62 protein-coding genes, 1 tRNA gene and 1 pseudogene (2 of these 64 running past the window's edge) are annotated in these 54,204 nt (G+C 74.7%); 34 read left to right on the plus strand and 30 right to left on the minus strand.

Features of this window, described 5'->3' with window-relative positions; all coding sequences use genetic code 11:
* On the plus strand, positions 1-30 hold the end of the coding sequence (locus tag GA0070614_RS19215) for a PhzF family phenazine biosynthesis protein (RefSeq protein WP_088977266.1). 840 nt of this gene lie to the left of the window's left edge; 30 of the gene's 870 nt are visible here — the last part of the coding sequence; its start codon lies beyond the left edge, outside the window; its stop codon occupies positions 28-30.
* A 497-nt stretch (positions 31-527) separates the two neighbouring features.
* Positions 528-992: a hypothetical protein gene (locus tag GA0070614_RS19220; RefSeq protein WP_172892606.1), complete on the plus strand. Its 465-nt coding sequence runs from the start codon at positions 528-530 to the stop codon at positions 990-992.
* A gap of 166 nt (positions 993-1,158) precedes the next feature.
* On the opposite strand, the gene GA0070614_RS19225 is transcribed toward GA0070614_RS19220, so the two are convergent.
* Positions 1,159-1,857 carry an HAD family hydrolase gene (locus tag GA0070614_RS19225; RefSeq protein WP_088977268.1) on the minus strand — a complete coding sequence of 233 codons (699 nt, stop codon included), beginning with the start codon at positions 1,855-1,857 and terminating at the stop codon, positions 1,159-1,161.
* Between the two features lie 104 nt (positions 1,858-1,961).
* Here GA0070614_RS19225 and GA0070614_RS19230 point away from each other — a divergent pair, with 104 nt between their 5' ends.
* Positions 1,962-2,927, plus strand: coding sequence for a DMT family transporter (locus GA0070614_RS19230; protein WP_408630698.1), 966 nt, complete (start codon positions 1,962-1,964; stop codon positions 2,925-2,927).
* A 43-nt stretch (positions 2,928-2,970) separates the two neighbouring features.
* Here GA0070614_RS19230 and GA0070614_RS19235 read toward each other — a convergent pair whose 3' ends face one another.
* The 4 genes from GA0070614_RS19235 to GA0070614_RS19250 all read right to left on the minus strand — a co-directional run bounded on the left by GA0070614_RS19235 (position 2,971) and on the right by GA0070614_RS19250 (position 6,167).
* Entirely contained in the window at positions 2,971-4,377 is a 1,407-nt protein-coding gene (locus tag GA0070614_RS19235) for a hypothetical protein (protein WP_088977270.1), read from the minus strand.
* Positions 4,374-4,901: a SigE family RNA polymerase sigma factor gene (locus GA0070614_RS19240; RefSeq protein ID WP_088977271.1), complete on the minus strand. Its 528-nt coding sequence runs from the start codon at positions 4,899-4,901 to the stop codon at positions 4,374-4,376. The genes GA0070614_RS19235 and GA0070614_RS19240 overlap by 4 nt, the downstream gene beginning before the upstream one ends.
* A gap of 163 nt (positions 4,902-5,064) precedes the next feature.
* Positions 5,065-5,346 carry a DUF1330 domain-containing protein gene (locus GA0070614_RS19245; protein ID WP_088977272.1) on the minus strand — a complete coding sequence of 94 codons (282 nt, stop codon included), beginning with the start codon at positions 5,344-5,346 and terminating at the stop codon, positions 5,065-5,067.
* Positions 5,343-6,167 carry an SDR family NAD(P)-dependent oxidoreductase gene (locus GA0070614_RS19250; protein ID WP_088977273.1) on the minus strand — a complete coding sequence of 275 codons (825 nt, stop codon included), beginning with the start codon at positions 6,165-6,167 and terminating at the stop codon, positions 5,343-5,345. The genes GA0070614_RS19245 and GA0070614_RS19250 overlap by 4 nt, the downstream gene beginning before the upstream one ends.
* Before the next feature lie 128 nt (positions 6,168-6,295).
* On the opposite strand from GA0070614_RS19250, the gene GA0070614_RS19255 reads away from it, so the two are divergent.
* Positions 6,296-7,252 carry an HpcH/HpaI aldolase/citrate lyase family protein gene (locus tag GA0070614_RS19255; RefSeq protein WP_088977274.1) on the plus strand — a complete coding sequence of 319 codons (957 nt, stop codon included), beginning with the start codon at positions 6,296-6,298 and terminating at the stop codon, positions 7,250-7,252.
* Between the two features lie 43 nt (positions 7,253-7,295).
* On the opposite strand, the gene GA0070614_RS19260 is transcribed toward GA0070614_RS19255, so the two are convergent.
* Positions 7,296-7,817, minus strand: coding sequence for a DUF4190 domain-containing protein (locus tag GA0070614_RS19260; protein WP_088977275.1), 522 nt, complete (start codon positions 7,815-7,817; stop codon positions 7,296-7,298).
* 113 nt (positions 7,818-7,930) lie between these two features.
* Here GA0070614_RS19260 and GA0070614_RS19265 point away from each other — a divergent pair, with 113 nt between their 5' ends.
* Positions 7,931-8,836 (plus strand): SDR family NAD(P)-dependent oxidoreductase, encoded by a 906-nt coding sequence (locus tag GA0070614_RS19265; RefSeq protein WP_088977276.1) that lies wholly within the window; start codon positions 7,931-7,933, stop codon positions 8,834-8,836.
* Between the two features lie 9 nt (positions 8,837-8,845).
* On the opposite strand, the gene GA0070614_RS19270 is transcribed toward GA0070614_RS19265, so the two are convergent.
* The gene (locus tag GA0070614_RS19270; RefSeq protein ID WP_088977277.1) at positions 8,846-9,361 is read right to left on the minus strand and encodes a DUF4190 domain-containing protein; all 516 of its coding nucleotides are present in this window, start codon (positions 9,359-9,361) and stop codon (positions 8,846-8,848) included.
* Between the two features lie 180 nt (positions 9,362-9,541).
* On the opposite strand from GA0070614_RS19270, the gene GA0070614_RS19275 reads away from it, so the two are divergent.
* The gene (locus GA0070614_RS19275; protein WP_088977278.1) at positions 9,542-10,738 is read left to right on the plus strand and encodes an acyl-CoA dehydrogenase family protein; all 1,197 of its coding nucleotides are present in this window, start codon (positions 9,542-9,544) and stop codon (positions 10,736-10,738) included.
* 49 nt (positions 10,739-10,787) lie between these two features.
* On the opposite strand, the gene GA0070614_RS19280 is transcribed toward GA0070614_RS19275, so the two are convergent.
* Entirely contained in the window at positions 10,788-11,450 is a 663-nt protein-coding gene (locus GA0070614_RS19280; RefSeq protein ID WP_088977279.1) for a hypothetical protein, read from the minus strand.
* 94 nt (positions 11,451-11,544) lie between these two features.
* Here GA0070614_RS19280 and GA0070614_RS19285 point away from each other — a divergent pair, with 94 nt between their 5' ends.
* Positions 11,545-12,159: a TetR/AcrR family transcriptional regulator gene (locus GA0070614_RS19285; RefSeq protein ID WP_088977280.1), complete on the plus strand. Its 615-nt coding sequence runs from the start codon at positions 11,545-11,547 to the stop codon at positions 12,157-12,159.
* Between the two features lie 141 nt (positions 12,160-12,300).
* On the opposite strand, the gene GA0070614_RS19290 is transcribed toward GA0070614_RS19285, so the two are convergent.
* Positions 12,301-12,708 carry a CoA-binding protein gene (locus GA0070614_RS19290; protein WP_088977281.1) on the minus strand — a complete coding sequence of 136 codons (408 nt, stop codon included), beginning with the start codon at positions 12,706-12,708 and terminating at the stop codon, positions 12,301-12,303.
* Positions 12,709-12,768: 60 nt separating this feature from the next.
* Entirely contained in the window at positions 12,769-13,815 is a 1,047-nt protein-coding gene (locus GA0070614_RS19295) for an Rv2578c family radical SAM protein (RefSeq protein ID WP_088977282.1), read from the minus strand.
* Positions 13,816-13,905: 90 nt separating this feature from the next.
* On the opposite strand from GA0070614_RS19295, the gene GA0070614_RS19300 reads away from it, so the two are divergent.
* Positions 13,906-14,286, plus strand: a complete 381-nt coding sequence (locus GA0070614_RS19300) for a thiol-disulfide oxidoreductase DCC family protein (protein ID WP_088977283.1) — start codon at positions 13,906-13,908, stop codon at positions 14,284-14,286.
* 118 nt (positions 14,287-14,404) lie between these two features.
* Here GA0070614_RS19300 and GA0070614_RS19305 read toward each other — a convergent pair whose 3' ends face one another.
* The 4 genes from GA0070614_RS19305 to trxA all read right to left on the minus strand — a co-directional run bounded on the left by GA0070614_RS19305 (position 14,405) and on the right by trxA (position 17,433).
* Positions 14,405-15,271, minus strand: coding sequence for a cellulose binding domain-containing protein (locus GA0070614_RS19305; protein ID WP_088977284.1), 867 nt, complete (start codon positions 15,269-15,271; stop codon positions 14,405-14,407).
* A gap of 200 nt (positions 15,272-15,471) precedes the next feature.
* The gene (locus GA0070614_RS19310; RefSeq protein WP_157745044.1) at positions 15,472-16,383 is read right to left on the minus strand and encodes an HTTM domain-containing protein; all 912 of its coding nucleotides are present in this window, start codon (positions 16,381-16,383) and stop codon (positions 15,472-15,474) included.
* Positions 16,380-16,820 carry a hypothetical protein gene (locus tag GA0070614_RS19315; protein WP_088977285.1) on the minus strand — a complete coding sequence of 147 codons (441 nt, stop codon included), beginning with the start codon at positions 16,818-16,820 and terminating at the stop codon, positions 16,380-16,382. Before GA0070614_RS19315 ends, GA0070614_RS19310 begins: the two co-directional genes overlap by 4 nt.
* 250 nt (positions 16,821-17,070) lie before the next feature.
* A complete protein-coding gene (trxA, locus tag GA0070614_RS19320) occupies positions 17,071-17,433 on the minus strand; it encodes a thioredoxin (RefSeq protein WP_088977286.1) in 363 nt (120 codons plus the stop codon).
* A gap of 548 nt (positions 17,434-17,981) precedes the next feature.
* On the opposite strand from trxA, the gene GA0070614_RS19325 reads away from it, so the two are divergent.
* The 11 genes from GA0070614_RS19325 to GA0070614_RS19370 all read left to right on the plus strand — a co-directional run bounded on the left by GA0070614_RS19325 (position 17,982) and on the right by GA0070614_RS19370 (position 26,378).
* Positions 17,982-18,497: a MaoC family dehydratase gene (locus GA0070614_RS19325; RefSeq protein ID WP_088977287.1), complete on the plus strand. Its 516-nt coding sequence runs from the start codon at positions 17,982-17,984 to the stop codon at positions 18,495-18,497.
* 101 nt (positions 18,498-18,598) lie between these two features.
* On the plus strand, positions 18,599-19,087 hold the full coding sequence (locus GA0070614_RS19330) for a hypothetical protein (RefSeq protein WP_088977288.1): 489 nt from the start codon (positions 18,599-18,601) through the stop codon (positions 19,085-19,087).
* 49 nt (positions 19,088-19,136) lie between these two features.
* The gene (locus tag GA0070614_RS19335) at positions 19,137-19,760 is read left to right on the plus strand and encodes a TrmH family RNA methyltransferase (protein ID WP_088979520.1); all 624 of its coding nucleotides are present in this window, start codon (positions 19,137-19,139) and stop codon (positions 19,758-19,760) included.
* A gap of 152 nt (positions 19,761-19,912) precedes the next feature.
* The gene (locus GA0070614_RS19340) at positions 19,913-20,602 is read left to right on the plus strand and encodes a DUF6758 family protein (RefSeq protein WP_331715089.1); all 690 of its coding nucleotides are present in this window, start codon (positions 19,913-19,915) and stop codon (positions 20,600-20,602) included.
* A gap of 114 nt (positions 20,603-20,716) precedes the next feature.
* On the plus strand, positions 20,717-20,875 hold the full coding sequence (locus tag GA0070614_RS30615) for a hypothetical protein (protein ID WP_007455302.1): 159 nt from the start codon (positions 20,717-20,719) through the stop codon (positions 20,873-20,875).
* A gap of 6 nt (positions 20,876-20,881) precedes the next feature.
* The gene (locus GA0070614_RS19345; RefSeq protein ID WP_088977290.1) at positions 20,882-21,748 is read left to right on the plus strand and encodes a PH domain-containing protein; all 867 of its coding nucleotides are present in this window, start codon (positions 20,882-20,884) and stop codon (positions 21,746-21,748) included.
* Between the two features lie 103 nt (positions 21,749-21,851).
* Positions 21,852-22,679, plus strand: a complete 828-nt coding sequence (locus GA0070614_RS31200; RefSeq protein ID WP_231933333.1) for a SigE family RNA polymerase sigma factor — start codon at positions 21,852-21,854, stop codon at positions 22,677-22,679.
* Positions 22,680-22,726: 47 nt separating this feature from the next.
* A complete protein-coding gene (locus GA0070614_RS19355) occupies positions 22,727-23,905 on the plus strand; it encodes a hypothetical protein (RefSeq protein WP_231933334.1) in 1,179 nt (392 codons plus the stop codon).
* A gap of 24 nt (positions 23,906-23,929) precedes the next feature.
* Complete coding sequence (locus tag GA0070614_RS19360) at positions 23,930-24,790, plus strand: PHP domain-containing protein (protein ID WP_088977292.1); 861 nt, start codon at positions 23,930-23,932, stop codon at positions 24,788-24,790.
* A gap of 40 nt (positions 24,791-24,830) precedes the next feature.
* Positions 24,831-25,445 (plus strand): MarC family protein, encoded by a 615-nt coding sequence (locus GA0070614_RS19365; protein ID WP_088977293.1) that lies wholly within the window; start codon positions 24,831-24,833, stop codon positions 25,443-25,445.
* 96 nt (positions 25,446-25,541) lie between these two features.
* Complete coding sequence (locus GA0070614_RS19370; RefSeq protein WP_088977294.1) at positions 25,542-26,378, plus strand: RecB family exonuclease; 837 nt, start codon at positions 25,542-25,544, stop codon at positions 26,376-26,378.
* A 61-nt stretch (positions 26,379-26,439) separates the two neighbouring features.
* On the opposite strand, the gene GA0070614_RS19375 is transcribed toward GA0070614_RS19370, so the two are convergent.
* Both GA0070614_RS19375 and GA0070614_RS19380 read right to left on the minus strand, forming a co-directional pair.
* Positions 26,440-27,297, minus strand: coding sequence for an oxygenase MpaB family protein (locus GA0070614_RS19375; RefSeq protein WP_088979521.1), 858 nt, complete (start codon positions 27,295-27,297; stop codon positions 26,440-26,442).
* A gap of 131 nt (positions 27,298-27,428) precedes the next feature.
* Positions 27,429-27,857: a Fur family transcriptional regulator gene (locus tag GA0070614_RS19380; RefSeq protein ID WP_088977295.1), complete on the minus strand. Its 429-nt coding sequence runs from the start codon at positions 27,855-27,857 to the stop codon at positions 27,429-27,431.
* Positions 27,858-28,079: 222 nt separating this feature from the next.
* Between GA0070614_RS19380 and GA0070614_RS19385 the strand changes: the two genes are divergently transcribed.
* Positions 28,080-28,562, plus strand: coding sequence for a DUF2231 domain-containing protein (locus GA0070614_RS19385; RefSeq protein ID WP_088979522.1), 483 nt, complete (start codon positions 28,080-28,082; stop codon positions 28,560-28,562).
* Positions 28,563-28,676: 114 nt separating this feature from the next.
* On the opposite strand, the gene GA0070614_RS19390 is transcribed toward GA0070614_RS19385, so the two are convergent.
* Entirely contained in the window at positions 28,677-29,159 is a 483-nt protein-coding gene (locus GA0070614_RS19390; protein ID WP_088977296.1) for a hypothetical protein, read from the minus strand.
* 144 nt (positions 29,160-29,303) lie between these two features.
* Between GA0070614_RS19390 and GA0070614_RS30620 the strand changes: the two genes are divergently transcribed.
* Positions 29,304-29,474 (plus strand): hypothetical protein, encoded by a 171-nt coding sequence (locus GA0070614_RS30620; protein ID WP_172892465.1) that lies wholly within the window; start codon positions 29,304-29,306, stop codon positions 29,472-29,474.
* 65 nt (positions 29,475-29,539) lie between these two features.
* Here the strand turns inward: GA0070614_RS30620 and GA0070614_RS19400 are convergent, their stop codons facing one another.
* Complete coding sequence (locus GA0070614_RS19400; protein ID WP_088977298.1) at positions 29,540-30,148, minus strand: flagellar biosynthesis protein FlgA; 609 nt, start codon at positions 30,146-30,148, stop codon at positions 29,540-29,542.
* Between the two features lie 341 nt (positions 30,149-30,489).
* On the opposite strand from GA0070614_RS19400, the gene GA0070614_RS31205 reads away from it, so the two are divergent.
* On the plus strand, positions 30,490-30,669 hold the full coding sequence (locus GA0070614_RS31205) for a hypothetical protein (protein ID WP_231933799.1): 180 nt from the start codon (positions 30,490-30,492) through the stop codon (positions 30,667-30,669).
* Positions 30,670-30,683: 14 nt separating this feature from the next.
* Here the strand turns inward: GA0070614_RS31205 and GA0070614_RS31550 are convergent.
* Positions 30,684-30,941 (minus strand): annotated as a pseudogene (locus GA0070614_RS31550) (FmdB family zinc ribbon protein); the annotation flags it as partial.
* Positions 30,889-31,551 carry a 5-formyltetrahydrofolate cyclo-ligase gene (locus GA0070614_RS19410; RefSeq protein ID WP_088977300.1) on the minus strand — a complete coding sequence of 221 codons (663 nt, stop codon included), beginning with the start codon at positions 31,549-31,551 and terminating at the stop codon, positions 30,889-30,891. The gene GA0070614_RS19410 and the pseudogene GA0070614_RS31550, both read right to left, overlap by 53 nt.
* 84 nt (positions 31,552-31,635) lie before the next feature.
* Between GA0070614_RS19410 and GA0070614_RS19415 the strand changes: the two genes are divergently transcribed.
* From GA0070614_RS19415 to GA0070614_RS19445, 7 genes are all read left to right on the plus strand, one after another.
* Positions 31,636-33,789: a diguanylate cyclase gene (locus GA0070614_RS19415; protein ID WP_172892607.1), complete on the plus strand. Its 2,154-nt coding sequence runs from the start codon at positions 31,636-31,638 to the stop codon at positions 33,787-33,789.
* A gap of 9 nt (positions 33,790-33,798) precedes the next feature.
* Positions 33,799-34,794: a UTP--glucose-1-phosphate uridylyltransferase gene (locus GA0070614_RS19420; protein ID WP_088977301.1), complete on the plus strand. Its 996-nt coding sequence runs from the start codon at positions 33,799-33,801 to the stop codon at positions 34,792-34,794.
* Complete coding sequence (locus GA0070614_RS19425) at positions 34,791-36,086, plus strand: molybdopterin molybdotransferase MoeA (RefSeq protein ID WP_088977302.1); 1,296 nt, start codon at positions 34,791-34,793, stop codon at positions 36,084-36,086. Before GA0070614_RS19420 ends, GA0070614_RS19425 begins: the two co-directional genes overlap by 4 nt.
* A 97-nt stretch (positions 36,087-36,183) precedes the next feature.
* Entirely contained in the window at positions 36,184-36,792 is a 609-nt protein-coding gene (locus tag GA0070614_RS19430; protein ID WP_088979524.1) for a GNAT family N-acetyltransferase, read from the plus strand.
* A 177-nt stretch (positions 36,793-36,969) separates the two neighbouring features.
* Entirely contained in the window at positions 36,970-37,767 is a 798-nt protein-coding gene (sepX, locus tag GA0070614_RS19435) for a divisome protein SepX/GlpR (protein WP_172892466.1), read from the plus strand.
* Positions 37,768-38,018: 251 nt separating this feature from the next.
* Positions 38,019-38,092: transfer RNA gene (locus GA0070614_RS19440), tRNA-Ala, on the plus strand.
* 317 nt (positions 38,093-38,409) lie between these two features.
* Positions 38,410-38,952 (plus strand): hypothetical protein, encoded by a 543-nt coding sequence (locus GA0070614_RS19445; RefSeq protein WP_157745045.1) that lies wholly within the window; start codon positions 38,410-38,412, stop codon positions 38,950-38,952.
* A gap of 62 nt (positions 38,953-39,014) precedes the next feature.
* Here the strand turns inward: GA0070614_RS19445 and GA0070614_RS19450 are convergent, their stop codons facing one another.
* The 6 genes from GA0070614_RS19450 to GA0070614_RS19475 all read right to left on the minus strand — a co-directional run bounded on the left by GA0070614_RS19450 (position 39,015) and on the right by GA0070614_RS19475 (position 43,816).
* Positions 39,015-39,740, minus strand: a complete 726-nt coding sequence (locus GA0070614_RS19450) for a GNAT family N-acetyltransferase (RefSeq protein ID WP_157745046.1) — start codon at positions 39,738-39,740, stop codon at positions 39,015-39,017.
* Between the two features lie 37 nt (positions 39,741-39,777).
* Positions 39,778-39,972, minus strand: coding sequence for a CsbD family protein (locus GA0070614_RS19455; RefSeq protein WP_088977306.1), 195 nt, complete (start codon positions 39,970-39,972; stop codon positions 39,778-39,780).
* A 99-nt stretch (positions 39,973-40,071) separates the two neighbouring features.
* Positions 40,072-40,680, minus strand: coding sequence for a dihydrofolate reductase family protein (locus GA0070614_RS19460; RefSeq protein WP_088977307.1), 609 nt, complete (start codon positions 40,678-40,680; stop codon positions 40,072-40,074).
* A gap of 254 nt (positions 40,681-40,934) precedes the next feature.
* The gene (locus tag GA0070614_RS19465) at positions 40,935-41,936 is read right to left on the minus strand and encodes a DUF4352 domain-containing protein (protein ID WP_088977308.1); all 1,002 of its coding nucleotides are present in this window, start codon (positions 41,934-41,936) and stop codon (positions 40,935-40,937) included.
* A 121-nt stretch (positions 41,937-42,057) separates the two neighbouring features.
* Positions 42,058-42,711: a 4'-phosphopantetheinyl transferase family protein gene (locus tag GA0070614_RS19470; protein ID WP_088977309.1), complete on the minus strand. Its 654-nt coding sequence runs from the start codon at positions 42,709-42,711 to the stop codon at positions 42,058-42,060.
* Positions 42,704-43,816, minus strand: a complete 1,113-nt coding sequence (locus GA0070614_RS19475; protein WP_088977310.1) for a DNA glycosylase AlkZ-like family protein — start codon at positions 43,814-43,816, stop codon at positions 42,704-42,706. The genes GA0070614_RS19470 and GA0070614_RS19475 overlap by 8 nt, the downstream gene beginning before the upstream one ends.
* A 199-nt stretch (positions 43,817-44,015) precedes the next feature.
* Here GA0070614_RS19475 and GA0070614_RS19480 point away from each other — a divergent pair, with 199 nt between their 5' ends.
* The gene (locus GA0070614_RS19480) at positions 44,016-44,234 is read left to right on the plus strand and encodes a hypothetical protein (RefSeq protein ID WP_331715090.1); all 219 of its coding nucleotides are present in this window, start codon (positions 44,016-44,018) and stop codon (positions 44,232-44,234) included.
* A gap of 401 nt (positions 44,235-44,635) precedes the next feature.
* On the opposite strand, the gene GA0070614_RS19485 is transcribed toward GA0070614_RS19480, so the two are convergent.
* Positions 44,636-46,309, minus strand: coding sequence for a dolichyl-phosphate-mannose--protein mannosyltransferase (locus GA0070614_RS19485; protein ID WP_088977312.1), 1,674 nt, complete (start codon positions 46,307-46,309; stop codon positions 44,636-44,638).
* A 92-nt stretch (positions 46,310-46,401) separates the two neighbouring features.
* Between GA0070614_RS19485 and rsmI the strand changes: the two genes are divergently transcribed.
* On the plus strand, positions 46,402-47,241 hold the full coding sequence (gene rsmI / locus GA0070614_RS19490) for a 16S rRNA (cytidine(1402)-2'-O)-methyltransferase (RefSeq protein WP_408630778.1): 840 nt from the start codon (positions 46,402-46,404) through the stop codon (positions 47,239-47,241).
* A 146-nt stretch (positions 47,242-47,387) separates the two neighbouring features.
* Here rsmI and GA0070614_RS19495 read toward each other — a convergent pair whose 3' ends face one another.
* Positions 47,388-48,263, minus strand: a complete 876-nt coding sequence (locus GA0070614_RS19495) for a hypothetical protein (RefSeq protein ID WP_231933335.1) — start codon at positions 48,261-48,263, stop codon at positions 47,388-47,390.
* 149 nt (positions 48,264-48,412) lie between these two features.
* On the opposite strand from GA0070614_RS19495, the gene metG reads away from it, so the two are divergent.
* Entirely contained in the window at positions 48,413-50,215 is a 1,803-nt protein-coding gene (metG, locus tag GA0070614_RS19500; protein ID WP_088977314.1) for a methionine--tRNA ligase, read from the plus strand.
* Positions 50,216-50,267: 52 nt separating this feature from the next.
* Here the strand turns inward: metG and GA0070614_RS19505 are convergent, their stop codons facing one another.
* The gene (locus GA0070614_RS19505) at positions 50,268-51,119 is read right to left on the minus strand and encodes an alpha/beta fold hydrolase (RefSeq protein WP_088977315.1); all 852 of its coding nucleotides are present in this window, start codon (positions 51,117-51,119) and stop codon (positions 50,268-50,270) included.
* Between the two features lie 55 nt (positions 51,120-51,174).
* On the minus strand, positions 51,175-52,401 hold the full coding sequence (locus GA0070614_RS19510; RefSeq protein WP_088977316.1) for a hypothetical protein: 1,227 nt from the start codon (positions 52,399-52,401) through the stop codon (positions 51,175-51,177).
* Positions 52,402-52,483: 82 nt separating this feature from the next.
* Here GA0070614_RS19510 and GA0070614_RS19515 point away from each other — a divergent pair, with 82 nt between their 5' ends.
* Both GA0070614_RS19515 and rsmA read left to right on the plus strand, forming a co-directional pair.
* Positions 52,484-53,419, plus strand: a complete 936-nt coding sequence (locus tag GA0070614_RS19515) for a TatD family hydrolase (protein WP_088979526.1) — start codon at positions 52,484-52,486, stop codon at positions 53,417-53,419.
* 32 nt (positions 53,420-53,451) lie between these two features.
* Positions 53,452-54,204, plus strand: the 5' portion of a protein-coding gene (gene rsmA / locus GA0070614_RS19520) for a 16S rRNA (adenine(1518)-N(6)/adenine(1519)-N(6))-dimethyltransferase RsmA (protein WP_088977317.1). It continues 117 nt past the right edge of the window; only the first 753 of its 870 coding nucleotides appear in the window; the start codon lies at positions 53,452-53,454; its stop codon lies beyond the right edge, outside the window.

The following is a 54,204-nucleotide window of genomic DNA, read 5'->3' on the forward strand; positions in this document are numbered from 1 at the left end:
GAGATCGCCGTCCCGCCCTTCGTCGGCTGACCGCGCCACCAGGGCCACCGGCAGCGCCGTCCGGCAGCGCCGTCCGGCAGCGCCGTCCGGCAGCGCCGTCCGGTGGCGCCGTCCGGTGGCGACGCCCGGGGTCGCGTCGTCGGCCCGCCGCGGTGCCGGCCGAGGTGCAGCAGCCCCCGTGGATGGTCCGTCGCCGGTGCCGGTCGACCTCGTGGGGACGTCGGGCGGCGGCGTCACGGGCGGTCGGTCGCACCGCTACGGACTTGACGACACATCTGAATCACCGGACGAGGCCCGCCCGCCGGAGGACATCCGCCCCGACCACGACCCGCCGATTCACATCTGTCGTCAAGTCTGTAGCGGCTCGACCGCACTCGACGGGCCGGAGCCCGGGTCGCTGTCGCCACCGGGCCCGGGACGGTAGCGTCGCCGATGTCGGACCGGCCGGCGCGGTTCACGTACGAGAGGATGCCGGTGTGACGGACGAGGTGGACGCCCCCGTGTCGACGCCGCTGGTCGACGAGGCGATGAAGAAGGCCGCCGTCTGCTGGGTGAGCGTCGGCGACGGCCCGGCGGTGGCGCTGTGGTGCGTACCGCTGGAGGGATCGCTCTTCGTGGTCAGCGGGCCGGGCGAGCAGTCCGCGCCGGGGTTGGCCGACGCCGCCGAGGCCCGGGTGACGCTGCGCGGCGACCACGGCGGCCGGATCGTGACCTGGCCGGCCCGGGTGGCCCGACTGGTTCCGGGCACCGAGGAGTGGGAGACCTCCGCCCCGCTGGTGGCCGCCAAGCGGCTCAACGCGCCGGGGCCGACGGCGGACCTGGTCGCCCGCTGGGCCGCCGACGGCTGCGCGCTGAACCGCCTCGTCCCGGCCGGGACGCCGGACGCCGGCGACACGCTGCCGGACGCGTCGCTCGCCGAGGAGCCGCGCGGGGCCACCGTCGTCCGGGCGACCCGCAAGCCGTTCCGCCTGCACCGCGTCCGCCGCCGCTGACCCGCCGCCGCTGACCCGCCGACCGACCCGCCGCCGGTGACCCGCCGCCGCTGACCCGCCGACCGACCCGCCGGGGCGCACTCTGGCCGCGCCGCCGGCCGGTTCGCCGGGGCGCACCCCCGGCCGTCGGGCCGGTTCGCCGGGGTGCGCCGGGAGGGCGGTCGGTTCAGCAGGGCGCCGGCACGGCGTCGACCAGGTCGACCACCTCGCTGAGCGACCCGACGACCGCCCCGTCCCAGTCCCGCTCGGCGTCGAAGACCAGGTGATCGGTCAGGTCGGGGGCGGCCAGCCGGACGGCGGTCATCCCGGCCCGCTGCGCGCCGCTCAGTTCCCGGCTGCCACCGTCGCCGACGTAGAGGCAGTCCTGCGGGCGTACGTCGAGGCGCTGGCAGGCGGCCAGGTAGAGCGCCGGGTCGGGCTTGCAGCGACCGAGCTGGACGGAGTAGACCCGCACGTCGAGCAGCGGGGCGACCGCCAACTGCGGCAGGATCACGGGCAGCTCGTGGGTGCAGTCGCTGATCACCCCGGTGCGTACGCCCCGGCGGCGCAGCTCGGCGAGGGCGGGGACCGCGTCCTCGCGCAGCCGGGTGTCGGCGCGGACGGCCCGGTGCCGGGACGCCACCGCCGCACGCACGGCGGCGTCCGAGGGGTGTACGCCGGCCTGCGCGCACACCCAGCGCAGGGTCGCCTCGGCCGTGCCGTGACGACCGCTGGCCCGTTGGTAGAAGGTCCGGTCGAGGACGGCGGTGAGGGTGTCCTCCGGACAGCCGAGCAGTTCGGCGGTCGTCCGGTGGGCCGAGCCGCGTCGTACGCAGCGGGTGAGGGTGCCGAAGAAGTCGAACAGCACCGCGTGGTACCTGGACATGGGGGAGCGCCTCCGGACGTCGAGGGGGAGGGAAGTCGCCGGCGCGGACCCGCATGATCGTAACGGACCGATGACGCACCGTGCTGCCCGGCGCTGTGTGAGGATTGCTCTCCGTGTCCTCCACCCCGCACCGCCCACCGGTGGACCCGCTGACCGTCGGCGTCCTCGTGCTCGCCGTCGCCGCGGTCTCGTCCTCCGCCCCGCTGATCGCCTTCGCGGCGGCTCCCGCGCTGGCCGTCGCGTTCTGGCGCAACCTGCTCGCCGTCGCCGTGCTCGGCCCGTTCTCCCTGGCCCGCCGCCGGGCCGAGTTCCGGGCGCTGACCGTGGGGCAGGGCCGGCGGGAGGGCTGGTACTGCGTGCTCTCCGGGGTGGCGCTCGCCGCCCACTTCGCCACCTGGATGCCGAGCGCCCAGCTCACCTCGGTGGCGGCGGCCACCGCGCTGGGCGCGACCCAGCCGGTCTGGCAGGGGCTCATCGCCCGCTGGCAGGGCCGGCACCTGCCGTACGCCGTGTGGGCCGGCATCGCGGTGGCGGTGACCGGCGCGGTGCTGGCGACCGGCGCGGACTTCGCCGCCTCCGGGCGGGCCTTCGCCGGTGACCTGCTGGCGGTGGCCGGCGGGATGTTCGCCGCCGTCTACACCGCCTTCGGCGAGCGGGCCCGCAGCACCATCAGCACCGCCACCTACACCACCATCTGCTACGGGGTCTGCGCGGCGATCCTGCTGGTGGTCTGCCTGGTCGGTGGGGTGCGGCTGCGCGGCTACGACTCCGGCACCTGGCTGGCCATCCTCGGCCTGGTCGCCGGCGCGCAGCTGCTCGGGCACTCGATGTTCAACTTCGCCCTGCGCCGGATCTCCGCCACCACGGTCAGCGTGCTGGTCCTGCTGGAGGCCCCCGGGGCCGCCCTGATCGCCTGGGTGTGGCTGGGCCAGCTGCCCCGCCCGCTCGCCCTGCCCGGGCTGGCCCTGCTGCTCGCCGGGGTGGCCGTGGTGGTGCTCGGCGGCGCCCGCGCCGGCCGTCGCCCGGAACCCGCGCCGGTCCCCGCCGACGCCGCCCCACCCGCCGGCTGACGGCGGTCGCCGAGGTGCCGGCCCGGGTCCGCCCCGGCGCCGGTCACCCGGCGCCGTCGCCCGGTCGGTCGCCGTCGTCGGCCGGGCTCTCCGCAGCCGGTGCGACCCGGCGGCGCCGGGCCGACCGGCGGTGCCGCCACCGCAGCCGTACCGTCACCACGACGGCCGCCAGCAGCGTCGCGGCGACCAGACCGAGGGCGATCAGCCACGACGGCGGTGGGCCGAGGTCCGGGGCGCCGGCCTCCCGGACGGCCCCGGCCACCGCGAGGTCGGCGGCGACGCTCAGCTCGTTCACCCCCGCCGGGGTACGGAAGATCTCCTCCGGCCCGGTCGCCCCCTGGCGCAGCACCACCAGGCGGACGCCGGACGCGGCCGACGCGCCGTGCTCGTCGGGCACGTCCGTGGCCCGGTCGCCGGGCGAGCCGACCAGCGCCACCGCCTCCTCGGCGGACCGCCAGCCGACCACCTGCACCGAGACCGCCGAACGCAGCTGCGGGAAGTCGGCCGCCGACTGTCGGCCGTCCGGCCCGTGGACGGTGAGCCGCCAGCTCCGCCGGTACCCCGGCACCGGGCAGTCGACGCAGGTCCCCTGCTCCAGCAGCGCCAGCCGACCGTCCGGCAGCCAGGCCCCGGGGCCGGCCAGCCGGCCGCCGGCCAGCGGCAGCTTCCGGTACGGCGCGGCGTACCCGTCCGGCCCGACGTCGGCGGTGCGGGCCAGCCAGACCTCGTCGCCGACCTGGACGGCCAGCCGGTCGCCCTCGGGGGAGACCGCCGCGACGTTGCCCCGCCCCACCGACGCCGCGCCGATCCGGACCCGCAGCACGTCCCGGTGCGCGACGCGGTCGTACAGGCCCACCCAGGGTGTGGTGTACGTGTTCGGCGCGGTGAAGTCGTCCGGGGCCGCGTACACCAGGCGCTCACCGTCCGGGGCGAACGCCAGGGGATAGCCGTCCGGGCGGCCACCGACCGGCCGGCCGGTGGTGAGGTCGACCAGCTCGTCGTTGGTCCAGAGGTACCGGCCGTCCGGCGAGAGCAGCACCTCGTAGCCGGCCGCCCCCACCACCTCCAGGGTCCGGTACCGGTCCGTCTCGGCGGCCACCACGGCCAGCCGCCACTCGAACCAGTCGGTGCGCAGCGCCGGGCCGCCGAAGACCGCCGCTGCCCGGCCGGGCGCGGAGAGCCCCACCGACGCGGTGCGCAGCGGCGGGACGGCGAGCCGGTCGGGCAGCCCGGCGCGGGCGGAGGCCGGCGCCACGGGCCCCGCCTCGCCGGTGGGACGCACGACGTACCCCACGCCGACCAGCAGGACCAGCACCGCGAGCGCGCCGGCCACGGCGGCCCGCCGGTGCCGGTGCCGGGCCCGCGCCCGGTCGAACAGGTCCTCCGGTACGACGGGCGGGACCGCCTCGGCGGCGATGCCGCGCAGCGCGGTGGTGAGTCGAGAGGTCATCGGGTCACCTCCGGGACCGGTCGGCCGACCAGTTCGGCGAGTTCGGGGGCGAGGGAGCGCAGCCGGGCCAGGGCGTGCCGGGTCTGACTCTTGACGGTGCCGACCGCGCAGCCGAGCAGCACCGCCGTCTCGGTCTCGGTGCGGTCCTCGTAGTAGCGCAGCATCAGCACCGCCCGCTGCCGTACGGTCAGCCGGGCCAGCGCCTGACGCAGCACCAGCCGCAGCTCGGCGTCCTCGGCCCGGCCGGCCGCGCCGTCCGGCGGCGCGTCGGTCAGCGACTCCGGCGGGCGGGCCCGTCGCCACCGCCACCAGCTCGCCGCCTGGGTGTAGAGCACCCGCCGCAGGTACGCCGCCGGGTCGTCGATCCGCTCCCAGCGCACGGCCACCCGGGCCAGCGCCACCTGCACCAGGTCCTCGGCGTGGTGCCGGTCCCCGGTGAGCAGGTACGCGAACCGGGTCGCCGCGGCGCTCTCGGCCCGTACGAACGCGGCGAACGCGGCGCGGGCCTCGTCATCGGTGGTCACGTCATGGCCTCCCTCACCCGACAGACGCCGGGGAGGCCGGTCCCGGAGGGAACCTCGCCGACCTGTCGTGGTGCGGCGGGCCGTCCCGCCCCGAACCGGCGCCCGCCGACGCCGTGCCGGTCCCGGCGACCGCCGCGCGCCTGCCCGGCGGCGACCCGGCGGGTCAGACCTCGCGCATCTCGATCACGCGGGCGGTCGGGGCCGCGTCGCCGAGCGCGGCCCGCAGGGCCCTCCGCTGCGGATCGGCCTGGAACGCCTCCCAGCCGGCCCGCGAGTCGAACCGCAGCACGTGCACCTCGGTCCAGCCGTCGGTGCTGCGCAGCCGGCGCTCCACCCGCCCGCCGTGCCGTCCGAGCAGGGCCAGCGCCGCGTCCTCGTACCGGCGGGAGGCCTCCGGGTCGTCGAGGGAGAACTCGACGAGGGCCACCAGCAGCAGGCCGCTCACGCGTCGACGCCGACGGCCTTGGCGCTCGCCGTCCAGAGCCGGGCGGCGAGCTGCGGGTCGGCCGCCTTGGGCCAGGGTCGGCGCAGCCGCCGGTCGGCGTAGTAGGCGCCGGCGACGAGCCGGGACGAGTCCTGGTGGGCGAGCCAGACCAGCGTCTCGGCCCCCTTCTCCGGGCTGCGGAACGGCATGATCCGCATGCCGAGGGCGACGATCCGGCTGTCCGCGCCGAACCGGGTCCGCACCACCCCGGGGTGGAAGCAGTACGACTCGACGTCCGGCCAGCGCCGGGCCGCCTCGGCGGTGAACAGGATGTTCGCCTGCTTGCTGGTGCCGTACGCCTGGATCGGCCGGTAGCGGCGCAGCGGGGCGTTCAGGTCGTCCGGGTCGAGCACCCCGCTGCGGTGCGCCCCGGAGGCGGTGACCACCATCCGGCCGATCCGGTCGCGCAGCAGGTTGCTGAGCAGGAACGGGGCCAGGTGGTTGGCCTGGATCGACAGCTCGAACCCGTCCACCGTGGTGAGCGGCTCCAGCACGATCGCCCCGGCGTTGTTGGCGAGCACGTCGATCCGGTCGTACGCCGCGCGCAGCCGCTCGGCGAGCCCGCGCACGTCGTCCAGGACGGCGAAGTCGGCCCGGAACAGCTCGGGTCGCTCGCCGCTGGCCTCGCGTACCCGGTCGCCGGCGGCCTGGAGTCGGGCCGGGTCCCGCCCGACCAGCACGACCTGGTCCCCCCGGCGGGCCAGCGCCACCGCCGCGGCCAGGCCGATGCCGGAGCTGGCCCCGGTCACCACCACGATCCGGCGTCCAGTGAGATCTTCCACAGGTCCATTCACCCCGGTCACGGCACGAGGTTACCGTGGCGTCACAACGCCCTTTGGGATCGTTAAGTTCTCGGATTTCACTTTTCATGGCGTCGGCGTGCCCGCCGGACGCTGGAAGGAGCGCATCCATGGCCGCTGTCGGTCGCCCCCGCCGGTCCTGCCTCGCCGTGCCGGGCTCCAGCGTCAAGATGCTCGGCAAGGCCCAGGGCCTCCCCGCCGACCAGGTCTTCCTCGACCTGGAGGACGCGGTCGCCCCGCTCGCCAAGCCGGACGCCCGCAAGAACATCGTCGCCGCGCTCAACGAGGGCGACTGGTCCGGCAAGACCCGGGTGGTCCGGGTGAACGACCTGACCACGCCGTGGACCTACCGGGACGTCATCGAGGTGGTCGAGGGCGCCGGCGCGAACCTCGACTGCATCATGCTGCCGAAGGTGCAGAACGCCGAGCAGGTGCACTGGCTGGACCTGCTGCTCACCCAGATCGAGAAGACCCTCGGCCTGGAGGTCGGCCGGATCGGCATCGAGGCGCAGATCGAAAACGCCGCCGGCCTGGTGAACGTCGACGCCATCGCCGCCGCGTCGCCCCGGGTGGAGACCATCATCTTCGGCCCGGCCGACTTCATGGCCTCGATCAACATGAAGTCGCTGGTGGTCGGCGCGCTGATCCCGGACTACCCGGGTGACCCGTACCACTACATCCTGATGCGGATCCTGATGGCCGCCCGGATGCACGACAAGCAGGCCATCGACGGCCCGTTCCTGCAGATCCGCGACGTCGACGCGTTCCGCGAGGTGGCCAAGCGCTCGGCGGCGCTGGGCTTCGACGGCAAGTGGGTGCTGCACCCGGGTCAGATCGACGCCGCCAACGAGGTCTACTCGCCGGCCCAGTCCGACTACGACCACGCGGAGCTGATCCTCGACGCGTACGACTACTACACCTCGGAGAAGGGCGGCAAGCTCGGCGCGGTGATGCTCGGCGACGAGATGATCGACGAGGCGTCCCGCAAGATGGCCCTGGTGATCGCCGCCAAGGGGCGCGCGGCCGGGATGACCCGCACCTCCAGCTTCACCCCGCCCTCGGAGTGAGCCGTACGCCGCCGCCCCGGTCGCCCGGGGCGGCGGTCGGCGGTCAGTAGGTGGTGCTGTCGTAGCTCGACGTGTCCTGGTTGGCGATCCAGACGACGAACACGATGATCGCGATGGTGGCCAGGAACGCGATCACGGTGGAGATCCAGCCGACGATGATGCCGGCGGTGGCGAAGCCCTCGCCGCCCTCGCCCTTCTCCCGGATCTGCTTGCGGGAGACGTGGCCGAGGATCGCGCCGATGAGCCCGATCCAGCCGCCGATCCCGTAGCCGCAGAGGCCGAGGGCGCCGAGGATCGAGACGACCATCGCGGCGATGGCCAGTCCGTTGGTCTGCGGGGCGGGCGGGTAGCCGTACCCCGGGTAGCCCGCCGGGGGCGGGTAGCCGTGCGGCGCGTACGGGTCCACCGACGCCGCCTGCGGCGGCACGGCGGCGGCGTACGGGTCCGCCGGGGCGTACGGGTCCTTGCCCGTCGGCTGCGCCGGGATCGGCTGGCCGCTGACCGGCAGGGTCGGGTCGCTGGACGGGCTGCTCCAGCCGCCGCCGGGAGGTGGGGGATATGTCATCTGGTCTTCTCCGTCGCGTGTAGGTGCGCCGTCAGGGTAGTCAGGCCGGAGCAAACCCGCGGCCCCCGTGGTGCCGCGTTGCCCGGGCCGCCCCGAGGGGGCAGGATCGCGGCATGGTTATCGACGCGCGTGGCGCCGACCGGTCCGGCAGCCGACCGAGGCGGGACGTGAGCCGTCCCGGGCTGGCCCGGCGCACCCGTGCCGTCCCCGCCGCGACGGTCCCCGGCCAGGACGAGCCGGCCCCGCTCGCGGAGCCGGTGACCATGCGCCTGGACGGCCGGGTGGCCCTGGTCACCGGAGCGGGCAGCCCCGACGGAATCGGGTACGCGACCGCCCGCCGGCTGGCGGACCTGGGCGCCCGGGTGGCGATCGTCTCCACCACCCGCCGGATCCACGAGCGGGCCGGCGAACTGGGGGTGACCGGGTTCGTCGCCGACCTCACCGACGAGTCGGAGGTGGGCGCGCTCGCCGACGCGGTGGCCGAGCAGCTCGGGGACGTCGAGGTGCTGGTCAACAACGCCGGCCTGGCGAGTCGGGCCAGCCCGGAGGTGCTGCGCCCGGTGGCGCAGCTCAGCTACGACGAGTGGCGCGGCGAGATCGACCGGAACCTGACCACCGCCTTCCTGTGCAGCCGGGCCTTCATCGGCGGGATGGCCGAGCGCGGCTGGGGGCGGGTGGTGAACCTGTCGGCGACCGCCGGGCCGGTGAACGCGCTGCCCACCGAGGCGGCGTACGCGGCGGCGAAGGCGGGCGTGGTCGGGCTGACCCGGGCGCTGGCGATGGAGATGATCGCCGACGGGGTGACCGTGAACGCGGTGGCCCCGGGCACCATCTACACCGCCGCCTCCACGGTTGCCGAGATCAAGCAGGGGATGGGTACGCCGGTCGGCCGCCCCGGCACCCCGGACGAGGTCGCCGCGGCGATCGCCTTCCTCTGCTCGCCGGCCGCCTCGTACATCACCGGGCAGATGCTGGTGGTGGACGGCGGCAACAGCGTCCGCGAGGCGCAGTTCCGCTGATCGAGCCGGTCAGTAGGTGGTGCCGTCGCCGGAGCCGGCCCAGACCGCGAAGATCAGCCAGCCGCAGCAGACCAGCAGCCCGATCACGGTGAAGGCGTAGCTGAGCACCAGTCCCCAGGTGGCGAGCTGCCCGCCCTCCTCGCCGGTGCGCTTGATCTGCCGCTTGGCGAGGTGGCCCAGGACGATCCCGGCCGGGGCGAAGACGAACGCGAGGACCAGCGACAGGATCGCCAGGGTGTTCGGGCCGCCGCCACCCTGCGGCGGTCCGTACTGCCCGTACGGCCCCTGCGGCGGGTACGGCGGCTGCTGCCCCCACTGCTGCTGCTGGCCGGACTGCTGACCCCACGGATGCTCCGGTGGTCCCCACGGCTGCCCGGAGGGCGGCTGGCTCCACTGCTGTTGCTCGCCGGTCCCGCCGGGCGGCTCGTACGGCGACGGTGGCTGCTCGGGCTGGGTCTCGCCCCAGCGCTGCCCGGGTTGCTCCCAGCGCGGTCGCCCCGGCTCCTCGGACGGTGGCTGACTCATCGCCGTTCACCCCTTCCGCCGCAGGTCGAAGCGCCTCTCCCTTGCGGACGCTACCCGCAGCGGTGAACCTTTTCACAGCGGTTGTGTGGACTGGTCACCTTGGCGCGGCAGCCCCGGGGGCCGATACTGACCGAGCGTTCAGTTACCCATGAGTAATGCGCCGATCCCCCGGAGGCTGAGATGGCCCGACTCGCCCAGACGCCCGGCCTGACCGACGTGCAGCGGTCGATCCTGGAAACCGTCCGGGAGTTCGCCGACAAGGAGATCATCCCGCACGCGCAGCGGCTGGAACACGCCGACGAGTACCCCACCGACATCCTCGACGGGATGCGCGAGATGGGCCTCTTCGGCCTCACCATCGACGAGGAGTTCGGCGGGCTCGGTGAGTCCCTGCTGACCTACGCCCTGGTCGTCGAGGAGCTGTCGCGCGGCTGGATGTCCATCTCCGGCATCGTCAACACCCACTTCATCGTGGCGTACCTGATCTCCCAGCACGGCTCGCCGGAGCAGAAGGCCCGGCTGCTGCCGCGGATGGCGACCGGTGAGGTGCGCGGCGCGTTCTCGATGTCCGAGCCGGAGTGCGGCTCCGACGTCTCGGCGATCAAGTCGAAGGCCGTCCGCCACGGCGACAACTTCGTGCTCAACGGCCAGAAGATGTGGCTGACCAACGGGGCGTACTCCTCGGTGGTGGCGACCCTGGTCAAGACCGACACCGGCGCCGACTCCGTCTACGGCAACATGAGCACCTTCCTGCTGGAGAAGGAGCCCGGCTTCGGCGAGACCGCGCCCGGCCTGACCATCCCCGGCAAGATCGACAAGATGGGCTACAAGGGCGTCGAGACCACCGAGATGGTGCTCGACGGCGTGACCGTCCCGGAGAGCGCGGTGCTCGGCGGCGCGGACAAGGTCGGCCGCGGCTTCTACCAGATGATGGACGGCATCGAGGTCGGCCGGGTCAACGTCGCCGCCCGCGCCTGCGGCATCTCCATCCGGGCCTTCGAACTCGCCGTCGCGTACGCCCAGCAGCGCCGCACCTTCGGCAAGCCGCTGGCCGGGCACCAGGCCGTCGCCTTCAAGCTCGCCGAGATGGGTACGAAGATCGAGGCCGCGCACGCCCTCATGGTCAACGCGGCCCGGCTCAAGGACGCCGGCCAGCGCAACGACGTCGAGGCCGGCATGGCGAAGCTGCTCGCCTCCGAGTACTGCGCCGAGGTCGTCCAGGAGGCGTTCCGCATCCACGGCGGCTACGGCTACTCCAAGGAGTACGAGATCGAGCGGCTGATGCGGGAGGCCCCGTTCCTGCTGATCGGCGAGGGCACCTCGGAGATCCAGAAGACGATCATCTCCCGGGGTCTGCTCAAGGAGTACAAGCTCTGACCGGCCCGCCGGTCACCGGCCGTCGAACGGCTCCGGCCCGCCAGCCGGTTCAGCGCCGCGTGCCGGGGCGGGCGGCTGCCAGGTGCTCGCGGGCCCGGGCGACCAGCGCGTGCGGGTCGTCGGCGTAGATCCGGATCTCGGTGACCGGCGCGCTCGGTCCCTTCGGCAGCGGTACGGCGACCGGCTCGCGGAGCACCACGTCGACGCTGGTCTGGCTGCCGGTCGAGACGTTCAGGACCGTCCCGGCCTCGCCCTGCTCGACCTGGATCGTCCGGCTGGACGGCAGTGAACGGTAGCCGGCGGTGACGGAGGCGACGGCCGCCCACGGCAGGGCGATGTCGACGGTCGTGCCGTTGCGGATCCGCAGCCCGTCCCGGCCCACGAGGTGCGGGTGGAGGCGCAGGCTGGCGAGGAGGCCGATCATCCAGAGCAGGCCCCACACGCCGAGGGCCAGGACGACGTGCCGCACCCACTCCCACGGCACGGTGCGCCGGATGATCAGGTCGAAGACGGGGATCTCGATCGCGGAGAGGGCGATGAACACGCCCAGGATCGGCTTCACCACGCCCAAATAGCCGAACGCCTGGGTGTGCGGTGGCAGCGCGAGAGGGCGGCGCAGGATCCAGCGGTAGAGGCTGCGCCACATGCCGATCTCGTAGGCGACCGCACGCCGTAGCAGCGGCGCGACGGCCGGTCGGTGGTGCTCCCGCATGTCGAGCCGCCCTTCCCCGGTTTCACGTTGCAGTCGCAATGTAAAAGCTGCCCGGGTACGTGTCAATGCAGTCGCACTGTGAAATCATGGGCGCATGCCGAAGCGGGTGGACCACCGGGAGCGGCGCACCCTCATCGCCGACGCCCTGATGCGGGTGGCGGCGGAGCACGGGCTGGAGGCCGTCAGCCTCCGGCACGTCGCGGCCGAGGCGGGCGTCTCGTCGGGGATGGTGCAGCACTACTTCCGTACCAAGGACGAGATGATGGCCTTCGCGCTCTCCGTGGTACGCGAGCACGGTGAGGCCCGGGTGACCGCCGCGCTCACCGCCCTGGGGCCCACCCCGTCCCCGCGTACGCTGCTGCGGACCTTGCTCGGCGAGCTGCTCCCGCTCGACGAGGCCCGTCGCGCCGACGGCCGGGTCGCCCTGGCGTTCCTGGCCTACACCGCGGTACGCCCGGCCGTCTCCGCCGGGCTGCACCAGGACACCGCCGAGATGCTGGCCTTCATCGCCGGCCAGATCCGCTCGGCGCAGGCGGCCGGCACGGCCCGTCCGGAAGTGGACCCGGACGCCGCCGCGACCGCCCTGCTGGCCCTGATGGAAGGACTCGGCGTCTACCTGCTCGGCGGGCACGTCGGGCCGGAGGCCGCGCTCGCGGCGCTCGACGCCCACCTGGACCTGATCTTCGACGCCGACCGACCGGCATCCTGACCGGCCGCCGCGTCCTCGGACGGGCGGGACCGGTCCGAACAGCAGCCCGGACGGGATGGCGTAGCCCGCGGTGCCGGCCGCCGGATCGACCGTTGCCCGTCGGTCAGCCCCGCGACGCAGTTCGCGGCGGGGCCCGGCGGCTCAGCCCAGCCGGGTCAGTCCGGCGGCGGCGCGCTCGACGATCAGGCAGCGGTCCTCGACGTAGTCCATCCCCGCCTCCTCGGCGATCCGCCGCGCCTCGGCCGAGACGATGCCCAGCTGGAGCCAGACCGCCGGCGCGCCGATCGCCGCCGCGTCCCGGACCACCTGCACGGCGTCCTGCGCCGGCCGGAACACGTCCACCAGGTCCACCGGGTGCGGGATGTCGGCCAGCGACGGGTACGCCTTCTCGCCGAAGAGCTCGTCCACCGTCGGGTTGACCGGGATGATCCGCCAGCCGTACCGCTGCATCTGCAACGGCACGCTGTGCGCGGCCTTACGGGGATCGCGGGACGCGCCCACGACGGCGATCACGGCCGACTCGGCGAGGATCTGCTGAGCGCTACGCATCCGCCGACTCTAGCCCGGTGACCCGGGGCCCGGCCCTCGGACGACCGCCCGCGCGCCCGACTACAGCAGCGACAGCTGCTCGGCGGCCGGCGGTGGCGGTGCCGGTGACGGCGGGCGCTGGTCGCCGCCCTCGGCCCGGTGCAGCCCGTGCCGGCGGGCCGCCATCCGCACCCGCGCGGTCAGCTCCCGCTGGTACGCCTGCGGCGCGTACGCGCCGGCCCGGTAGAGCCGGCGGTAGCGGGGGACCAGGTGCGGGTACTCGCGGGCCAGCCAGTGCGCGTACCACTCGCGGGCCCCGGTGCGCAGGTGCAGCGCCAGTGGGGTGACGCTGGTGGCGCCGGCGGCGGCGATCGCCGACACCGTCGCCTCGATCGAGTCGTCGCTGTCGCTGAGGCCGGGCAGGATCGGCGCCATCAGCACCCCGACCTCGAAGCCGGCGTCGGTCAGTTGGCGCACCGCGTCCAGCCGTCGTCGAGGGCTCGGCGTGCCCGGCTCGACCGTCCGCCACAGCGCCTCGTCGACGAAGCCCACCGAGTACGACACCCCGACCCGGGTCACCGCCGCGGCCTGTCGCAGCAGCGGCAGGTCCCGCAGGATCAGCGTGCCCTTGGTGAGGATGGAGAACGGGTTGGCGAAGTCCCGCAGCGCCTCGATGATCGGCGGCATCAGCCGGTAGCGCCCCTCGGCCCGCTGGTAGCAGTCCACGTTGGTGCCCATCGCGACGTGCGCGCCCCGCCAGCGCGGCGCGGCCAGCTCCCGGCGGACCAGCTCCCCGGCGTTGACCTTGACGATCACCTTCCGGTCGAAGTCCGCCCCCGCGTCGAGATCGAGATAGGTGTGCGTATTGCGGGCGAAACAGTATCTACATGCATGAGTGCAGCCGCGGTACGGGTTGATCGTCCACTCGAACGGCACCTGCGACGTGCCGGGGACCCGGTTGATGATCGACTTGGCTCGCACCTCGTAGAACGTCATCCCGGCGAAGCCGGGGGTGTCGAAGGTGCGCGCCACCGCGCCGGGCAGCGCCAGCGGCAGGGGTGGAGTCGCCGGCGCCGACCCGTCGGGATGCCCCTCGTCCGGGGGAGCGGAGAGGTTCTCCCAGCGCATGGAGGTATTCGAACATGCGTACGAACGATCCGCAAGTGACCCTCCGGACACCGGTCCCCGCCGGCCGGCCGCCGGGTGGAGGATGGACCCATGGAGAGGTCGACCTTCGTCTACGACGGGGACTGCGCGTTCTGCACCCGGTGCGCCGAGTTCATCGAGCGGCGCATCCCGACCACCGCCCGGGTGGTGCCCTGGCAGTTCGCCGACCTCGACGCGCTCGGGCTGACCGAGGCCGAGTGCGAGGAGGCGGTGCAGTGGGTCGGCGCCGACGGCTCCCGGGCCGCCGGGCCGGACGCGATCGCCCGGCTCCTCGGCGACAGCGGCGCGCTCTGGCGGGTCGCCGGGGCCGGCCTGCGCATCCCGCCGGTCCGCCTCGCCGCCTGGCCCGCGTACCGCTGGGTGGCCCGCAACCGGCACCGGCTGCCCGGCGGCACGGCCGCCTGCGCCGTGCCGTCCGCCCGCCGCGACTGACCGGCCGACGGCCGTCCGCCCGCGCGGCCCGGCACGGCGTACCCGGGCCGGCCGATCCCACCGCGCAACCGGTGGTGGGACGGTCGTCGGCCTGCCGTGACGGGCGGCGGGACGGCCGTCAGCCGGCGACCCCTCCGCAGGCGGTCCCGTCCACGGTGCAGGCCGTCGGCGCGGAGGTCTGCGGTGGCCCGGTGACCCGGAAGGTCACCCGGACCTGACCCTGCCCGGCCACCAGGCCGGTCGTGTCGTCCGGGACGAACGTCCACGTCGCACCGCTCTGGGTGGCGCGGGCGCCGTCGACGTGGGTGACGTCGAGGGAGTCCCGGGGCAGCGTCACGACCAGCGTCCAACCGGTCGCCGGGACGGCCCCCGGGTTGTTGATCGTCACTGCGGCGCCGTAGCTGAGCAGTTGCGGGCTCTCGATGACGAAGTCGGCGCCCAACGCCGCCGGCGCGGGCGTCGTGGGGCGCGACGGCGGCGTGCCGTCCGGCGTCCCGGCGGGCGACGGGCGGGCGGGGGTCGACCGTCGCGGTCCCGACGACGGGCGGGCGGAGACCGACGCCCTGGGGGTGGCCGGTCCCGCCGTGTCCCGGGTCGCGACCGGCTCGGGCACGATCACCGCTCCGGCGGGCGGGGCCGGGTCCTGGGCGGCCGGCGCCAGCCGCTCCGGGTCGCGCAGCACCGAGGCCACCAGCAGCACCGCCGCGACCACCACGGCCAGCACGGCGAGCACCGACCAGCCGAGCAGCCGTGAGCCGTCGCCCCGGCCGGTGAGGGCCCGCCGGATCGCCGTGGGCACCGTGGCCGCGAGGTCCAGCACGACGACGGCCTTGGTACGCCGTGGTCGGGGCGACGTCGTCTGCACAGGCTCTCCCGTCGGGTGCGTCCGTCCGGCCGGGCCGGACGCCCACCGCGCCGACAGCACGGTGAGCAGCGTCTGGAGCAGTTCCCGGGACGCGTCGGCGGGCGGCGGCGGCTGCGGCACATCGATCGGTCCCGCCCGCGACAGTACGGCCAGCGGCCCCCTGGACGGGTCCCCGGGGGCAGGCGTGGATCGGTGGCGGTCTCCGTGGCCGGAAGCCGACGCGGTGCTCCCGGACCGTTCGGGGAGTTCCGCCGCCGGTCGATGCGGATCGGCCCCGGGCGGCGGACGGCCGGTGGCGGGGCCGTGCGGAGGATCCGCCGCTAGGACTGGGGCAGCGGCGTGGCGCGCACGTCGTCGACCGGGGTGGTGACGGCCTGCCCCGCCGTGTGGTCGACCGGATTCGGCGGATCCCGCCGGCGGAGCCGGCGCAGCCGGTCGAGCGGGCGGAGCTTCTCCAGCGGCAGGAAGCTGGTCATCGCCACCAGGTGCGGGGCGAACGAGATGGTGATCGTCGCGATGGTGACGACGTGGAACGAGTAGAAGAAGCCGATCGTGGCGTGCCGCCAGCGCTCCGGGAGCAGGAACACCAGGGGGCTGAGCAGTTCGAAGGCGAGGATGCCGAACTGGGCCACGATCAGCAGGTACGGCACCTGGGCGATCAGGTCGGCCAGGTCGGTGCCGCGCCGGATGATCGCCCGGGCGAGCACCGACCCGGTCGCCCAGTCCGGCCCGCCGAAGCGCAGCTTGGCCCAGGCGGCCAGGAAGTACGTGCAGATCACCGCGATCTGGGTGACCCGCAGCGCCCAGCCGCCCGCCTCGGAGCGGGTCGGGTCCCCGTGCCGGGCCCGGCCGGCGGTGGGCAGGGCGGCCAGCGCGACGAGCAGCGCGAACCGGTCGTGGTCGACCTTCCCGTAGCTCATCGCGACGATCATCCACTGGAAGTAGAGCGCGAAGACCGTCCAGCCGAGCAGCCGGGGAGCGCGGCCGGTGGCGGCGAGCAGGGCGAGTGCGAGCAGGGCCCAGAAGACCACCGCGACCAGCCCCGGCGTCGGGGTCGGCAGCGGCAGCAGCCGGCCGATCAGCAGCGGCTGGTAGAGCTCGCCCGGGACGTCGACCCGGGTGCGCACCCAGGGCGTGAAGATCACCAGATCGGCGGCGACGAAGAGGTAGACCAGGGTGCGGAAGGCGGCGATCCGGCCCCGGGGGACCGGCTCGGTCAGCCAGCGGATCATCGGGACGCCTGCCAGCGCACGGCGGTCTCGTCGGTCCACCCGCCGGTCGGGCGGCCCTGACGGATGCCGTACCAGCGGATGACGATCCGCACCTCGACCAGTTCGGGGGCGTCGGGGTGGCGTTCGGCGTACGCCTCGGCGACCCGGCGCAGCCGGCTGGGGTCGGCGGCGTACCGGTCCTGCTGGCCCTCGATCTCGGCCCGGCGGATGCCGGTGGCGTCCTGGCCGAGCGCGACCACGGCGCCGGTGCGGTCCACCCCCTCGACCCGGGTGTCGGGGGCGGGCGCGTCCGCCGGCTCGGAGGTGGAGTACATCCGGAAGGGGCCGAACGGGAAGTGGTCGTCGACGCCCCAGAGCGTGCCCGCGAGCAGCAGCGCGAGGCCGAGCGCGGTGGCACCCAGCCGGGCCGCGCGACCGCGGGGGGTCAACGTCTCCATCGGATCGTGACGATACGGGATCGGCGCTCTCCGGCGGGTCCCCCGCACGGCCGGTGACCAGTCCGCGTGTCGGCCCCGGCCGTACGGTCGCGGCCGGCCGAGCGGCCACGCGGTTTGCGGCGAAGTCGCGGTGTTCCGCCACGAGGACACCGCGACTCGCCGCAAACCGTGCGCGCTCCCGGGCGAGGGGCGGGCGGGCATGCCGACGGCCGGGCCCGCGGTGCGGCGGGCCCGGCCGGGGTCGGGATGCTCAGTGCTTGTGTTCGGACAGCTGCTTGCGGACGTCGTCCATGTCCAGCGCCCGGACCTGCTCGATCAGGTTCTCCAGGGCGGACTCGGGCAGCGCGCCCGGCTGGGCGAAGACGATCACGCCGTCCCGGATCGCCATGATGGTCGGGATCGACCGGATGTCGAACTTGGCGCCCAGCTCCTGCTGCGCCTCGGTGTCGACCTTGCCGAAGACGATGTCCGGGTGCTTCTGCGAGGAGCGCTCGTAGACCGGGGCGAACCGCTTGCACGGGCCGCACCACTCGGCCCAGAAGTCGACGAGCACGATGCCGTCGCTCTCGGTCACCTCGTCGAAGTTGGCCGTGGTCAGCTCAACCGTTGCCATTGCACTCTCCGATCAGCGCGGATTGTTTTCCGTCCGGTAGAACCAGGGCAGTCCCGGTTGAATTCCCGACCCGCGAGGGCCGAAACCGGACGACGTCGGCGGCCCGGGCCTGCGACTTCATCGAGACACATCTGTCCGTCCCGTGGTGCGGAACGCAAATGCATCACGCACTTGCGTAACGTGACGTGATGGGAGCGTTTCCAAGGAGATCCGCACGATAGAAGGCTACGAATCGGTAACTTGGGGGTTGACAAGCAGGGATCCGGCCTGCGGAGATCGCTTTTGTCCAGTGAGATCGTCACTCAGGGTGATGTAACAAAAAGATAAATGTGATGTCCGTCTCTGTCGATGTGTCGTGCTCGTGGGGCAGAATCTTGGGCATCAGAGCGTGGGCGGCGGGTGCCGGGGAGGGCCCCGCCGCTCATTGCGTCTCCCCCCAGGCAGCGCCCGGTGTGACATTTCCGCCCGGCCAGCGCCCCCGGTGCCTCCTTAACAAGCGGTAAGGCATGCTGTGGCGAACTCGTCGCCGCCCGTCGAAGGGGACCAGGATGCAGTTCGGCCGCTACTACGAGGAGTTCGAGGTCGGCGCGGTCTACCGGCACTGGCCGGGCAAGACCGTCACCGAGTACGACGACCACCTCTTCTGCCTGCTCACCATGAACCACCACCCGTTGCACATGGACGCCCACTACGCCGAGTCGGCGACCCACTTCAAGCGCAACGTCGTGGTCGGCAACTACATCTACTCGCTGCTCCTGGGCATGTCCGTGCCGGACGTCAGCGGCAAGGCGATCGCCAACCTGGAGGTCGAGTCGCTGCGGCACGTGGCCCCGACCTTCCACGGCGACACCATCTACGGCGAGACCACCGTGCTCGACAAGCGCGAGTCCGGCTCGAAGCCGGACCGGGGCGTCGTGTCGGTGGAGACCCGTGGCTACAACCAGGACGGCACCATGGTCTGCGTCTTCCGCCGCAAGGTGATGGTGCCCAAGAAGGAGTACGCCGTGGCGGCGGCGCCCGACGGCGTCGACCCGGAGCGGCCCAGCTTCCCCGAGCCCCGCTGAGCACGGCCCCACGCCCCACCCCGGGCCCCGTCCCCGCCGAACCGGCGGGGACGGGGCCCGGGCCGCTCCCGGCGGCTTATGCTGACGCCGGAGGTCTTCAGATGAGCCACTCCCTCGCCGGAGAGCCGCCCTCTGCCGGACGCCGTGCCGCACCGCTGACCACCGCCGTCTACTCCGCCGCCGAGTGGGACCTGCTGACCACCCTGCCCGGCCGGGTGCTCGTGGCCGCCGCCTCGCCCACCCCGGGCCGTCCGCCCCGTGGGGTGGCCGCCGGACTCGCCGGACTCGACGCGGTCGCCGCCGGCCGGGCCTTCGACAGCGATCTCGTCCGGGCCGTCGTCGCGGCGATCTACGCCCGGCACGACGGCGCGCCGGCCCCGGCCGACCGCCTCGCCGACCTGGTGGACCTGCTGGCCGCCTGCCGGGCGGCGGTACGGGTGCTGCGCCGGCGCGCCGACCCGGCCGACTCGGCCGCGTACCGGCAGTGGCTGGAGTCGGTGGCCGTGCGGGTGTGCCACGCCGACGACCTCACCGGCCCGGCCGACCGGCGCTTCCTCCACCGGCTCGGCGACGCCCTGGAACTGCGATGACGAGGGTGACGTCGGGCGGTCGCCCGAGGCTGCGTACCCTCTGGTGACCGTGACCGAGGACCAGCTCGACGTGGGGGTCGGCCCGTGGCCCGGCGACCTGCCGGACGACCCCCGGTACGACCCGGAACTGCTCGCCCACGGCGACCGGCGCAACGTGGTCGACCGCTACCGGTACTGGCGGCGGGAGGCCGTCGTCGCGGACCTCGACGAGCGCCGGCACGACTTCCACGTGGCGATCGAGAACTGGCAGCACGACTTCAACATCGGCACGGTGGTCCGCAACGCCAACGCCTTCCTCGCCGCCGAGGTGCACATCGTCGGGCTGCGCCGCTGGAACCGGCGGGGCGCCATGGTGACCGACCGCTACCAGCACGTCCGGCACCACCCGACGATCGAGGAGTTCGTGGACTGGGCGGCCGGGGCCGGCCTGCCGGTGGTGGGCATCGACAACCTGCCGGGCTCCCGGCCGTTGGAGACCACCACCCTGCCCCGGCGCTGCGTGCTCCTGTTCGGCCAGGAGGGGCCGGGCCTCTCCGACCCGGCCCGCGCCGCCTGCGACCAGCTCTTCTCGATCGCCCAGTACGGCTCGACCCGGTCGATCAACGCCGGGGTGGCCAGCGGTATCGCCATGCACGCCTGGATCCGCGCCCACGCCGGCCCGCCGCCGGCCTGAGGGACGCGCGTCACCGCCCGGGGTGACGGGCGTCACCCTCCGTGCCGGCCCGATCGTCCACTCGGTTGGGAGTGGTCCCGTGGGCGGTGGAAACGGCTGCTCCGCTTGACGGCGCCCGGCGCCGGGGTGACGGTGGGGTGGTGAGTGTCGTGGTGAGTTGTCCCAGATGCGGCGGGCCGGTGCGGTCTCCGGACCTCATGCACGCCGAGTCCCGCTGCGTGCGGTGCGGGCCGGTCGCGCCGCTGCACGTGCCCGAGCACATCGACGGTCAGATCGTGGCGAGCGTGGTCGACCGGGTCGCCGCCGACGGGGCGGCGGAGCGGCCGGGCGTACCGCTGTGGTGCCCGTGGCCGCTGCCGCCGGGCTGGACGGTGACCGGGGTCGCCTGGGCCGGTGACGACGCGACCGGGGTGCGGGCCACCGCGGTCGCCTGCGCCGGGCCGGCGCCGCTCGGCGGTGGGCCGGCCGACCTGGTCCTGGTGGCCGAGGAGCCGGGCGTCGGGCTGGGCACCCGCTTCGCCGGAGTGTCCGGAACGGACCCGGGGCCGGAACTCGCCGAGGCGCTGACCGGGCCGGGGGCGGGGCTGGGCCACCCGGAGCACGTCGAGCCCGCCCGGATCAAGGTGGCCGGGCATCCGACTCCACTGTGGCTCGTGGATTCGGCCACGGATCGAAGCGCGTACGCCGGCGAGGCTCGGGGAATGTGGCTCCATGCGATAGCCTGGCCGGCGAGCGCGGGTCACCTCCTCGCGGAAGATGTCGTCCTGCACGACCTCACCGAGTGGACTCCGCCCGAGCTCGTGTACGGCGCACCGTCCCCGTACCTGCACGGCAAGGCGTGACCCTGCCGGGCTTGTCGGGGAACGGACGCAGATATTCACTGTACGACACCAGACTGATACTCTGGGTGCCGCTGCGGTAATCGGACCCGGCGCCGCGCGAGAGGATGGCCCGCTATGGTCAAGAAGGTCCTCACCTGGGCCGGCATCGCGTTCTTGATCTTCTTTGTCGCGTACCGGCCCAACTCCGCCGCAGACGTCTTCAAGTCGCTCGGCGGCGGCATCATGGACATCGCCCAGGGCTTCGGCGACTTCTTCACCAGCCTGGTCGCCTAACCGTCGATGGGCAGCCCCTCCGGACCCCCCTTCGACCCCGACGACCCGGACCGGGAGCGTCGGGAGCGGGACACCGAACCGATCCCGAGGTACCGGCCCGACGACGCGCCGAACCCCGGGCCGGGTCCGGGCATGTCGGACGGTCCGTTCCTCTCCGACGACGTCGGCTACGGCGTCGGCCCCGGCTATCCGGGAGAGGGGCGCTCCGGGCGGGCCTGGGTGGGTGATCCCGACCAGCCGCCCACCATCTCCGAAGAGGAACTGGCCGGCCTGCGCGCCGACGCGCAGGGCATGGCGCCCCGCCGGGTGCTGCCGCTGGAGGACGAGCCCAGCTCGCTGGTGGCCCGCTACCTCTTCCCCACCGAGCGGTACCGGGGCGAGTGGAAGCGGCACTGGGTCCACCTCACCACACCGATCATCGTGGGCATCGCCGCGACCTTCGTGCTCGGCTACCTATCCGGCTTCCTCGCCGGCCAGGACGTCGGCGCCCTCACCACCATCGCGGTGCTGCTCTGGTTCGCGGTGATGGGCTGGGTGGCCTGGAAGGTCGCCGACTGGTGGTACGACCGCTTCATCCTGACCAACAAGCGGGTCATGGTGGTCAACGGCATCATCACCCGGAAGGTGGCCATGATGCCGCTGACCCGGGTCACCGACATGAAGTACGAGCAGTCCCCGACCGGCCGCGCGCTCAACTACGGCACCTTCGTGCTGGAGTCCGCCGGCCAGGAGCAGGCGCTGCGCGAGATCAAGAACCTGCCCAACCCGAACGAGCTCTACCTGCGCGTCGTCGAGGAGATGTACGAGCCGCAGGCGGTCGAGGCGCGGCTGGGCAAGGAGGCCGACGAGGCGAAGGCCGACGACGGCGCCTGAAGGTTTTCGTCCGTCCGTCGGAGCAACTGCGAACCAATCGCCGTCGACCCCGCCGCCGCGGTCATGGCACCCTGCCAGGGACGACAGGGCACGGAGGTGAGCGGTGGGCGAGCGGGACCCGCTGGAGGAGGAGTTCCGCGAGTTCGTCGCGGCCCGCTCCGGCGCCCTGCTGCGCACCGCGTACCTGCTGGCCGGGGACTGGGCCACCGCCGAGGACCTGCTCCAGACCGCGCTCACCAAGACGTACCTGGCCTGGAAGCGGCTCGGCGGGATCGAGGCCGTCGAGCCGTACGCCCGGCGGGTCATGGTCAACACCTCCACCAGCTGGTGGAGGCGGCGCTGGCACGGTGAACGCCCCACCGAGGTGCTGCCCGAGCGGGCCGGCGTCGACGAGATCGCCCAGCAGCTAGACCGGGACGTGCTCTGGCGGCACCTGAGCGCGCTGCCCGCCCGGCAACGGGCGGTGCTGGTGCTCCGCTACTACGAGGACATGTCCGAGGCGCAGACCGCCGCCCTGCTGGAGATCTCGCCGGGCACGGTGAAGAGCCAGACCTCCCGGGCCCTGGCCACACTGCGCCGCCGGCTCGGCGAGGAGGCGGCCCTGGAACTGCCGGACGAGCGGCGGACGAGCGCCCCGGCCCCGGCCCCGGCTGCCCGCCCAGCCCGGGTGCGGCCCGGCACGCCGGCCGAACCCCCGCCGCCGCAGCGGTCGGGCCGCCCGGCCGCCCTCGACCCGCACGCCCACGACGGTGGCCGCCCGCCCGCGCCGGTCCCGGTGGACGCCGACGGCCGCACGTCGCCGCCGGTCCCGGTCCACAGCGGGCGGAGCACACCGACCCCGGTGCCGGCCCGCGGCGGGCAGCCCGCCGGGGCGCCGACGGTCGGAGCCGGCCGGACCCGGACGGCCACGGTCGGCGGGGAGGCACGATGACCGCCCGGGCCGACAACCGGACCGGCGGTCCGGAGCGTTCCACAGCTGTGACGCGCGACGACCTGGAAGGTGCGCTGCGGGAGACCCTGTCCCGCCGGGTCGCCGCGCCCCCACCACTGGCCGTCGACCCGGCGGGGCTGGCGATCCGGCAGGGCCGGCGCATCCGACGCCGGCGCATGCTGACCGGGGTCGGCCTCGCCATGGTCGCCACCTCGGCGCTCACCGCCGGGATGGCTCAGCTCAGCGACCACCCCGGCCGGGTCAGCACCCCCGTGGTGGTGCTCGGCGGTCCGACCGTCGCCGCCTCGTCCTGGCCGGTCGCCCCGGCACCCGACTCCCCACCGGCCGACGGCCAGGCGGAACTCGTCGTCGGCGGCGCCCTGCTCACCGCCGACGGCAAACGGCACGACCTGGGGCTCGGCCCGGTCGAGCGGGCCCAGCGACTGCCCGAGCGCGGCGGCTGGCTGGTGGTCTCCGCCCGCACGCCCGGCGGCCGCACCCTGTGGGTCGTACCCCCGGGCGAGTCGCCGCAGGTGCTGCTGGCCGGCGCGGAGGAGATCGCCCTGACCGCCGACGGGCGGCGGGTGGGCTGGCGCGACGGCGACGGCCTCTACGTGGCCGGCCTCGTCGGCCGGCAACTCGTCGCCGCCACCGGCACCACCGGCGTGGCCGACGCGGTGCCGGTCCGCTTCGTCGGCGACCGCCTGCTGGTGCGCGCCCGCGACGGCGGTCACCTGCTCTGGCAGCCGGGCGCGGGGCCGCTGCCCGCCGCCGACCGGGACGTCCTCGACGTCTACGGCGTGCGGCCCGACGGCCGGCTCGCCGCCCGGGTGCCCGCCGCCGACTCCCGCCGGTCCTGCCTGGCCCTGCTCGACCCGGCGACGCTGGAGCCGGCCCGTACCGGCTGCGGGGCCGCCCCGACCGGCGACGGCCTCGGCGCGGTCTCCGCCGACGGCCGCTGGCTGCTGGTCAACGGCTCCGGGGGCACGGGTGGCGCCCTGCTGGTGGACCTGACCAGTCCGGGCCTCACCGCGCGGGCCGCCGGTCCGGCCGTCAGCGGCGCGGTGGCGTGGAGCGGCTCGACCGTCGCCACCTACGTCGACCGGGGCGGGGTGCTGGCCCGGGTCCGCCCCGACCGGACGCTGGCCGGGGAGTGGGCCTCCTCGACCCGGCTCAGCGGCGTCACCGCCGGGGACCGTCCGGTCGTGGTCACCGGCGGCTCCTGAGCGGCCGGACGGTAGCGTCGGGGCGTGACCCCGGCGATCGACCTGCACGCCCACTCCACCGCCAGCGACGGCACGCTGACCCCGGCCGAGCTGGTGCGGGCCGCCGCCGACGCCGGCCTGGACGTCGTCGCGATCACCGACCACGACACCACCGGCGGTTGGGACGCCGCCGTGCGCGCCCTCCCGCCCGGCCTCACCCTGATCCGCGGGGCGGAGATCTCCTGCCGGTGGCACGGCGTCGAGCCGGCGGTGCCGCTGCACCTGCTGGCGTACCTCTTCGACCCCGGCCATCCCGAGTTGGTCGACGAGCTGGCCCGGGTCCGGGCCGCCCGGGAGGTGCGCGGCGAGCGGATCGTCCGGCTGCTCCAGGCCGACGGGATCGACATCAGCTGGTCGGAGATCATCACCGCCGCCGGGGGCGGCACGGTCGGCCGCCCGCACATCGCGGCGGCGCTGATCCGGGCCGGCCTGGTCGCCAGCACCACCGAGGCGTTCGGGCCGGACTGGCTCGGCGAGCGGTACCGGCTACCGAAGGACGACATCGACGTCTTCCGGGCGGTCGAGCTGGTCCGGGCCGCCGGCGGCGTACCGGTGTTCGCCCATCCCCGGGCGACCCGGCGGGGACGGATCGTGCCGGACGAGCTGATCGTCGCGCTGGCCGACGCCGGGCTGGCCGGCCTGGAGGCCGACCACGAGGACCACTCACCGGCCGAGGCCGCGCACGTACGGGGCCTCGCCGCCGAACTGGGCCTGCTGGTCACCGGCTCGTCGGACTTCCACGGCACGCACAAGAGCGTCCGGCTCGGCGCGCACACCACCGCCGTCGAGGCGTACGAGAGGATCGTCGCGCAGGCGCGCGGGGTGACGCCGGTCGCTTCCGGCTGATCCGCGTTTCCGCCCTCAGCGGCGCGGCTACCGTTACCCGGTGGATCTCAAGCTCTTCGGCGAGGTCTTCGTGACCCTGCTGGTCATCGTCGACCCGCCGGGCATGATGCCGATCTTCCTCGCCCTGACCGGCCCGCTGCCGGCCCGTGACCGCCACCGGGCCGCCTGGCAGGCCGTCGCGCTGGCGCTCGGCGTCATCGTGATCTTCGCGGTGGCGGGCCAGACCCTTCTCGACTACCTGCACGTGGACCTGCCCGCATTGCAGGCGGCCGGCGGGCTGCTGCTGGTGCTGGTCGCGTTGGAGCTGCTCACCGGCAAGGCGGACGACCCCAGCCAGCAGGTCACCTCGAACATCGCCCTGGTGCCGCTGGGCACCCCGCTGCTGGCCGGGCCCGGCGCGATCGTGGCGACCATGCTCTTCGTGCAGCAGGCCGACGGCGCGGGGCAGTTCTCCGCCATCGCCGCCGCGATCGTCGCGGTGATGCTGGCGGTCTGGATCGTGCTGCGCTTCTCCGGCGGGATCGTCAAGGTCCTGCGCCCCGGCGGCATCGAGGTGCTGACCCGCATCGCCGGCCTGCTGCTGGCCGCCATCGCCGTGCAGCTCATCGCCGACGCGGTCGCCGCCTTCGTCACCCAGTACGCCAACATGTCGTAGCGGGTTGTCGGGTTGTCGTACGCGGGTGGCAGGATCGGTGCCGTGCGAGCGCCCCGTCCCCGGTCCGGTCAACCCGAACAGCTCGGCTTCGAGGGCATGCCGGAGCGGCTCTTCGTCTGCACCCCCAGCAAGCTCGGGGCGTACGAGGACTGTCCGCGCCGCTACCGCTACTCCTACGTCGACCGTCCCGCCCCGCCCAAGGGGCCGCCGTGGGCGCACAACTCCCTCGGCGCCAGCGTCCACACCGCCCTGAAGAACTGGTACGCCCTCACCCCCGACCGGCGACGCCCCGAGGCCCTCGCCGGCCTGCTCAAGGGCACCTGGGTGCGCGAGGGCTACCGGGACGACGAGCAGGAGCGCCAGGCGTACCGGCGGGCGCTCGGCTGGCTGGAGGCGTACGTCGAGACGCTGGAGCCCGGCGTCGACCCGCTCGGCGTCGAGCGGGTGGTCGCGGTGAAGACGGCGGTGCTGGCCTTCAACGGCCGCGCCGACCGGATCGACTCCCGCCCCGGCCCGGACGGGCCGGAGCTGGTCATCGTCGACTACAAGACCGGCCGCAGCGGGCTCGACGCCGACGACGCGCGCGGCTCGCAGGCGCTGGCGCTCTACGCGTACGCCGCCGAGCGGACGTTCCGCCGGCCGTGCCGCCGGGTGGAACTGCACCACCTGCCCACCGGCACGGTCGCCGCGCACGAGCACACCGCCGACTCCCTGGCCCGGCAGCTCACCCGCGCCGAGGAGACCGCCCGCGACATCATGGCCGCCGAACGCGCGGTCACCGACGGCGGCGACCCCGACGAGGCGTTCCCGACCGTCGCCGGTCCGCGCTGCGGCTGGTGCGACTACCGCCGGGTCTGCCCGACGGGCGCGCAGGTTCCGGCGAGGGAGCCGTGGGCGGCCATGGACCGCCCGGCCGCGCCGACCGGCGACTGAATCCGGCGGTCCGGCCCGGGCCGGACCCCGCGTCGGGGCGTGGCCGAAGCCGGCCGAGCGGTCAGCCGACCGTGGTGGTGAGGCGGGCGGCCCGCTCCTTGGCCGCCTGCTGCATCGGCCCCTCCCGCCACGTGCGCGGCAGCGCGGCCAGCGCCAGCCGCAGCGCGCGGACGCCCAGGTCGGCGGAGAGCGCGGTGGTGGGCAGCCCCAGGCCGCCGTACAACCGCAGCGCCCAGGGCGGCAGCAGCCCGAGCGCGGTGCCGGCGACGCCGAGGTACGCCCAGCGCGGCGGCCCCAGGCTCACCCCGAGCCGGGCCGGCAGGCTCAGCTTCCACGGGATCGGCGGCGCGGTCAGGAACAGGGCGGTCTCGGCCGCCTCCTTCGTCATCCGCAGCTCCGGCCGGACGGCCCGGTAGTAGTCGGCCACCTCGGCGGCGCTGCCCGGCACGTCGGCGGGGTCGAGCCCCACCAGCGCGGCGGCCCGCCGCTGCTCGTCGTAGTAGCCGTCCACCTCGGCGTCGGTCAACGACAGTCCGGCCCGGCGGGCGGTGCTGACGAACGACTCCACCTCGGTGACGTGCACCCAGCGCAGCAGGTCCGGCTCGTCGATGCGGAACACCTCGCCGGTGGCCGGGTCGGTGGCGCGCATCCGGGCGTGCAGGGCGCGCAGTCGCCGGCCGGCCGCCTCCGCCTCGGCCGTGGTGCCGTAGATGACGGTGCCGACGTAGGTGGCGGTGCGGACCAGCCGGCCCCAGGCGTCCGCGCGGTAGTTGCTGTTCTGCGCCACCCCGGCCATCGCCCGGGGATGCAGCGCCTGGAGGTAGAGCGAGCGCAGGCCGGCGACGATCAGGACCGGTTCGTCGTGCACCTTCCACGTGACCGATCCGGGACCGAAGAGGCCGAGGTCGTCGGAGTCCACCGCCCAAGAGTGCCACGCGGTCCGGGCGGCCACCGTCGGGTCGGACGTCGACGGAGCGCCGGCGGTGGTCGGGGTCGGCCGTCGCCGCAGCGCCGGGCCCGGTGTCCGGCTGGTGTCGGCCGGACCGGCCCTCAGACGTCGGCGGAGCGTCGGGCCTGGCAGGTGGGGCAGAGGCCCCAGAAGGTCACTTCCGCCTCGTCGACCTCGAAGCCGTGCGCGGTGTTCGGGTCGAGGCAGGGGGCGCCGCCGACGGCGCAGTCGACGTCGGCGATGTGCCCGCAGCCGCGGCACACCACGTGGTGGTGGTTGTCGCCGGTCCGCGCCTCGTACCGGGCGGGGCTGCCCGCCGGCTCGATCCGCCGGGCCAGGTCGGCGCGGGACAGCGCGCCGAGGACGTCGTACACGGCCTGGGTGGAGACCGAGTCGAGGCGCTCCCGCACCCGGCGGGTGATCTCGTCGACCTCCAGGTGCCCACCGGCGGCCAGCACGTCCAGCACGGCGAGCCGCGGCCGGGTGACCCGCAGGCCCCTCGACCGGAGCAGTTCCTCGCCACTGGACATGCAGCAATGACAGCACGCCGGTCAGGGGGCGACAAGGGAACCCGGGGGCACGTGGCCCCGGACACAGCGCAGGTGGCGGCGCGGTCCGGGCATGATCCGGCGCGCCGTCCGTGGCGCTGAACCGACGCGCCGCGCGTCGCGTGTACCCGATCGTCAGTGCCGTGGAGGTATGGATGGTCGTACGCTTCTGCGGCGGGTCCGCGTCGATCGTCGGAGGTGTCGGTGTTCAAGGAGATCAACGGTCTACCCGGGCACATCCTGGTGATCCATGCGGCGGTGGTGTTCGTCCCGCTGCTGGCGCTGCTCGCCTCCGCGTACGGGCTGGTGCCGCGTTGGCGGCCCCGGCTGGGCTGGGCGGTGGCGATCCTCGCCGTGGTGACCCCGGTGATCACGTGGGTGGCGACCGAGTCCGGCGAGGCGTTCGAGGAGTTCCTGAAGGGCAAGGGCTACCCGCCGGAGCTGCTCGCCAAGATCGAGGAGCATTCCGGGTACGGCGACCGGACCCTCTGGGTCACCCTCGGGCTGGCCGTGGCGGCGCTCCTGCTGCTGGCGCTGACCAGTGGCCGGGTCCGTGCGCCGCGCCTGCCCTCCTGGGTCACCTGGCTGCTCACCGGGGTGATCGTGGTGCTCTCCGGGTTCGCGCTGGTCTACGTCTACCTGACCGGTGACACGGGCGCGGCGTCGGTCTGGGGCAACACGCTCTGAGCCTCGGGCCCCGGGCACCCCGGCTGCCACACGCTGACCCGGCTCCCGGGCGTCGGTTCGGTACTGCGCCGTGAGCGGCGTCGGTTCAGTGCTGCGCCCGGGAGCGGCGTCGGTTCAGAACAGCGCCCGGGAGCACAGCAGGCAGAGCAGGGCCAGCAGCACCGCGCCGGCCACCGCGCCGACGACGTAGGTGAGCCGCTGGGCCTGCTGCTCCGACGCGTCCATCGCCTCCATGTCCTGCGGCGGCAGGGTGCGCGGCGGGGTGGCCTGCAGGTGCACCGGTGGCCGCCAGCCGGGCGGCGGCGGCGTGGTCGGCGGCGGCCCGGCGTAGCCGGGCCCGGACGGCGGGGCGGGCGGGGGTGTCGCCGCCGCCGGCGGTACGTCCGTCGGGGCCGCCCAGGGCGACGGCGAGACGGGCGCGGCCGGCGGCCTACCCAGCCCCGGGCCGCCCGTGCCACCGCCCCCCGGGCCGTCCGTGGTCGTACCCGGGCCACCGGGTCCCGGCGGCGGGGTCGGGGCGGGGGACGTCGGCCGGGCGTCCTCGGACGGCCGTCGCCAGTAGTCGTCCTCGTGGCTGGCACCGCTGGGCGTCGTCACGCCGTCCGACGCTACCAACGCCACGGACATCCCACTCCCCGACGCGCGCCACCGCCCCGCCACCCCGGACGCGACCGGGTCGCCGGTGTTCCGCGCGTGCCGGTGTACGCGGTCCGGGCCCTGGCTGAGCTAGTCTTGCCGCTCGTGAGCACCCTGGAACCGGGCGTACGCGACGACGACCGCCCCGTCGACCTCAGTGAGGACTTCGTGGTGCTGCCCGAGCAGACGGTCGACGACACCGACCACGGCTGGGGTGAGCGCGGCGGCGGCAACGACGACTGGCTGCTCGCCGAGCGCCCCCCGCACTGGGACTGACCCACCTCGGCCCCGGGCCGACCCCCGGAACGGCGTGACCTCCGGGTCGGCGCGCCCGCGCCGGCTCAGCCCCGGACGACGACCGTGAAGCGGCTCCCCTCCGGCTGGCCCACCGTGCGCCGCGCCTGGTCCGGCCCGAGGGCCAGGTAGAGCGCCGACGAGCCGTCCGCGCTGTCGCCGCCCACCACGTCCAGCACCAGCGCCGCCGACGCCAGCGGCACCGCCTCGACCCCGCCGGCCGGTACGACCAGCAGGTCGACCCGCGCGCCGGGCCGGAGCACGGCGAGCGCCGCCGGCTCCGCCAACCGCACCGGTACGCCCACCGACCCGCTCGGCAGCGGCAGGGCACCCGGCCGCCCACCACCGACCCGGGTGCCGCCGGCCGCCGGCCCTTCCGTCGGCGCGCCGACGGCCGAGCGCCCACCCCCGGGCGCCGCGCCGGCCGGCCGCCCGTCCGGCTCCGTCGCGGCGACGCCCGACGGCCGGTCGGGAGCGGTGGCCGACGGGCCGGGCGCGGCCGGCCCCGGACCGGGGCAGCTCTCCCCGCTGTCCAGCACGAGCACGGCGAGCCCGAGCAGGGCGGCGACCAGACCGGCGCGCAGCAGCGTGCCGCCCGTGGGCAGGCGCGGCCGGCGTACCGGCCCCAGCGCGCCACCCGTCCGACCGCCGGCCACGCCACCACCTCCGCCCCCGCCCGTCGGCGACGCCACCGCGACCCGTGTCGGCCGTCGCCGTCCACGGATGCGGACGCTAGGCCGACGGCAGGGGACGGTGGGCACCCGGAGACCGAACCTGTGGACAACCGGCGGCCCTGTGGACAACTCCCGTCGGCGCGGGGGATGTGCTACCCGCTGTCCGGTTCGGCGCAGCACACCGCCGACGGACCCGCTCGGTGCGGGCGGCCGACCGTGGGTCGGGCGACCGGGCACCGGGGCCCGGCGGCGTACGACGAGAGCCCCCGCGGCCCGGAGGCGGCGAGGGCTCTCGGTGCGGCGACGATCAGGAGGAGCTGGACGTGCTGGCGGCCGGCGTCTTGGCCGCCCCGCCGTTCGAGGAACCCGAGGCGCTGGTCGACGACGTGCTCGACGACGACGTCGAGGAGTCCGAGGAGGTGCTGCTCTCGGTCTTCGCCGGCTTGGCGGCGGTGCTGCCGCTGGTGGTCTCCGAGCCGGAGGAGCGGGAGTCGGTGCGGTAGAAGCCGGAGCCCTTGAACACGATGCCGACCGAGTTGAAGACCTTGCGCAGCCGCCCCTCACACGTGGGGCACTCGGTCAGCGGGTCGTCAGAGAAGGACTGCACCGCCTCGAGCTGGTGGCCGCACGCGGTGCAGGCGTACTGGTACGTGGGCACGTTCTCCTCCGGATCTGGCACGGCCGGTTGGCACTCGACGTCTTCGAGTGCCAATGGTGCGTCATCACCCCCGGATTCGTCCAGCGGACGTGTGGCGATCGACACCGGGCGCGTCACCCAGCGTACGCAGGCCGCCCGAAGGGGTTATCACGGCGCGGACCGGACGGTCGTGGGGCTGGGCGGGCAGCACGTCGACGAACTCCCCGTCGTGCAGCAGCGCCACGGTCAGCGTCGAGGCCGGCACCCGGGCCAGCGCCCGGTCGTACGAGCCGCCGCCCCGGCCCAGCCGCAGGCCCCGCCGGTCCACCGCCAGCGCCGGCACCACCACCAGCTCCGCCTCGCCGACCGCCGCGCGTCCCAGCCGGGGGCCGTCGGGCTCGCGCATGCCCCGTCCGGCGGCCACCAGCGCGTCCGGCCCGGCGTACCCGGCCCAGTCCAGGTCCAGGTCGTCGCGGAGCACCGGCAGCAGCAGCTCGCCCCCGGCGGGCAGCGCGTCGCGCAGCGCCGCCGGCAGGTCCGGTCCGCCCGGCTCGGAGCCCACCGGCACGTACGCGGTCATCCGGCGCGGGCGCAGCCGGCGTACCAGATCGACCAGCTCGGCCAGGACGGACGCCGCGGCCCCGGCCCGCTGGTCGGCGGTGAGCGCCCGGCGGGCGGCGAGCAGCGCGACGCGGATGTCCCGCTTCGCCTCGGGTGCCGAATGCGCTTCATCAGAAAAATCCGCCACGCAACACTCCTGACGCAACGTTTGTCTACCGGTCGCTCTGTGTCAGCATCGCAGGAACGGGCCGGGGACATCCGGGGGGAAGCGTTGACGCTACGCGGGCGGTTGACGGCGGCCTTCCTCGCGGTGGTGCTCGGCCCGGTGCTGGTCGGCGCGGTCTTCGTCGGCACCACCCTGACGGCCGTCGACCGCAGCCGCTCCGCCGACCGCCTCGGGCTCGCCGCGTCCACCGTCCGCGCCTCGGTCGACGCCCTCTGCCAGCAGTTGCGCGCCGCCGCCGACGCGGTGGCGCTGCGCGTCGACCCGGCCGCCCGGGCCGGGGCCGCCGGGCAGGTGGTCAGCCGGGGGCTCGCCGCCGCCGTGCTGGTCACCGACGGCACCGGCGCCACCACCTACGTCACTCCCGGCGCCCCGCCGACGCCCTGGCAGGACTGCTCCGGCAGCCGGGCCGCGCCCGGGCCGGTGCGCGCGCTCAGCGCCCGGGTGGACCTGCGCGACCCGGCCGGCGCGGCGCTCGGCACCGTCGCCGCCGCCCAGGTCGTCGACCCGGCGTTCGTGGCCCGGCTGGCCGCCGCGACCGGCGTCGCGGTCACCCTGCTCGACGGCGACGCCGACCGGGTCACCTTCACCACCGAGGCCGACGGCGTACGCGAGACCGTGCTGGCCGCCACCGGCGAACAGGTCACCGAGACCCCCGACGGCCGGTACGCGCGGCGGCTCGGCCCGTCCCCCGGGCAGCCGCTGCCGCTGGTGCTCTCCGTCTCCGGCGAGCAGCCGGCCGGGTTGCCCGCCGTCCTGCTCGGCGCGGTGCTGCTCGCCGTGGTGCTGGCGGTGCTGGCGGCCTGGCGGCTGGCCCGGGTGACCACCCGGCCGTTGGTCGAGCTGGCCGGCGCGGTGGACCGGGTCGCCCACGGCGACCTGACCGCCCGGGTGCCGGTGCGCAGCCGCGACGAGATCGGCCGGCTGGCCGACGCGTTCAACCGGATGACCCGGGAGACCGCCAGCTACGTGACCGCCCTGACCAGCAGCCGCGACCAGCTGCGCGGGCACCTCGCGGTGCTCGGTGACACCCTGGCCAGCACCCACGACCTGCAACGCATCCTGCGGGTGATCCTGCACAGCGCCGTCGCGGCCACCGGGGCCCGGGCCGGCGCGGTGCTGCTGCTCGACGGCGGCGACGTGCTGGTGGGGCGGTGCGCCGAAGGGCTGGAGGGCCGGCTGCCGGACGGGCAGCTGCGGGTGCCGGTCGGGGCCGGGGTGATCGGGTCGGTGGCGGCCACCGGGGAGGCCCGGCGGGGGCGGGTGGACCCGCAGACCGCGCCGGTGGGGGAGCCGCCCTGCGAGACGTACGTGGCGGTGCCCTTCGCCGCGCCCACCGCCGGTGATCCCGCCGGCCGTGACCCGGCGGTGGGGGTGCTGGCCCTCTACGACCGCCTCGGCGGCGCGGAGTTCGACGACGACGACCTGGCCACCCTGCGCACCTTCGCCGGGCACGCGGCGGTGGCGGTGGAGAACGTCCGGGTGCACGAGGAGGCGCAACGGCTCTCCCTCACCGACCCGCTGACCGGGCTGTGGAACTACCGCTACCTGCGGGAGTCGCTGCGCCGGGAGGTGGAGCGCGCCAACCGGTTCGGCCGGATGCTGAGCATCCTCGCCCTCGACCTGGACCGGTTCAAGCGGGTCAACGACACGTACGGCCACGCGGCCGGGGACGCCGTGCTGGCCGAGTTCGCCCGGCGGGTACGCGGCGAGATCCGCGAGGTCGACCTGGCGTTCCGGCAGGGCGGCGAGGAGTTCGTGCTGCTGCTGCCGGAGACCGACGCGCGCGGCGCGGCGATCGTCGCCGAGCGGCTCGGCTCGGCCGTCCGGGACACCCCGATCACCGTGGCCGACCAGCTCTCCATCCCGGTGACCGTCTCCATCGGCATCGCCGTCTACCCGGACCACGCCAGCACCGGGCAGGAGGTGCTCGACGCCGCCGACGAGGCGCTCTACGCGGCCAAGGCCGCCGGGCGCGACGGCTACCGGGTCACCGGGCAGCGCGCCGACACCCCGACGGCGGAGATCCCCGTCCCGGCCGGGGCGGTCAGCCCGGAGGACGGGCTGCCCCGCGCCGGCCCGCCGGCGGCCGGCGGCCGGCACGCCGCGGGCGCGTCCCGGCCCGCCCCGGGTGTGACGCAGCCGGCTACGGGCGGCGCGTCTTCCGGTCCTCAACCGCCGAGACAGAGCCGTGGCCGATAGTCTCGCGACATGTCGGAGCACTCAGCGAACCCCTCAACGGCCGCCGCAACCGGTCGTCCCCACGCCGTCAAGGCCGTCATTCCGGCCGCCGGCCTGGCCACCCGGTTCCTGCCGGCCACCAAGGCGGTCCCCAAGGAGCTGCTGCCGGTCGTCGACCGGCCGGTGCTGCAGTACATCGTCGAGGAGGCCACCCAGGCCGGGATCACCGACGTGCTGCTGATCACCGGGCGCGGCAAGACGGCCATGGTGGACCACTTCGACCGCCGTCCCGACCTGGAGGAGCGGCTCGCCAAGAAGCCCGACCTGCTGGCCGCCGTCAAGCGGACCGAGGAACTGGCCGCGATCCACACCTGCCGCCAGCCCGAACAGCTCGGTCTCGGCCACGCCGTCGGGTTCGCCGAGTCGCACGTCGGCGACGCGCCCTTCGCGGTGCTGCTCGGCGACGAGTTCGTCAAGCCGTCCGAGCCGCTGCTGCCGGCCATGCTGGAGCTGCAGGCCCGCACCGGCGGCGTGGTGCTGGCCTTCTTCGAGGTCGACCCGGCCGAGACCAGCCGGTACGGCATCGCCTCCGTCGAGCCCGCCGAGTCCGAGCTGACCGACGTCGGCGAGGTCGTCAAGGTGACCGGCATGGTGGAGAAGCCCGACCCGAAGGACGCGCCGAGCAACCTCGCCGTGCTCGGCCGGTACGTGCTGCCGGGGCGGATCTTCGACGCGATCCGGCGCACCGAGCCGGGCAGCGGCGGCGAGATCCAGCTGACCGACGCCATGGAGCTGCTGCGCCACGAGGGCGTGCCGGTGCACGCGATCGTCTACCGTGGCACCCGCTACGACACCGGCATGCCGCTGGGCTACCTCCAGACGGTCGTGCAGATCGCCGCCGAGCGCGAGGACCTCGGCGCCGAGTTCCGCAAGTGGCTCGCCGAGTTCGTCAACAAGGGCGACGAGACAGTCACCGCGGCGATCATCAACGGGATGCGCGACGCGTCGGGCGGTCCTAGTACATGACCGCGACGGCCGACGCCGAGGCGGCCGCGAACGAGTTGACGCCGCTCGCCGACTACCTGGGCAGCGTGCTGCGCAGGTTGCGCGCGCTGCCTCCGCTCGACCTCGACCTCACCCAGGCGTACGGCAACGTCCTCGCCGAGGACGTCGTGGCGCCGCACTCGTTCCCCGCCTTCGACCAGGCTGCGGTCGACGGGTACGCGGCACGCTGGGAGGACCTCGTCGGCTACGGCCCGGTCCCCTCCGGGGGGCCGGGCGGCCGCACCGTGCGGTTGAACGTGGTCGGCGACCTGGGGGCGGCGAGCTGGCGGCCGGTCCGGCTCACCCCGGGCTCGTGCTTCTCCGTGGCCGCCGGGGCCCCGCTGCCCGTCGCCGCGGACGTGGTCGTCCCGGTGGAGTGGACCGACCAGGGCATGGCCGCGGTGGAGATCTTCCGCACCCCCAAGCGGGGGTACGGCGTGCGCCGCGCCGGTGAGGAACTGCCCGCCGGCACCCTGCTCGCCCGCGCCGGCACGTACGTCTCACCGGCGCTGGTCGCCGTCCTCGCCGCCACCGGGATCGGGCACGTGGTGGTCCGGCCCAGCCCCCGGGTGGTCATCGTGGCCACCGGCGACGAACTGGTGGACGTGGGCCGGGGCAGCCAGCCCGGTCAGGTGGTGGACGCCAACTCGCACGCGTTGACCGCCGCCGCGGCCGAGGTGGGCGCGCTGGCGTACCGGGTGGGCATCTGCGACGACGACCCGGAGGGGCTGCGCGGCCTGTTGGAGGACCAGACCCTGCGGGCCGACCTGATCATCACCACCGGCGGCACCGGCACCGGCCCCGGCGACATGGTCCGCCGGATCCTGTCCAGGAGGGAGGGTGGCCGCGCCGGGCCGGTCACCTTCACCGAGGTGGCGCTCTATCCCGGCACCGCGCTCGGATTCGGTACGGTCGGCGCCGAGGAGGTGCCGGTGGTCTGTCTGCCCGGTGAGCCCGGCGCGGCGCTGATCGGCTTCGAGGTGCTGGCCCGTCCGGCGATCAACCTGCTGGCCGGGGCGGAGCCGGTGTTCCGGCCGAGTGTCCGGGCGCACCTGCTGGAGACGATCACCTCGCCCGGCGGGCTGCGCGAGTTCCGCCCCGCGCACGTGGCCGAGCGGCGCGGCGGCGGCTACACCGTCCAGCCGCTGCCCGGTGGGCCGTTCACCCTCTCCGGCCTGGCCGAGGCGAACGGGCTGATGGTGCTGGGGGAGCGGGTCACCAGCGCGGCGGCCGGCTCCACGGTGGACGTGCTCCTGCTGGACCGGCGCCGGTGAGCCGGTCCGGTCGGCCCGTCCGCCGGTGGCCGTCGCCGTCCACAAGGGAGAGGCCGGCCCGGTGAGGTGGTTCGCGCGGGCGCCCGGCTGGCCGGCGGTGCTGGTCGACGGGCCGGTGGTGCTGCGGCCGTACCGGCGCTCGGACGCGGTGGCCTGGTCCGAGGTGCGCCGCGCCAACCGGGCCTGGCTGGCGCCCTGGGAGTCGCACCTGCCGGGCGGCTGGAACGAGACCAACTCGCCGGCCGCGTTCCGCTACGTCCACGCCGACCAGCGGCGGTCGGCCCGTACCGGCGAGGGGATGCCCTTCGCGGTCTGCCTGCGCGAGGACGGCCGGGACCGGCTGGTCGGGCACCTCAACGTGGGCAGCATCGTGCGGCGCGCGTTCTGCTCCGGGTACGTCGGATACTGGGTGGACGCCCGGGTGGCCGGTCGCGGCATCATCCCCACCGCGATGGCGCTCGCGGTGGACCACGCCTTCGGACCAGGAGGGCTGCACCGGGTCGAGGTGAACATCCGGCCGGAGAACAGACCCTCCCGGCGGGTGGTGGAGAAGCTCGGCTTCCGTGAGGAGGCGTACCACGTGCGCTACATGCACATCGACGGTGCGTGGCGTGACCACATCGGATACGCGATGACCAGTGAGGAAGTGGCCGCCGAAGGTGGACTGTTGGCGCGGTGGCACCGGATCCGCGCCGCCGCGGGGTGAGCCGTCCCACGGCCGGGATCGGCGCGGCGCGCCGGCAGGACCGTTGACAGCCCGTAACCTCAAGTAACTGCAAGCTGTGGCAAGCACTGCCCGACCGTACGATCTGCGCCGTGGACGACCATCCGGGGAAGATCCTGCGGTGGCCCGGTGGTTGCCCCGAATTCGGTGACGGGAGGGGTGAGGGTGCCGACCTCGGTGCTCCTCGCCGTCCTCGCCGCCGCCGGCCTGCTCGCCCTCGCGCCGGCGCTGGTCCGCCGGTACGACGCCACAGAGCGGCTGGTGGCGGAGCGGGCGCAGTCGACGGCGCGGGTGCTCCAGCGCCGCCGACGGCGTCGTACTGTCCCCGGTCGGCGGCCGGTCAACCCGTCCCGCGCCCTTGTCGTCACACTCAGTGAGAACGCGAACACGGGCGGTCTGGCCGCGCCGGTCTCCGCGCCGCCCGCCCCGGCCCGCCGCAAGGGGCGGCTGCGCGCCGTGCCGCCCCCGCCGAAGCGGGCCCGCCGCCGGCCGCCGCCCCGCCGGCACCACACCCCCGCCGTCTACCGGCGCCGCCGGGTGCTCGCCGCGCTGGTGCTGCTCAACACCGTCGAACTGGTCGGCGTGATCGTGGTCGGCCCCGGATTCTGGATCAGCGTCTCGGTCACCGGCATGCTGCTCGTGGCGTACGTCGTCCACCTGCGGGCGCGGGCGGTGGCCGAGCGCCGCCGGCGGCGGCTGCGGGCCCGCGAGGCCGCCTGGCTGGCCGCCCGGCAGGCCGAGGTGCGGCGGGAGCAGGCCCGTCGGGCGGCGGCCCGCCGGGAGGCGCAGCGCCGCCTGGCGGCCCAGCGCGAGGCGGTACGGCGTACCGCCATGGGCCTGGACCGCTCCGGCGACCTGCCGGCGGCGGCCAGCGGCGGCGGTTCGGTGATGTACCGGCGCTCCGGCGGCCTGCGCGGCCGCCCCTACTCCTCCGGCCGAGGCCCCCACTCCGCCTGACGGCCACCCGGGTAGTGATCGATTCCGCCCGACCGCCACCCGCGTTGATCAACTTCGTGCCGGCGATGTGGCGGTGTCGACGCTCCCCGGATGCCGCGACATCCCCGAAACGGCGCGCCCGCTCCGGGTCGCCAGGCCCAAGATCGCGCCGTGCCGGGGGGTGATTGGCCGGGTGGGCGGTGGACCTGTTAGCCTTGTCGCCGGCCCGCCTGGTGCAAGCCAGGTGGGACCGAAGCCGGTTCGCCGGCGGAGGGGTTGTGGCGCAGTCCGGTAGCGCACCTCGTTCGCATCGAGGGGGTCAGGGGTTCGAATCCCCTCAACTCCACCCAAGGTCAAAGGCCGTTTCCGCTCGTCGGAGACGGCCTTTGTCGATCCTGTACAGCAGCTCGCAGGACTGGTCGTCGAGCCGGGTGGTGAGGGTGACGACCAGGCCGTTGTCGGGCCAGACCTGGCCGGCGTGCCCCTGGTGTCGATCTACCCGGCGGGAGCGCAGGGCCGTGTACCTCCAGCGGGCCCGGATCCGTCGAAGACGGTTGCGGGATCGAGCACGGGTCGACGGTGGTCGGTGTGGTCGTCGGGAGCAGCCGGACCGGACCACGATGCGGGCCGTCCCGGTTGCGCCGGGCGTGGATCATGGGCGCCATGTCCGATGTCATCGCCGTCGCGCTGATCGCGTCACTGTCGACCCTGCTCGGGGCGGGCCTCAGCGGATTCATGGGGCTGCGCATCGCCCGCCAGCAGATCGGCGGTCAGGTGGCGGACGCTCGCGAGGCGCGATCGGCGCAGCGGCGAGCCACGAGGGACGCGCTCCGGCGGGACGCCTACGTGCGGTTCCTGTCCGCCTGCGACCACGCCTACCGCCAGTTGGACCAGCGGTGGCGCGAATCCGAGAGCCAGGCGCCGGCGGCCGGCTACGACGACGTGTACGCGGCCGTCCGAGCGGTCGACGAGGCGTACAACCTGATCCTGCTCGAAGGTCCTGCGGCCGTCGCGACGGCGGGCGCGCGGGTGGTGGAGAGCGTCAACGCCGAGAACGCGACACTCCGGCAGCTCGTGAACGCCGCACCCGCGACCGGGGTGCCGCCCGTCGCTCGGCACACGGCGGAGAGGCGCGAGCTGATCGGCGCCCGGATCGAGACCCGGGACGCGTTCGTCGACGCCGCACGGGCCGCCCTGGCGGACTGAGGATGATCGGGCAATCGGCCGGCCACTGCGCGGCCTGCCACGAGCGGCAGCACCGCGTACACCTATCCGCGCAGCGCCAGGTGGTACGTGCGCAGCGCGTCCTCACCGTCCGGCGAGGGCTGCTGCGGTCCGGCCTCCCAGCCCAACCGCTCGTAGAACCCGGCCGCCCCCAACGGGCCGGTAGAGGTCTGCAACTCGGCCCGCTGGGCACCCGCGTCCCGGGCGTGCTCGACGAAGCGCATCGCCAGCCGTACCCCGATGCCGCTCCCACGCCAGTCCGGGTGCACCGCCAGCGCGCTCATGACGGCAACCTGTCCGGTCCGGGCCGGCGCTGCCGGACCGCGTCCGCTCGCTCCCTGCCGTTGGGTGGACAGCCGGCGGGTCCACGGACGCAGCCGCGAGCGCACCAGGCGGGCGGCCACCCGGGGCCGGACGCACAGCGCGGTGAGCCCGGTGACCGCGAGCGCCGCCATCGCGCGCCGGTCCGCCGCCAGCGCCGTGGTGTGGGCGGCGTGGTCGGTGGTGCCGACCAGGAACCCGACGATCTCTCCCGGCGCGGCCGGGTCGACGACGACGTAACCGAGGCCGTGCGGCGAGTCGAGGTACGTGCGGTGCCAACGCCGGACGAACCGTGCGCCGAGCGACGGGAACAGTCCCACGGGCAGGAGATCGACGTGGGCGCGGGACATGACGGGCAGGTCCGCGTGCGTCGCCGCCCGCAGGACGGGGGCGCCCGGCTCCGGGCTCGGCGTCGACGTGGGGACACCGGTGTCCGGAGGGCCGCTCACGGTCCTCCTGGGTAGGAATCGCATGCCGTCACCCGGGTCAGCTGGTGAAGTCGTCCCTCGCGTCCCCTGCGTCCTCCTGGACGTGCTCCCCGGGCTGCCTGCCCCGGATCTCGTCGCGCCGCATCACCTGTTCCGCCTCGGCCCGCTCGTCCCGGGTCATGTCACCCAGCCGGGCGCGGGCGGGCCCGGCGACCTGTTCGACCTGCTCGCTCGGCCGCTCGATGGAGCTCATGTCGCCTCCCTGCCGGTTCGGGCGGGCAGCAGCGCGGCCCGCCTCCGCTGCTCGGGTCCCCGTCACCGTGCGGAGGAAACCTGCCCCGGGTCCGACCAGTCAGTCCAGTGCGAGCGAGCCGAGGGGGATCTCACCGGCGGGCAGGTAGGTGCCCCGCATCACCCCGGTGTCGAACACCTGGCTGTCGACCAGCGTCAGCCCGGCCGGGACGGTGCCGTCGGCGAACAGCCGCTTGCCCGTCCCGACGACGACCGGGAAGGTCCACAGCCGGTACTCGTCGACGAGGCCGGCCCGGATCAGCGTCTGGGCCAGGTCGCCGCTGCCGTGCACCTGGAGGTCCGGCCCGTCGCCCTGCTTGAGCGCGGCGACGCCCTCGGCGGCGTCGCCCTCGATCAGCACGGACCGGTGCCACCCCAGGTGCGGACGGCCGCGCGAGGCGACGTACTTCGTCGCGTCGTTCAACGGCTTGGCGCTCTCGTCGGTGACCCGGGGCCAGTGGGCGGCGAAGAGGTCGTACGTCCGGCGGCCGAGGACGAGGTCGAAGGGCCGGCTCAACGCCCGCCCCATGGCCTCGCCCATCCGGTCGTCCCAGTAGTTCACCGACCAGCCGCCGTACGCGAAGCCGCCGTCGGTGTCCTCCCGTGGGGTACCGGGGGCCTGCAGGACCCCGTCGAGGGTCAGGTAGCTCTGCACGATCAGCCTTCTCATGGCAGGTCCTCTCGGTCGGTCCCGTCGCGGGGGGACACGACGGGAGGCGGGCCGGTGCGTGGATCCGTGCGGGAGTGCCGGGCGCGTAGGGCGGCGGCCTCCATGGCGATCCCAGGCTAGGCGACCGAACCGACGACGGGCGGTCCACGAGGATCCGCCATCGTGCTCTCCACAGTGGAGTTGGCGGGCGGGTCGACCGACAGGAACGGGCCGGCCCCCGAGCGGGGGGCCGGCCCGTCACACGAGCGCAGGGGTCACGGCTTCCAGGAGCCGGCGGCCTCGAACCGGTGCTCGTACTCGACGACGCCGTTCTTGTCCTTGACGTCGAAGACCACCGCGCCGGAGCGCTTGCTGCCGGCCCGGATGCCGCTGCCGGAGTCCAGCATGTCGCCGCCGCAGCCGGAGAGGGCGGCGGCCAGGCCGTTGCTGGTGGTGCCGTCCTCGGCCACCCACTGGAAGTAGAACGGGTTGATCGACGCCTTGCCCTTGGTCACCGTCGCGGTCACGTCGGCGATCAGGTACAGGCCCTTGGACGGGGCCGGGGCGAACGAGCGGCAGCCCTTGGTGGAGGTGGAGAACTTGCGGATGGTGATCTCCAGGGTGCCCTCGTCGTCCTCGATGACCAGGGTGTCACCGGCCTTCATGTTGAAGGTCTCGCCGTCGGCCGGGCTGGACGCCGACGGCTTCGTGCCGGGCAGGTCCGGCAGCGAGGTCGTGCCCGGCGTCGGCAGCGAGCGCTCGATCTCCTCCGCCTTGTCGGCGGCCTTCTTGCCCCCGACGGCCAGCGCCGCGATGCCGCCGCCGCAGCAGAGCAGGAGCAGCACCGCGACCACGATGCCGATGATGAGCCACGGCTTCTTCTTCGCGCCGGACGTCATCGGCGGGCCGAGCGGCGCGCCGGGCGGCGGCGGGTAGCCGGGACCGGACACCGGCGGGTAGCCGCCCCCGGAGACCGGGTGCGGTGCGCCGGAGACCGGCGGGTACGGCGCCCCCGACACCGGCGGCATCGAGGCGTTCGGGTCGTAGGCCGGGTACGGCGAGCCCGACACGGGCGGCGGGGCGTACGGCGAGCCGGAAACCGGCGGCTGCGGGGTGGTCGGATCGACCGGCGCGTACGGGTTCTGCGGCGGGCCGGAGACCGGGGGCGGCGCGGCGGTCGGGTCGGCGGGGTACTGGGGCACCGGCGCCGTGGGGAACGGGTCCACCGGCGGCTGGTTGGGGTCCTGCGGCCCGTAGGGGGGCTGGGGCTGGCTCACCGTACTCCTCGGCGCTTCGAATCAGGCTTGATGAAACTCCCCGACGCTAGTCGGTACGGTCAACCCGGAATCGTCTCGGGTCCGGCCCCGCCGTTCGGTTCGCCGGTCGGGGGCCGAACGGTCAGCGCAGCAGCACGGCGGCCGTCCGGACCAGGTCGTCCTCGACCGCGAAGCGGCCGTGGACCACGGTGGGCGGATCGGCCACCGTCGCGGCGGCCACCCGCACCGGGTCGATCCGCGCGGTGAACGTCCCCGCGTCGGGGTCCAGCTCGACGGTGGCGTCCTGGAAGTCCAACCAGGACCCGACGACGGGATGCCAGACCTTGTAGACGGTCTCCTTGGCGCTGAACAGCACCACCGGCCACGCGGTGCCCGCGGGCAGCCGGGCGCAGCGATCCTCCTCCTCGGGGCGGCAGATCAGCCGGCGTACCCCCGGGTTGAGCTCGCGCTGCCGCTCGGCGTCCATGCCGACGGAGCGCACGTCGTCGGCCCGGGCGACCGCGGCGGCGCAGTAGTCGCGGGTGTGGGTGATGGTGCCGACCACGCCCGCCGGCCAGAGCGGGGACCGGTCGGCCGCCGCGGGCACCGGCACCGGCGGCAGGCCCAGGCCGGTCATCGCCCGCCGGGCGCAGACCCGCCCGGCGGTGAAGTCGCGCCGCCGGCTCTCCACCGCGCGCTCGCCCAGGCCGGTCCGCTCGGCGGGCAGCAGTTCGCCCACCCAGTCCGCCGGCCCGGCCACCACGACCGACACGGCCGGTGGCAGCAGGTCACGCATCACCCACCCCTTTCAGGTACGACCGCAGTCGCGACCGCTCCTCGTCGAGCCGGTCGGCCGGCACCGGCGGCGACTCGGGCCAGAGGGTCACCTCGGGCTCGCCGTCGCGGGCCTCCCAGGTGCCGACCACCCGGCCCCGGTGCACCACCACCGGGGTGATCCAGCCGGCCGTCCGGCTCACGTCCGCCCGGCGGGCCGCCGGCACCACCGTGGTGTCCCGGGTGCCCGGCCCGAGCACCCACTGGTCGAAGGCGGGCAGCAGGCGCACGTCGTCGGTGGGCTCGGCGGCGGCGATCTCCGGCAGGTCGCCGGCCCGGGCGTACCCGGGTCGCCCGTCGACCGTCACCGGGACCAGCTCACCCGCCTCGACCAGGGTCCGGAACCAGCCCCGCAGCATCGGCCGCTTCGAGCCGCCCCGGCTGAGCCACTGGTCGAAGGTCTCCGGGTCCGCCGGCCCGTACGCCCCCAGGTACGCCGGCACCACCCGTGCGGCGGCCTCCTCCGGGGCGGGCAGCCCCGACCAGCCCGGCAGGTACGTGTCGGGCCGGGTGAAGGTGACCCGGTTGCCGTCGGCCGGCCCGTGCACCAGCAGCCCCTGCCAGGCCAGCGGCTTGAGCACCGCGCCCCAGCCGGAGCCGAGGTGCGCGGCGAGCGCGGCGTCACCGGTGCGTTCGACGATCTCGGCGGTCAGCGCCTCCCGGCCGAGCACCCGGCCGTCCAGTGCGGACCGGGCCGCCTCGGCGATCGCGTCGAGCTGCCCGACCGTGACGAAGCTGCGCTGCCAGGAGCCCTTCTCCCAGAACCGGCCGGCGGCCAACAGCGCCAGGTAGGCCGCCGCCTCGGCGGTGGGCAGCAGGTGCAGGGCGCCACGCATCGCCCAGGTCTTCACCAGGGTCCGGTCGGCGAGCGCGGCAGCCGTCGTACCCGGTCGGGGCGCCGGCTGTCGCGCGGCGACGGCCTGCTCGGCGGCGGAGGCCACCTGCGCCTGCACGCCGGCCAGCCGGCCGACCACGGCGACCGCGTCGGTGCCCGGCGGCCGGTGCAGCAGCTGACGGCGCGCCCGCCAGGCCAGCACCTGCTCGACGGAAAGGTTCGTGACGGCCATGGACGGTCAACGTACCGCAACCGCGTAACGCCGGAGGGTTCCGGAGCGCTGTTCGGGCGACACGGGGGAGTCGACCGGTCTCTCTCCGTGCCGACGGGTGGTGACCGGCGGCGCGGCCGACGTCGACGGACGTGAGAGGAAGTGACAGATGACCGGTGCCACGGCTGCGTCGGGCTCCCGGCCCGACGAGCACGTTCCGGTGACACCCGGGTGGACCTGCGGGACGTGTGGCGAGGAGTGGCCCTGCGCGGCCAAGCGGGACCTGTTGCTCGCCGAGTACCGGGTGGACCGGGCGTCGCTCAGCGTCTACCTGGGAGCGTGCCTCGCCGCGGCGACCGCCGACCTCGCCGCGGCCCCGGTCCGACCCCTGCGCGAGCGGTTCATCGGTTGGTTGCCCCGGGGGCCGGTCACGTCCTGACCGGGACGGCCGCACCCCACGGGTGCGGCCGTCCGGAGACGCGCCGACCACACCGGCGGTCCGGGCGGACGGTGGATGTCCGATAACGGTCCGTTAGGTGTCGGATGTAAACCTTTTGCTCGACCACGCACCGTCGGAAATCTGACTGAAGTCAGCCCGTTGTGCCGGTGCCCAAGGGTGGTTAAGCTCTGTGTTGCGCGCCCCAATCGCCCGCTTCCCCCGTGGCAGGCGATCGGGGCGCGCTCTACGTGTGCCCAGATCCGGTCCGCGGCGATCCGCCCGACCTGCTCGGCCACCACCGGCCCTCACCTCGCGTTCGCCCCGGCAGGGGACACCCGCCCACGCGATCGCGCCCGGTCCGGAGATCCGGAACCGGGCGCGACGACGACCTGCGGTGGGGCTCAGATCCAGCGGCCGTCCAGCCACATCCGGCCCGACCAGTCGTCGTACGGCAGCGAGTTGCCCACGAAGATCGGGTAGAAGTACGCGAAGCAGAGCGCCACCAGCAGCACGTACGCGCCGACGATGACGCCGCCCACCAGCCGCCGGTCGGCGCTGCGCCCTTCATCGGCCGGGTCCTGCGGCGTCCCCTCCGGGATGCGCGGCGTGACGATCGCGCCCAGCACGTAGACCACCGCCAGCACCAGGAACGGCAGCGCCGGGGCGGCGTAGAAGGAGAACATCGTCCGGCCGTCCAGGGCGAACCAGAACCAGGGCAGCAGGCCGGCGGCGAGGCTCAGCAGGATCGCCCCGGCCCGCCAGTCCCGCCGGGCGATGCCGAGCCAGGCCAGCGCCGCCAGCGCGGGCAGGAACGACCACCACAGCAGCGGCGTGCCGAGCAGCAGGATCTCGGCGGCGCAGCTCGCCGCCCCGCACCCGCCCGCGTTCGACCAGTAGAACGCCACCGGCCGCCCGAGCAGCAGCCACTGCCAGGGCCAGGACTGGTACTTGTGCGGCGTCTCCAGGCCGGTGTGGAAGTCGAAGGCCGCCTTGTGGTACTGGAACAGGTTGTTCAGCGCCCCGATGACCGGGGTGTCGCTCAGGCCGGGGGTGTTCGGGTACCGCTCGGCCAGCCGGTAGTAGCCGTCGTCGCCGAGCAGCCAGCCCGACCACGTCGCCAGGTAGGTCAGGACCAGCACGACGCCGGCCAGCACCAGCCAGGGCAGCTCGTCCAGCAGCGCGTCCCGCCACGGGCGGCGTACCCCGGCCGAGCGGCGGACGCCGACCTCCCACAGGAGCGCCAGCAGACCGAACGCCGGCACGAAGTACAGGGCGCTCCACTTCACCGCGACCGCGCAGCCGAGCAGCACCCCGACGGCGAGCCGCCACCACGGCCAGGTGCGCCAGCCGCCGGCCGGACGCCCGGCCGGCCCGGCGGCGGTCGGGTCCAGCCCCGCCTCCAGCGCCCGGGCCCAGCGCCGCCGCCGGGAGTCGCGGTCCAGCACCAGGGCGCCGAAGGCGGCCAGCACGAACAACAGCAGGAAGATGTCAAGCAGCGCGGTGCGGGAGAGCACCAGGTGGAAGCCGTCCAGGGCCAGCAGCAGGCCGGCGGCGCAGCCGAGCGTGGTGGAGCGGAACATCCGGCGCGCGATCCGGGTCAGCATCAGCACCGACAGGATGCCGGCGATCGCCGCCGAGATCCGCCAGCCGAACTCCGGGGCGGTGGTCATCAGATGGCCCGGCACCTTGATGTTGTGCTCGGCGTCGGCGTAGCCGAAGGCCCACTCACCGAGCCCGATCAGCCACTTGCCCAGCGGCGGGTGCACCACGTACGACGGGCCGTTGTCCTTGTAGTTCCACTCGACGCCCTTGTCGATCAGCCCGTAGCCGTCGCGGGCGTAGTAGATCTCGTCGAAGATCTTGCCCGCCGGGCGGCTGAGGTCGAGCAGGCGCAGGACGGCCGCGATGACCACCACCACGGCGGTGGCCAGCCACGAGTTCACGTCCAGCCGGGCCTCGACGGTGGCGAGCCGGCGGCGTACGACGGCCGGGATGCCGTCACCGCCGCCGGTGGGGGAACTCCCCTGCTCGGGACCGGCTTCGTTCGCGCTCTGTGCTGTCGACGCACTCGTCACCCGGCGATCGTAGGCTCTGAAGGTGCCCGGTGGCGTCCATCGTCCCCGATACTGGCACGCTCGTCGATGAAGGAGCGCTACTCGTGGGTGAAATGTCCGAGCTCGGACGCCTGGTCCTGCTCGGCGCGCCGCTGGGCAACCCGGCCGACGCCTCGGCCCGGTTCCGCGAGGTGCTCGCCACCGCCGACGTGGTCGCCGCCGAGGACACCCGCCGCCTCACCCGGCTGGCCCGGGACCTCGACGTCGCCGTCCCGGGCCGGATCGTCTCCTACTTCGAGGGCAACGAGGAGCGGCGTACCCCCGAGCTGGTCGAGGTGCTGACCGCCGGGTACACGGTCGCCCTGGTCACCGACGGCGGCATGCCCAGCGTCTCCGACCCCGGGTACCGCCTGGTCCGGGGCGCGCTGGACGCCGGCGTGCCGGTCACCGCCGCGCCTGGCCCGAGCGCGGTCACCACCGCGCTGGCCCTGTCCGGCCTGCCCTGCGACCGGTTCTGCTTCGAGGGCTTCCTGCCCCGCACCCCCGGCGCGCGCCGGTCCCGGCTGCGGGCCCTCGCCGCCGAGGAACGGACGCTGGTCTTCTTCGAGGCCCCGCACCGGATCGCCGGCGCGCTGGCCGACCTGGCCGCCGCGTTCGGCGCCGACCGTCCGGCCGCGCTCTGCCGGGAGCTGACCAAGACGTACGAGGAGGTCGTCCGGCGGCCCCTCGGTGAGCTGGCCGACTGGGCCGCCGAGGGTGAGCCGCGTGGCGAGATCACCCTCGTGGTGGCCGGCGCGCCGCAGCGGCCGGCGGAACGCCCCGACGACGACACCCTGCGCGCCGCCGTCGCCGCGCGGGAGGCCGCCGGCCTCTCCCGCCGCGACGCCATCACCGAGGTCGCCACCGAGTACGCCCTGCGCCGCCGCGACGTCTACACCGTCGTCCACGCCTGACCCCGCCCGCACGTCCGCGCCCGCGCCTCCCGCGTCCGCACGTCCTCCCGCCCCCGCGCCTCCCGCTCCCCGGGTGGCGCGCGCCCGCACGTCCGCCCGCCTCCCGCGCCCGCGCCTCCCGCGCCCGGGGCGGCCCGGGCAAAGGGTCACCAGGCGGCGAGGAGGAAGCCGAGGGTGATCAGGGCGGGGCCGGCGTGGGCGGCGAGGGTGGCCCGGCGGCGGTGCCGGGGGTCGGGCAGCCGGGTGGCGCCGGTCCAGCGGGCGATGCCGGCGCCGCAGCCGGCCACCACCAGCAGGCCGAGCAGCCAGCGCAGGTGCCCGCCCGCCCCGGTGTCGACGTACGCGGTGTCGTCGCCCGCGCCGGTCATCCGGGCCGGCAACGTCGTGCCGGGGGTGCTGCGCTCGCCGGGCACCCCGCTGACCCGGACGCCGTGGGCGAGGAACCGGCCCTGATCGGCGGCGAAGATGCCCCGGCAGCGCTGGGTCAACCCGCTCCCGGCGCAGTCCGTGATCACCACGGTCCCGCCGGTGGCATGGCCGACCGCCAGCCAGAACGGGCCGGCGCTGACCCAGGCGAAGAAGGCGGCGAGCAGGCTCAGCGCCAGCAACGCCGCCAGGCCCCGCACCGGGTCCGGCGGGTGGGCGGCGCGGGGCGCGCGGGTCCGGGCCGGCGCGGTGGAGGTCCGCTCGGGGCGCTTCGGCTCCTCGCGCAGCGGCGTGCCGTCCCAGTGCACCTGCTCGATCGGGGGCCAGAAGAGTTCGCCGTCGCCGGTCGTACCCGGATCGGGGTCGGCGCGCAGGCCGCGCGGCTGGCGGACCGGGACCCGGCTCGGCACGGCGTCGACCGGGGCGCCGGTGGTCGGCTCGACCTCGACCGGCGAGTCGTCCGGGCCGGGCACCACCCGGGGCTGGGGCGCGACCGCTCCACCGCGCGACGGCGCGGGCCGGTCGGGCGCCGCTGCGCCACGGGCACCGGGGGAGGGATCGTCGTGTCCCGCTCGTCTCGCCGTCACGGCGTTCATTGGACACCGCGAAGGCGCGACGGCAGGGCAGCTCAGGCCGCGTGTCGGCGACAAATCGGACCAGCGATGAGGGCGTCGCGGCCCGCCGCGCGCGGCGGGTGCCCTATTGGTTCGCGGGCACGGGGAGCCGGTCACTAGGCTTGCTGGTCATGAGTCACGTTCTCGCCGCGGTCGCCTGGCCCTACGCCAACGGCCCGCGCCACATCGGCCACGTATCCGGATTCGGCGTTCCCTCCGACGTCTTCGCCCGGTACATGCGGATGGCCGGCCACGACGTGCTCATGGTCTCCGGCACCGACGAGCACGGCACCCCGATCCAGGTGCAGGCCGACGCCGAGGGGGTCACGCCGCGCGAGCTGGCCGACCGGTACAACCGGGTGATCGCCGAGGACCTCCGGGCGCTGGGCCTCTCCTACGACCTGTTCACCCGCACCACCACCCGCAACCACTACGCCGTGGTGCAGGAGCTCTTCACCGGGCTGCACCGCAACGGCTACATCGTCCCGAAGGTCACCACCGGCGCGATCTCCCCGTCCACCGGCCGGACCCTGCCCGACCGCTACATCGAGGGCACCTGTCCGATCTGCGGTTACGACAGCGCCCGTGGCGACCAGTGCGACAACTGCGGCAACCAGCTCGACCCGATCGACCTGATCAACCCGAAGTCGAAGATCAACGGCGAGACGCCGGAGTTCGTCGAGACCGAGCACTTCTTCCTCGACCTGCCGGCCCTCGCCGACGCGCTGCGCCAGTGGCTGGACAACCGGGAGGGGTGGCGCCCCAACGTGCTGCGGTTCTCCCGCAACCTGCTCGACGACCTCCAGCCCCGGGCCATCACCCGGGACCTGGAGTGGGGCGTGCCGATCCCGCTCGACGGCTGGCAGGACCGCCCCGACAAGCGGATCTACGTCTGGTTCGACGCGGTCATCGGCTACCTGTCCGCGTCCATCGAGTGGGCCCGCCGCACCGGCGACCCGGAGGCCTGGCGCAAGTGGTGGTCCGCCGACGGCGAGGGCAAGGACGCCCGTGGCTACTACTTCATGGGCAAGGACAACATCGTCTTCCACTCGGTGATCTGGCCGGCGCTGCTCGGCGGCTACTCCGGCGAGGGCGCGCGCGACGGCCAGCCGGGCGAACTGGGCCGGCTCAACCTCCCCACCGAGGTCGTCTCCAGCGAGTACCTGACCATGGAGGGACGCAAGTTCTCCTCCTCCCGCAAGGTCGTCATCTACGTCCGCGACTTCCTGGAGCGCTACGACGCCGACGCGCTGCGGTACTTCATCGCCGTCGCCGGCCCGGAGAGCAACGACACCGACTTCACCTGGGCCGAGTTCCTCCGCCGCAACAACGACGAACTGGTCGCCGGCTGGGGCAACCTGGTCAACCGCTCCATCTCGATGGCGGCGAAGAACTTCGGCGCGATCCCGCCGGTCGACCCGGCCGGGCTCACCGAGGCCGACGAGGCGCTGCTCGCGGTGGCCCGCGCCGGCTTCACCACCGTCGGCGACCTGATCGCCAAGCACCGGCAGAAGCAGGCGATCGGCGAGGCGATGAAGGTGGTCGCCGAGGCCAACAGGTACCTCTCCGAGCAGGCCCCGTGGAAGCTCAAGGGCGAGGCGGACAAGCCCCGGATGGGCACCATCCTGCACGTCGCCCTCCAGGTGGTCAGCGACGCCAACACGCTGCTCACGCCCTTCCTGCCGCACTCCGCGCAGCAGGTGCACGAGCTGCTCGGCGGCACCGGCGTGCACGCGCCGATGCCGGTCATCGAGGAGGTCGAGGACCTCGACGGCGGGCCGGCGTACCCGGTGCTGACCGGCGACTACACGGTCGGGGCGCGCTGGGAGTCGGTGCCGATCGAGGCGGGCCGGCCGCTCGCCGCGCCGAAGCCGGTCTTCCGCAAGCTCGACCCGTCGATCGTCGACGAGGAACTGGCCCGCCTGGCGGGCTGACCCGGCCGACGACGGGGACGGGCGCCGACTGCGCCCGTCCCCGTCGCGCGTCTCAGCGCCGGGCCATCGCCGGGGCGCCGACGAACTCCATGATCGCCTGGTTCACCTCGCCCGCGTTGGTCCACGGGATGCCGTGCGGGGCGCCGTTCAACGTCACCAACGTCGCCGTCGGCAGCATCGGCTGCAACCGCTGGCCGGTCACCGGGTACGGCAGCACCATGTCCTGGTCGCCCTGCACGATCAGCACCGGCACGTCGATCCGGGGCAGGTCGCCGCGGAAGTCCGTCAACCAGGCGTCCACGCAGGCCAGCGTCCCCATCGCCGACGCCTGCGCCCCGATGTTCCAGTGGGCCCGGAAGGCCTCCTCGCTGACCAGCTCGCCCTTGTTGGCGTCCCAGTTGAAGAAGTTCTGGCAGAACTGGGTGAGGAAGGCGAACCGGTCGTCCCGGATGGCCTGCTTGAACCCGTCGAAGAGGCTCTGCTCCACGCCTTCGGGATTGTCCGCCGTCTTCAGCAGGAACGGCGCCAACGGCGCGAGCAGCACCGCCCGGTCCACCCGGTTCGACCCGTACGTGCCCAGGTAGCGGGTCACCTCACCGGTGCCCATCGAGTGCCCGATCAGGATCGTGTTGCGCAGGTCCAGCTCGGTCATGATCATGTCAAGGTCGGCGGCGAAGGTGTCGTAGTCGTACCCCGAGGCCGGCTGGCTGGACGCGCCGAAGCCCCGCCGGTCGTACGTGATCACCCGGTAGCCGGCCGCCAGCAGCGGGCCGGACTGCTTCTCCCACGTCGCCCCGTTGAACGGGAAGCCGTGGATCAGCACCACCGGCTGTCCGGAGCCGTGGTCCTCGTAGTACAGGTCGATGGGCGCGGAGTTCTCCGCGCCGACGGTGATGAAGGGCATCGGGTCTCCCGGTCGTCGCGTCTCGGACGAGCGCGCTTTCCCGACCCGCCCGGGCTTATGCCAGCGGATACGGCACGTCCACCACCCGGTCGTCGGTGACCTCCGCGCCCGGCGCCCACACCTCGTACACGCCCCGTTCCTGGCACTGCGCCCCGGTCGCGAGCACCGCGTCCGGGTCCGGCCGGCACAGCCGCAGCCGCAGCCAGCCCGGCTCCTCCCGCAGCACCTGGCAGGGGGCGCCCCGCCAGTGGGCGTAGCGCAGCCGCCGGCCCACCGACTCCACCGGGTAGCGGGCCGCCCGGGTCATCGCCAGCACCCGGAACCCGCCCGGCAGGTCCGCCACCGCCTCGTACTCGCCGCCGGCGTAGCGGCCGACCAGCTGGGTGGAGCGGGGCGCGTCCCCGGTGGGCACGTACTCCTGGTCCGGCGAGAGCCCCGGCACGGCGGCCAGCAGGTGCCGCCACTGCGGGCCGGCCATGCGCAGCCAGCCCCGCTGCTCCGCCTGGTAGGCGTAGAGCACCACCTCGACCCCCTCGGCGGTGTAGGCCAGCAGGGTCGCGTTCGCCGGCAGCGGCAGGTCGGCGAAGTCCCGGGTGACGAACTCGGGGATCAGCTGCCCGCTGCTCGGCACGAACCCGGTGCCCAGCACCGGCGGGCCGAGCCGGTCGCGGGGCGGCAACGCCAGCAGCCCACGGTGCGCCGGGCCGACCGGCACGTCGTAGTCGCCGGGGTCCGCGGCCCGCCAGCGCAGGGCGTAGGCCACGTCGCCGGCCGCGCCGCCGTCACCGCCCAGCACCGCCAGCCCGGCCGGGGTACGCAGGTGCGCCACGTCGTGCTCGCGGAAGCAGAACCCGTGCGGCAGCCACCCCTTCACCACCCCGGCGAGCTGCTGGGCGGAGAGCACCTTCACCATCCGGGTGCCCCGCCGCACCACCGCCGAGGCGCGCACCGTGCGCAGCGTCGGATCCCCGGCCGCCGCCGGCTGCTGGCTGAGCTGCTGCACGTACGCCCAGCCGCGCTCCCGGTGCAGCGGCACCAGCAGCGGCGCCTCCGGCTCCTCGGCCGGCTCACTCGTGCCGTGCACCGCGTCCACCTCGGTCACGTGCACGAACCTGCGCCACGGCAGCGCCGAACCGGGGCGGGGCGCCCACTCGAATCCGGCGGCCTCCTCGGCGCTGAACAACTCGTACGCCGCACCGCGGGCGATCTCCTCCGCCGGGTACGCCGTGCCCTCGTACGTCACACGCAGTCCGATGCCGCTTGCCTGAGGAGTGACGGTCATCCTGCAGACGGTAAGCGCGGCTGATGCCGGACCGGTGAACAGTCGATGGCGTCCCGGAGACGCGACGGCGTGTCGGTGTGTGATGCTGGCCGCGATGACTGAACGCACCGAAACCCGCAAGCAGCGCGCCGCCCGGCGGGCCGGGGAGTTCCCGCCCGCCCCGGAGCCGCTGCCCCGTCCCGTGCTCGACAGCCACACCCACCTGGACATCACGGTCGGCGAATACGGGGTGCCCCTGGCCGGCGCGACGAGTGAGCCGGGGTCGCGAGCGGCGGACGGCGTCGCCGGCGACCCGGTCGCCGCCGCGATCGAGGTGGCCGCCGCCGTCGGCGTGGACCGGCTGGTCCAGGTCGGCGTCGACGTCGACTCCTCCCGCTGGGGCGCCGGGATCGCCGCGCGGCACCCGGCCGTGCTGGCCACCGTGGCGCTGCACCCCAACGAGGCGCCCCGCCTGGCCGACCTGGACGAGGCGCTGCGCGAGATCGAGACGCTCGCCGCCCACGACCGGGTACGCGGCATCGGCGAGACCGGGATGGACTTCTTCCGTACCGGCGACGAGGGGCGGGCCGCGCAGGAGGAGAGCTTCCGCGCGCACATCGCCATCGCCAAGCGGTACGGCAAGGCGCTGGTCGTCCACGACCGCGACGCGCACGCCGACGTGCTGCGCATCCTCGACGACGAGGGCGCTCCCGACACCGTGGTGCTGCACTGCTTCTCCGGCGACGCCGAGTTCGCCGCCGAGTGCGTGCGCCGCGGCTACCTGCTCAGCTTCGCCGGCACGGTGACCTTCGGCAGCGCCGGCGCGCTGCGCGAGGCCGCCGCGCTCACCCCGATCGACCAGATCCTGGTGGAGACCGACGCGCCGTACCTGACCCCGATGCCGCACCGGGGGCGGCCCAACGCGTCGTACCTGATCCCGTTGACCCTCCGGTCCCTGGCCGCGACCACCGGGGCCGACCTCGACGACCTCTGCGCGGCCGTCTCCGCCACCGGCGACCGGGTCTTCGGCCCGTGGTGAGCGGGCCGGAGCCCGCCGCTACGCTACGGGGCGTGACCGGTCTCCTCGGCCCGGCGGAGATCCGGGAACTCGCCGCCCGCCTGGGCGTCGCCCCGACCAAGAAGCTCGGCCAGAACTTCGTGCACGACCCGAACACGGTCCGCCGGATCGTCACCACCGCCGGGCTCGCCCCCGACGACGTGGCGCTGGAGGTCGGCCCCGGCCTCGGCTCGCTCACCCTGGCCCTGCTGCCGGTGGCCGCGCACGTGCACGCCGTGGAGATCGACCCGACGCTGGCCGGGGCGCTGCCGGAGACCGCCGCCCGGCACGCCGGCGCGGACGCCGCCCGGCTCACCGTGCACCAGGCCGACGCGCTGCGGGTCACCGCCGCCGACCTGGCCGGTCCCGCGCCGACCGCGCTGGTGGCGAACCTGCCGTACAACGTCGCCGTGCCGGTGGTGCTGCACCTGCTCGCCGAGCTGCCCACGCTGCGCCACGGCCTGGTGATGGTGCAGAAGGAGGTCGCCGACCGGCTCGTCGCCGGTCCCGGCTCCAAGGTGTACGGGATCCCGTCGGTCAAGCTCGCCTGGTACTCCCGGGCCCGCGCCGCCGGCCGGGTGCCGCCGAACGTGTTCTGGCCGGTGCCGAACGTCGACTCCGGCCTGGTCGCCTTCACCCGGCGCGAGCCGCCCCGCGACGACGTCGCCCGGCAGGCCGTCTTCGCCGTGGTGGACGCCGCGTTCGCCCAGCGCCGCAAGACCCTGCGCGCCGCCCTGGCCGGCTGGGCCGGCGGCGCGGACCGGGCC

The sequence above is a fragment of the Micromonospora coxensis genome, from assembly GCF_900090295.1.
GTDB lineage: Bacteria > Actinomycetota > Actinomycetes > Mycobacteriales > Micromonosporaceae > Micromonospora > Micromonospora coxensis.

Bases quoted from the DNA above. Each gene is read 5' to 3' on its own strand.
- GA0070614_RS19220 (WP_172892606.1), top strand. From the start codon at position 528: ATGAAGAAGGCCGCCGTCTGCTGGGTGAGCGTCGGCGACGGCCCGGCG.
- GA0070614_RS19225 (WP_088977268.1), bottom strand. From the start codon at position 1,857: ATGTCCAGGTACCACGCGGTGCTGTTCGACTTCTTCGGCACCCTCACC.
- GA0070614_RS19235 (WP_088977270.1), bottom strand. From the start codon at position 4,377: ATGACCTCTCGACTCACCACCGCGCTGCGCGGCATCGCCGCCGAGGCG.
- GA0070614_RS19255 (WP_088977274.1), top strand. From the start codon at position 6,296: ATGGCCGCTGTCGGTCGCCCCCGCCGGTCCTGCCTCGCCGTGCCGGGC.
- GA0070614_RS19260 (WP_088977275.1), bottom strand. From the start codon at position 7,817: ATGACATATCCCCCACCTCCCGGCGGCGGCTGGAGCAGCCCGTCCAGC.
- GA0070614_RS19265 (WP_088977276.1), top strand. From the start codon at position 7,931: ATGGTTATCGACGCGCGTGGCGCCGACCGGTCCGGCAGCCGACCGAGG.
- GA0070614_RS19270 (WP_088977277.1), bottom strand. From the start codon at position 9,361: ATGAGTCAGCCACCGTCCGAGGAGCCGGGGCGACCGCGCTGGGAGCAA.
- GA0070614_RS19275 (WP_088977278.1), top strand. From the start codon at position 9,542: ATGGCCCGACTCGCCCAGACGCCCGGCCTGACCGACGTGCAGCGGTCG.
- GA0070614_RS19280 (WP_088977279.1), bottom strand. From the start codon at position 11,450: ATGCGGGAGCACCACCGACCGGCCGTCGCGCCGCTGCTACGGCGTGCG.
- GA0070614_RS19285 (WP_088977280.1), top strand. From the start codon at position 11,545: ATGCCGAAGCGGGTGGACCACCGGGAGCGGCGCACCCTCATCGCCGAC.
- GA0070614_RS19290 (WP_088977281.1), bottom strand. From the start codon at position 12,708: ATGCGTAGCGCTCAGCAGATCCTCGCCGAGTCGGCCGTGATCGCCGTC.
- GA0070614_RS19295 (WP_088977282.1), bottom strand. From the start codon at position 13,815: ATGCGCTGGGAGAACCTCTCCGCTCCCCCGGACGAGGGGCATCCCGAC.
- GA0070614_RS19300 (WP_088977283.1), top strand. From the start codon at position 13,906: ATGGAGAGGTCGACCTTCGTCTACGACGGGGACTGCGCGTTCTGCACC.
- GA0070614_RS19310 (WP_157745044.1), bottom strand. From the start codon at position 16,383: ATGATCCGCTGGCTGACCGAGCCGGTCCCCCGGGGCCGGATCGCCGCC.
- GA0070614_RS19315 (WP_088977285.1), bottom strand. From the start codon at position 16,820: ATGGAGACGTTGACCCCCCGCGGTCGCGCGGCCCGGCTGGGTGCCACC.
- trxA (WP_088977286.1), bottom strand. From the start codon at position 17,433: ATGGCAACGGTTGAGCTGACCACGGCCAACTTCGACGAGGTGACCGAG.
- GA0070614_RS19325 (WP_088977287.1), top strand. From the start codon at position 17,982: ATGCAGTTCGGCCGCTACTACGAGGAGTTCGAGGTCGGCGCGGTCTAC.
- GA0070614_RS19330 (WP_088977288.1), top strand. From the start codon at position 18,599: ATGAGCCACTCCCTCGCCGGAGAGCCGCCCTCTGCCGGACGCCGTGCC.
- GA0070614_RS30615 (WP_007455302.1), top strand. From the start codon at position 20,717: ATGGTCAAGAAGGTCCTCACCTGGGCCGGCATCGCGTTCTTGATCTTC.
- GA0070614_RS19345 (WP_088977290.1), top strand. From the start codon at position 20,882: ATGGGCAGCCCCTCCGGACCCCCCTTCGACCCCGACGACCCGGACCGG.
- GA0070614_RS19370 (WP_088977294.1), top strand. From the start codon at position 25,542: ATGCCGGAGCGGCTCTTCGTCTGCACCCCCAGCAAGCTCGGGGCGTAC.
- GA0070614_RS19380 (WP_088977295.1), bottom strand. From the start codon at position 27,857: ATGTCCAGTGGCGAGGAACTGCTCCGGTCGAGGGGCCTGCGGGTCACC.
- GA0070614_RS19420 (WP_088977301.1), top strand. From the start codon at position 33,799: ATGTCGGAGCACTCAGCGAACCCCTCAACGGCCGCCGCAACCGGTCGT.
- GA0070614_RS19425 (WP_088977302.1), top strand. From the start codon at position 34,791: ATGACCGCGACGGCCGACGCCGAGGCGGCCGCGAACGAGTTGACGCCG.
- GA0070614_RS19445 (WP_157745045.1), top strand. From the start codon at position 38,410: ATGTCCGATGTCATCGCCGTCGCGCTGATCGCGTCACTGTCGACCCTG.
- GA0070614_RS19455 (WP_088977306.1), bottom strand. From the start codon at position 39,972: ATGAGCTCCATCGAGCGGCCGAGCGAGCAGGTCGAACAGGTCGCCGGG.
- GA0070614_RS19460 (WP_088977307.1), bottom strand. From the start codon at position 40,680: ATGAGAAGGCTGATCGTGCAGAGCTACCTGACCCTCGACGGGGTCCTG.
- GA0070614_RS19470 (WP_088977309.1), bottom strand. From the start codon at position 42,711: ATGCGTGACCTGCTGCCACCGGCCGTGTCGGTCGTGGTGGCCGGGCCG.
- GA0070614_RS19475 (WP_088977310.1), bottom strand. From the start codon at position 43,816: ATGGCCGTCACGAACCTTTCCGTCGAGCAGGTGCTGGCCTGGCGGGCG.
- rsmI (WP_408630778.1), top strand. From the start codon at position 46,402: ATGTCCGAGCTCGGACGCCTGGTCCTGCTCGGCGCGCCGCTGGGCAAC.
- GA0070614_RS19495 (WP_231933335.1), bottom strand. From the start codon at position 48,263: ATGAACGCCGTGACGGCGAGACGAGCGGGACACGACGATCCCTCCCCC.
- metG (WP_088977314.1), top strand. From the start codon at position 48,413: ATGAGTCACGTTCTCGCCGCGGTCGCCTGGCCCTACGCCAACGGCCCG.
- GA0070614_RS19505 (WP_088977315.1), bottom strand. From the start codon at position 51,119: ATGCCCTTCATCACCGTCGGCGCGGAGAACTCCGCGCCCATCGACCTG.
- GA0070614_RS19510 (WP_088977316.1), bottom strand. From the start codon at position 52,401: ATGACCGTCACTCCTCAGGCAAGCGGCATCGGACTGCGTGTGACGTAC.
- GA0070614_RS19515 (WP_088979526.1), top strand. From the start codon at position 52,484: ATGCTGGCCGCGATGACTGAACGCACCGAAACCCGCAAGCAGCGCGCC.